51 protein-coding genes and 2 tRNA genes (1 of these 53 only partly in view) are annotated in these 57,671 nt (G+C 38.2%); 35 read left to right on the top strand and 18 right to left on the bottom strand.

Annotated elements, in window-relative coordinates; translation table 11 throughout:
• The 7 genes from HX062_RS06770 to recN all read left to right on the top strand — a co-directional run.
• Positions 1–462, top strand: partial view of a ferritin gene (locus HX062_RS06770; RefSeq protein WP_286466877.1) — the 3' portion only. The gene continues 57 nt to the left of window position 1, outside the view; 462 of the gene's 519 nt are visible here — the last part of the coding sequence; the start codon falls outside the window, past its left edge; the stop codon is at positions 460–462.
• 78 nt (positions 463–540) lie between these two features.
• Positions 541–993: a hypothetical protein gene (locus HX062_RS06765; RefSeq protein ID WP_220497679.1), complete on the top strand. Its 453-nt coding sequence runs from the start codon at positions 541–543 to the stop codon at positions 991–993.
• 147 nt (positions 994–1,140) lie between these two features.
• Positions 1,141–1,947, top strand: coding sequence for an outer membrane protein assembly factor BamD (locus HX062_RS06760; RefSeq protein ID WP_182627430.1), 807 nt, complete (start codon positions 1,141–1,143; stop codon positions 1,945–1,947).
• A 12-nt stretch (positions 1,948–1,959) separates the two neighbouring features.
• The gene (locus tag HX062_RS06755; RefSeq protein ID WP_286466876.1) at positions 1,960–2,277 is read left to right on the top strand and encodes a DNA-directed RNA polymerase subunit omega; all 318 of its coding nucleotides are present in this window, start codon (positions 1,960–1,962) and stop codon (positions 2,275–2,277) included.
• A gap of 13 nt (positions 2,278–2,290) precedes the next feature.
• Positions 2,291–3,496 carry a bifunctional phosphopantothenoylcysteine decarboxylase/phosphopantothenate--cysteine ligase CoaBC gene (coaBC, locus tag HX062_RS06750; RefSeq protein WP_182627434.1) on the top strand — a complete coding sequence of 402 codons (1,206 nt, stop codon included), beginning with the start codon at positions 2,291–2,293 and terminating at the stop codon, positions 3,494–3,496.
• Entirely contained in the window at positions 3,489–4,379 is an 891-nt protein-coding gene (gene porD / locus HX062_RS06745; protein ID WP_182627436.1) for a type IX secretion system protein PorD, read from the top strand. Before coaBC ends, porD begins: the two co-directional genes overlap by 8 nt.
• Before the next feature lie 36 nt (positions 4,380–4,415).
• The gene (gene recN, locus HX062_RS06740; protein ID WP_286466874.1) at positions 4,416–6,071 is read left to right on the top strand and encodes a DNA repair protein RecN; all 1,656 of its coding nucleotides are present in this window, start codon (positions 4,416–4,418) and stop codon (positions 6,069–6,071) included.
• Between the two features lie 40 nt (positions 6,072–6,111).
• Here recN and HX062_RS06735 read toward each other — a convergent pair whose 3' ends face one another.
• On the bottom strand, positions 6,112–6,963 hold the full coding sequence (locus HX062_RS06735) for a DUF4249 family protein (RefSeq protein WP_286466873.1): 852 nt from the start codon (positions 6,961–6,963) through the stop codon (positions 6,112–6,114).
• Positions 6,964–6,967: 4 nt separating this feature from the next.
• Positions 6,968–9,286 carry a TonB-dependent receptor gene (locus HX062_RS06730; protein ID WP_353620073.1) on the bottom strand — a complete coding sequence of 773 codons (2,319 nt, stop codon included), beginning with the start codon at positions 9,284–9,286 and terminating at the stop codon, positions 6,968–6,970.
• 222 nt (positions 9,287–9,508) lie between these two features.
• Between HX062_RS06730 and HX062_RS06725 the strand changes: the two genes are divergently transcribed.
• Positions 9,509–10,501, top strand: coding sequence for a sensor histidine kinase (locus HX062_RS06725; RefSeq protein ID WP_255492420.1), 993 nt, complete (start codon positions 9,509–9,511; stop codon positions 10,499–10,501).
• Entirely contained in the window at positions 10,477–11,169 is a 693-nt protein-coding gene (locus HX062_RS06720; RefSeq protein WP_182627445.1) for a LytR/AlgR family response regulator transcription factor, read from the top strand. Before HX062_RS06725 ends, HX062_RS06720 begins: the two co-directional genes overlap by 25 nt.
• Positions 11,170–11,616: 447 nt before the next feature.
• Here HX062_RS06720 and lpdA read toward each other — a convergent pair whose 3' ends face one another.
• The 3 genes from lpdA to truA all read right to left on the bottom strand — a co-directional run bounded on the left by lpdA (position 11,617) and on the right by truA (position 16,106).
• Positions 11,617–13,008, bottom strand: a complete 1,392-nt coding sequence (gene lpdA, locus HX062_RS06715; protein ID WP_182627447.1) for a dihydrolipoyl dehydrogenase — start codon at positions 13,006–13,008, stop codon at positions 11,617–11,619.
• A 609-nt stretch (positions 13,009–13,617) separates the two neighbouring features.
• Complete coding sequence (locus HX062_RS06710; protein WP_286466871.1) at positions 13,618–15,372, bottom strand: ABC transporter ATP-binding protein; 1,755 nt, start codon at positions 15,370–15,372, stop codon at positions 13,618–13,620.
• Positions 15,369–16,106, bottom strand: coding sequence for a tRNA pseudouridine(38-40) synthase TruA (truA, locus tag HX062_RS06705; RefSeq protein WP_182627453.1), 738 nt, complete (start codon positions 16,104–16,106; stop codon positions 15,369–15,371). The genes HX062_RS06710 and truA overlap by 4 nt, the downstream gene beginning before the upstream one ends.
• A 241-nt stretch (positions 16,107–16,347) precedes the next feature.
• Between truA and HX062_RS06700 the strand changes: the two genes are divergently transcribed.
• Together HX062_RS06700 and HX062_RS06695 are read left to right on the top strand one after the other, a co-directional pair.
• Positions 16,348–17,628: a M64 family metallopeptidase gene (locus tag HX062_RS06700; protein WP_286466870.1), complete on the top strand. Its 1,281-nt coding sequence runs from the start codon at positions 16,348–16,350 to the stop codon at positions 17,626–17,628.
• A gap of 23 nt (positions 17,629–17,651) precedes the next feature.
• On the top strand, positions 17,652–18,164 hold the full coding sequence (locus HX062_RS06695) for a metallophosphoesterase family protein (RefSeq protein ID WP_182627456.1): 513 nt from the start codon (positions 17,652–17,654) through the stop codon (positions 18,162–18,164).
• A 43-nt stretch (positions 18,165–18,207) separates the two neighbouring features.
• Here HX062_RS06695 and HX062_RS06690 read toward each other — a convergent pair whose 3' ends face one another.
• Positions 18,208–18,624, bottom strand: a complete 417-nt coding sequence (locus tag HX062_RS06690) for a DUF4293 domain-containing protein (protein ID WP_182627459.1) — start codon at positions 18,622–18,624, stop codon at positions 18,208–18,210.
• Positions 18,625–18,816: 192 nt separating this feature from the next.
• Between HX062_RS06690 and rho the strand changes: the two genes are divergently transcribed.
• On the top strand, positions 18,817–20,667 hold the full coding sequence (rho, locus tag HX062_RS06685) for a transcription termination factor Rho (protein WP_286466869.1): 1,851 nt from the start codon (positions 18,817–18,819) through the stop codon (positions 20,665–20,667).
• Positions 20,668–20,797: 130 nt separating this feature from the next.
• Positions 20,798–21,166 carry a hypothetical protein gene (locus HX062_RS06680; protein ID WP_286466868.1) on the top strand — a complete coding sequence of 123 codons (369 nt, stop codon included), beginning with the start codon at positions 20,798–20,800 and terminating at the stop codon, positions 21,164–21,166.
• A 135-nt stretch (positions 21,167–21,301) separates the two neighbouring features.
• Here the strand turns inward: HX062_RS06680 and HX062_RS06675 are convergent, their stop codons facing one another.
• Complete coding sequence (locus tag HX062_RS06675) at positions 21,302–21,682, bottom strand: hypothetical protein (protein WP_286466867.1); 381 nt, start codon at positions 21,680–21,682, stop codon at positions 21,302–21,304.
• A gap of 468 nt (positions 21,683–22,150) precedes the next feature.
• Here HX062_RS06675 and HX062_RS06670 point away from each other — a divergent pair.
• A tRNA-Arg gene (locus HX062_RS06670) sits at positions 22,151–22,224 on the top strand.
• Between the two features lie 9 nt (positions 22,225–22,233).
• Positions 22,234–22,307, top strand: a tRNA-Arg gene (locus tag HX062_RS06665).
• 38 nt (positions 22,308–22,345) lie between these two features.
• Here HX062_RS06665 and HX062_RS06660 read toward each other — a convergent pair.
• Positions 22,346–22,489 (bottom strand): hypothetical protein, encoded by a 144-nt coding sequence (locus HX062_RS06660; RefSeq protein WP_286466866.1) that lies wholly within the window; start codon positions 22,487–22,489, stop codon positions 22,346–22,348.
• A gap of 368 nt (positions 22,490–22,857) precedes the next feature.
• On the opposite strand from HX062_RS06660, the gene HX062_RS06655 reads away from it, so the two are divergent.
• The 6 genes from HX062_RS06655 to HX062_RS06630 all read left to right on the top strand — a co-directional run bounded on the left by HX062_RS06655 (position 22,858) and on the right by HX062_RS06630 (position 30,470).
• Positions 22,858–23,394, top strand: coding sequence for a hypothetical protein (locus tag HX062_RS06655; protein WP_286466865.1), 537 nt, complete (start codon positions 22,858–22,860; stop codon positions 23,392–23,394).
• A gap of 46 nt (positions 23,395–23,440) precedes the next feature.
• Positions 23,441–24,133 carry an ABC transporter ATP-binding protein gene (locus tag HX062_RS06650; RefSeq protein ID WP_220497673.1) on the top strand — a complete coding sequence of 231 codons (693 nt, stop codon included), beginning with the start codon at positions 23,441–23,443 and terminating at the stop codon, positions 24,131–24,133.
• Positions 24,134–24,197: 64 nt separating this feature from the next.
• Complete coding sequence (locus tag HX062_RS06645; protein WP_182627147.1) at positions 24,198–24,773, top strand: cob(I)yrinic acid a,c-diamide adenosyltransferase; 576 nt, start codon at positions 24,198–24,200, stop codon at positions 24,771–24,773.
• A 134-nt stretch (positions 24,774–24,907) separates the two neighbouring features.
• A complete protein-coding gene (locus HX062_RS06640) occupies positions 24,908–25,129 on the top strand; it encodes a DUF2795 domain-containing protein (RefSeq protein WP_002986941.1) in 222 nt (73 codons plus the stop codon).
• A gap of 77 nt (positions 25,130–25,206) precedes the next feature.
• Positions 25,207–28,299 carry a preprotein translocase subunit SecA gene (secA, locus tag HX062_RS06635; RefSeq protein ID WP_182627145.1) on the top strand — a complete coding sequence of 1,031 codons (3,093 nt, stop codon included), beginning with the start codon at positions 25,207–25,209 and terminating at the stop codon, positions 28,297–28,299.
• A 140-nt stretch (positions 28,300–28,439) separates the two neighbouring features.
• A complete protein-coding gene (locus HX062_RS06630; RefSeq protein ID WP_286466864.1) occupies positions 28,440–30,470 on the top strand; it encodes a M3 family metallopeptidase in 2,031 nt (676 codons plus the stop codon).
• A 300-nt stretch (positions 30,471–30,770) separates the two neighbouring features.
• On the opposite strand, the gene HX062_RS06625 is transcribed toward HX062_RS06630, so the two are convergent.
• The 5 genes from HX062_RS06625 to HX062_RS06605 form a co-directional block, all read right to left on the bottom strand.
• Positions 30,771–31,376, bottom strand: coding sequence for a hypothetical protein (locus tag HX062_RS06625; RefSeq protein WP_286466863.1), 606 nt, complete (start codon positions 31,374–31,376; stop codon positions 30,771–30,773).
• A gap of 89 nt (positions 31,377–31,465) precedes the next feature.
• Positions 31,466–32,338, bottom strand: coding sequence for a pirin family protein (locus HX062_RS06620; RefSeq protein ID WP_286466862.1), 873 nt, complete (start codon positions 32,336–32,338; stop codon positions 31,466–31,468).
• Between the two features lie 307 nt (positions 32,339–32,645).
• On the bottom strand, positions 32,646–33,419 hold the full coding sequence (locus HX062_RS06615; protein WP_182627136.1) for an ABC transporter ATP-binding protein: 774 nt from the start codon (positions 33,417–33,419) through the stop codon (positions 32,646–32,648).
• Positions 33,420–33,423: 4 nt separating this feature from the next.
• The gene (locus tag HX062_RS06610) at positions 33,424–34,170 is read right to left on the bottom strand and encodes an MlaE family ABC transporter permease (RefSeq protein WP_182627134.1); all 747 of its coding nucleotides are present in this window, start codon (positions 34,168–34,170) and stop codon (positions 33,424–33,426) included.
• A gap of 67 nt (positions 34,171–34,237) precedes the next feature.
• Positions 34,238–35,092 carry a glycosyltransferase family 2 protein gene (locus tag HX062_RS06605; RefSeq protein WP_286466861.1) on the bottom strand — a complete coding sequence of 285 codons (855 nt, stop codon included), beginning with the start codon at positions 35,090–35,092 and terminating at the stop codon, positions 34,238–34,240.
• A gap of 136 nt (positions 35,093–35,228) precedes the next feature.
• Between HX062_RS06605 and HX062_RS06600 the strand changes: the two genes are divergently transcribed.
• Positions 35,229–36,698, top strand: coding sequence for a lipopolysaccharide biosynthesis protein (locus tag HX062_RS06600; RefSeq protein WP_182627130.1), 1,470 nt, complete (start codon positions 35,229–35,231; stop codon positions 36,696–36,698).
• Here the strand turns inward: HX062_RS06600 and HX062_RS06595 are convergent.
• From HX062_RS06595 to HX062_RS06585, 3 genes are all read right to left on the bottom strand, one after another.
• Positions 36,695–37,606, bottom strand: a complete 912-nt coding sequence (locus HX062_RS06595) for a DMT family transporter (RefSeq protein ID WP_286466860.1) — start codon at positions 37,604–37,606, stop codon at positions 36,695–36,697. The genes HX062_RS06600 and HX062_RS06595 overlap by 4 nt on opposite strands.
• Positions 37,607–37,726: 120 nt before the next feature.
• Entirely contained in the window at positions 37,727–38,923 is a 1,197-nt protein-coding gene (locus HX062_RS06590) for an MFS transporter (RefSeq protein WP_286466859.1), read from the bottom strand.
• 95 nt (positions 38,924–39,018) lie between these two features.
• The gene (locus HX062_RS06585) at positions 39,019–39,942 is read right to left on the bottom strand and encodes a helix-turn-helix domain-containing protein (RefSeq protein WP_182627124.1); all 924 of its coding nucleotides are present in this window, start codon (positions 39,940–39,942) and stop codon (positions 39,019–39,021) included.
• Between the two features lie 1,405 nt (positions 39,943–41,347).
• Here HX062_RS06585 and HX062_RS06580 point away from each other — a divergent pair.
• Genes HX062_RS06580 through HX062_RS06555 form a run of 6 tightly spaced genes read left to right on the top strand, consistent with a single transcriptional unit; the run spans position 41,348 to position 48,202 of the window.
• On the top strand, positions 41,348–42,229 hold the full coding sequence (locus HX062_RS06580) for a hypothetical protein (RefSeq protein WP_255492409.1): 882 nt from the start codon (positions 41,348–41,350) through the stop codon (positions 42,227–42,229).
• Positions 42,226–43,506: a YcaO-like family protein gene (locus HX062_RS06575; RefSeq protein WP_182627122.1), complete on the top strand. Its 1,281-nt coding sequence runs from the start codon at positions 42,226–42,228 to the stop codon at positions 43,504–43,506. Before HX062_RS06580 ends, HX062_RS06575 begins: the two co-directional genes overlap by 4 nt.
• A gap of 13 nt (positions 43,507–43,519) precedes the next feature.
• Positions 43,520–44,374: a hypothetical protein gene (locus HX062_RS06570; RefSeq protein ID WP_182627120.1), complete on the top strand. Its 855-nt coding sequence runs from the start codon at positions 43,520–43,522 to the stop codon at positions 44,372–44,374.
• Entirely contained in the window at positions 44,364–45,236 is an 873-nt protein-coding gene (locus HX062_RS06565; RefSeq protein ID WP_286466856.1) for a SagB/ThcOx family dehydrogenase, read from the top strand. Before HX062_RS06570 ends, HX062_RS06565 begins: the two co-directional genes overlap by 11 nt.
• Entirely contained in the window at positions 45,226–46,287 is a 1,062-nt protein-coding gene (locus HX062_RS06560) for a zinc metalloprotease (protein WP_286466855.1), read from the top strand. Before HX062_RS06565 ends, HX062_RS06560 begins: the two co-directional genes overlap by 11 nt.
• Positions 46,271–48,202 (top strand): TonB-dependent receptor plug domain-containing protein, encoded by a 1,932-nt coding sequence (locus HX062_RS06555; protein ID WP_286466854.1) that lies wholly within the window; start codon positions 46,271–46,273, stop codon positions 48,200–48,202. Before HX062_RS06560 ends, HX062_RS06555 begins: the two co-directional genes overlap by 17 nt.
• Positions 48,203–48,265: 63 nt before the next feature.
• Here HX062_RS06555 and gcvP read toward each other — a convergent pair whose 3' ends face one another.
• Complete coding sequence (gcvP, locus tag HX062_RS06550) at positions 48,266–51,118, bottom strand: aminomethyl-transferring glycine dehydrogenase (RefSeq protein ID WP_286466853.1); 2,853 nt, start codon at positions 51,116–51,118, stop codon at positions 48,266–48,268.
• A gap of 124 nt (positions 51,119–51,242) precedes the next feature.
• Here gcvP and HX062_RS06545 point away from each other — a divergent pair, with 124 nt between their 5' ends.
• The 7 genes from HX062_RS06545 (at position 51,243) to HX062_RS06515 (ending at position 56,630) form a co-directional block, all read left to right on the top strand.
• Positions 51,243–52,061: a UbiA prenyltransferase family protein gene (locus HX062_RS06545; RefSeq protein ID WP_286466852.1), complete on the top strand. Its 819-nt coding sequence runs from the start codon at positions 51,243–51,245 to the stop codon at positions 52,059–52,061.
• 99 nt (positions 52,062–52,160) lie between these two features.
• Entirely contained in the window at positions 52,161–53,546 is a 1,386-nt protein-coding gene (locus HX062_RS06540) for a leucyl aminopeptidase family protein (protein WP_182627110.1), read from the top strand.
• 189 nt (positions 53,547–53,735) lie between these two features.
• Positions 53,736–54,239, top strand: coding sequence for a GNAT family N-acetyltransferase (locus HX062_RS06535; RefSeq protein WP_286466850.1), 504 nt, complete (start codon positions 53,736–53,738; stop codon positions 54,237–54,239).
• 2 nt (positions 54,240–54,241) lie between these two features.
• Positions 54,242–55,114 (top strand): hypothetical protein, encoded by an 873-nt coding sequence (locus tag HX062_RS06530; protein WP_286466849.1) that lies wholly within the window; start codon positions 54,242–54,244, stop codon positions 55,112–55,114.
• A gap of 309 nt (positions 55,115–55,423) precedes the next feature.
• A complete protein-coding gene (locus HX062_RS06525) occupies positions 55,424–55,828 on the top strand; it encodes a hypothetical protein (protein WP_286466847.1) in 405 nt (134 codons plus the stop codon).
• Positions 55,818–56,018 carry a helix-turn-helix transcriptional regulator gene (locus tag HX062_RS06520; RefSeq protein ID WP_182627102.1) on the top strand — a complete coding sequence of 67 codons (201 nt, stop codon included), beginning with the start codon at positions 55,818–55,820 and terminating at the stop codon, positions 56,016–56,018. The genes HX062_RS06525 and HX062_RS06520 overlap by 11 nt, the downstream gene beginning before the upstream one ends.
• Before the next feature lie 63 nt (positions 56,019–56,081).
• Positions 56,082–56,630 carry a HugZ family pyridoxamine 5'-phosphate oxidase gene (locus tag HX062_RS06515; RefSeq protein WP_182627099.1) on the top strand — a complete coding sequence of 183 codons (549 nt, stop codon included), beginning with the start codon at positions 56,082–56,084 and terminating at the stop codon, positions 56,628–56,630.
• 59 nt (positions 56,631–56,689) lie between these two features.
• Here the strand turns inward: HX062_RS06515 and HX062_RS06510 are convergent, their stop codons facing one another.
• Positions 56,690–57,592 carry a DMT family transporter gene (locus HX062_RS06510; RefSeq protein WP_286466846.1) on the bottom strand — a complete coding sequence of 301 codons (903 nt, stop codon included), beginning with the start codon at positions 57,590–57,592 and terminating at the stop codon, positions 56,690–56,692.
• Positions 57,593–57,671: the final 79 nt, after the last annotated feature.

Below are 57,671 nucleotides of genomic sequence, written 5' to 3'. Positions count from 1 at the left end.
TCATCTCAAATTTATTTAGCGATGGCAACTTGGGCGGAAGTTCAAGGTTTTGAAGGAATCGCTTCTTTTATGTATGATCAATCCAACGAAGAGCGCACCCATATGCTTAAATTAATTAAGTATATCAATCAAAGAGGAGGAGAAGCGACTATACCAGCAGTTGCGAAGCCTGAATTGGATTACGCTTCATTTAAAACGCTTTTTACTCAACTTTTTGCACACGAAGTATTCGTGTCTAAGAGCATTAATGAATTGGTGCACATTGCCTTGGAAGAGCGCGATTATGCTACACACAATTTCTTACAGTGGTATGTTTCAGAACAAATTGAAGAAGAAGCAACTGCACGTACGATTTTAGATAAAATCAACCTGATTGGAGATGATAAAGGAGGACTTTATCTATTCGACAATGATATGAAGAGCTTTAGAGGAGATGCGGGAGCAGCTGCAACCACCGCTTAATACTACTATAAACACGGATAAAAAGATGCCTCTTAGGCGTCTTTTTATCTTTATTTTAGCGATATGTATAGCGAGAAAATGAATATTTACAAACAAAAGTCGGCCAAGTTTATTGTGTTTTTTGTTTGTGCTATGTTGATTTTTTTTAGTATCGTCACAGGAGACTATTGGTTCTTAGGTAGTTTACTTGTTTTTGTATTGGCGATCTATCTGTATACTGTTTCTTTTGACTATACGATTGGTCATACCCCAACATCACTTGTCTTTGGCGTGCGAAAAAAAAAGGAGATTCCCTTGGATACAATTCAAGAGATTAGCATAGAAAACATAGATTATACAGGGAAGTTTGGCGGTTACGGTTATCGTAAATTTGGCAAGCGTTCGGCTTATACGTTCAATGATTCAGGTAATTTCTTGTGTGTAAAAACTGTAGATGGCCTGTATTTTCTCTCAATAGATAACAAAGCCTATTGGGTGGAGTGGCTAGATAAAAAGGTAGATTTAAGTCAGAAAGAATCAATTGATTACTAAAATATCTTGTTAAAGTAAAACAAAAAAGACCTTTTTTTCTTTTTAGTAAAGAAAGGTTTTTGTATAATGCAATTATATAACTAAATTTGCAGTTGCTTTTGAAGTGCTATAACTCAAGCAGTGATTGTTTAACACCGAATAAACCAAATGAAAAAATACATCGGATTATCTCTTTTAGCGTTAACTTTTGTAGGGTGTTCCCCTTTGCAAAAAGCTATGAAATCGGAAGATTTGGAATTTAAGACAAAAGTTGCAGATCAATATTATGAACAACAAAAGTATAGAAAAGCTATCCGATTATATGAGCAAGTAGAGACTTCGTTTAGGGGTCGACCAGATTATGAGGCGATGTATTTCAACTTTGCTGAAGCGACTTTTATAACAAAGGACTATATGTTAGCTGCTGAACGCTTCAAGTTATTTGCTGCGACCTATCCTAGAAGTGAGAAAAGAGAAGAAGCATTGCTTAAAGAGATTAAATGTGGGGTAGAACTATCTCCTGTTTATTCTTTGGATCAAACCATTACAAATACAACAATCGACAAGCTGCAAAAGTTTATCGACCAATATCCGGGATCTAATTTCATTTTTGAAGCCAATTCGATCATGAGTCAGATGAACAAAAAGTTGGAGAAAAAGGCGTTTGAAAATGCAAAACAATTGAATACCATAGGGCCATATACGAGAAACTATGGTGCTGCGATTGTAGCGTTGGATAACTTTATCTATGACTATCCAGGGACAGAATTTAAAGAAGAAGCCTTGTTTTATAAATTAGATTCAGCCTACAAACTAGCGATGAATAGCGTGTACAGTAAAATGGAAGAGCGTTTGACCAATGCCAAGGGAATGTACGATGCCTTGGTTCGCTTTAATCCCGAAACTACATACAAAGAGAAAGCAGATGACATGCTTGAAGATATAAACACAGAATTACAAAAAATTTCAAAATAACCTAAGCGTAAAATGGATTTAAAGAAAACAACTGCTCCAGTAAACACAATTACTTATAACAAGAGTAAAATTGAAGAGCCAACTGGTAATATCTATGAAGCTATTACTATTATCGCAAAAAGAGCAAGTCAAATCAACGTTGAAATTAAAAACGAATTGATCGATAAGTTAGAGGAGTTCGCTACGAATAATGATAGCTTAGATGAAGTTTTTGAAAACAAAGAACAAATTGAAGTATCCAAGTTCTACGAAAAACTACCTAAAGCACAAGCATTAGCAGTTGAAGAATGGTTGGAAGGAAAAATTTCATACAAACAAGTTAACAAATAACATATACTATCATATGTCAGTGTTAAGCGGAAAAAAAATATTACTAGGTATAACTGGTGGAATTGCCGCTTATAAAACGGCAAATTTAGTACGTTTACTAATTAAAGCAGGTGCCGAGGTCCAAGTGATCATGACACCTGCTTCTCATCAATTTGTAACTCCATATACGCTTTCTACCTTATCAAAAAAACCTGTTTATACGCAGTTTTTTAATGCAGAAGAAGGAGGAACATGGAATAATCACGTAGAATTAGCGCTTTGGGCGGATTTGATGCTCGTAGCACCAGCCACAGCCAATGTATTAGCTAAGATGGCCAATGGCTTATGTGATAATTTACTATTAGCTGTGTACATGTCTGCGAAATGTCCGGTTTATCTAGCACCTGCTATGGACTTAGATATGTATATTCACCCCTCAACAGCAAAAAATCTTGCCACACTTACTTCCTACAATCACGTGATCATTCCCGCAGAAGAAGGAGAACTAGCCAGTGGTTTAATTGGAAGAGGAAGAATGGCTGAACCTGAGACTATTGTGTCAGTTTTAGAAGCTTCTTTGACCCAAAATTTACCTCTTCAAGGGAAAAAAGTTTTAATTACAGCCGGACCTACATACGAACCGATCGATCCTGTGCGTTTTATTGGAAATCACTCCTCTGGAAAAATGGGATACGATATTGCCAAAGAAGTTGCTAAACAGGGAGGTGAGGTAATTTTAGTCAGTGGTCCGACTAATCAAAAAATAGAGGACGCCCGTGTAGTTGTTGTCGATGTGCTTTCTGCGCTCGATATGTATGAGGCCTGTCACCGTTATTTTGATCAAGTAGATGTCGTAGTCGCTGCAGCAGCTGTAGCAGATTATCGTCCCAAGGAAATTGCAACCCAAAAAATAAAAAAGAATGCCGAGGAATTTACCATCACCATGGATAAAAATCCGGACATTCTCGCTTCTTTAGGTGCAATCAAAAAACACCAATACCTGATTGGTTTTGCCTTGGAAACGGAAAATGAAGTGGAGCATGCCAAGCTGAAAATTACCAAGAAGAATTTAGATCTAATTGTACTAAATTCACTTAATGATACAGGAGCAGGTTTTGGAAAACCAACCAATAAGGTTACCTTTATCGATAAGGCTTTTGCGGTAGAACCTATGGAGCTCAAATCAAAAGAGGAGGTCGCTCAAGATATTGTCAATAAAATCATTCAACACTATGAATAAACTTTTTGGACTTTTCGCTTGTTTTTTTCTTTGGATCGCTACGAGCCAAGCCCAAGAACTAAACGCCAATGTCAGTGTGAATTTTGCACAAGTTGGAAATACACATCAAAACTATTTCCGAACGCTAGAAAAGTCTTTAAAAGAATTGCTGAATCAAACCAACTGGAGTTCACAACGCGTGAATCCCAATGAAAAAATCGACTGTACTTTTTTGTTAACGGTAAGCTCTTTTGACAATAATGCCAATGTATCAGGAACGTTGCAAGTGCAATTTGGACGACCAGTTTTTAATACAACTTATAGTAGTCCAGTGTTGAATTTCAACGACAAAGACATCGCTTTTAGTTATACGGAATTTGAACCGCTTCGCTATAGTGCAGGCAGTTATGAATCCAATCTTATTTCCTTGATTTCGTTTTATGTCAATATTATCTTGGGCATGGATAGCGATACGTTTTCCAAAGAAGGCGGTACGGCCTACTATCAAGAAGCATCACTGATTGCCTCTATGGCACAACAATCCAACGCAAAGGGATGGAAACAAGGGGATGGAACCAATACGCGTTATGTTTTGGTGAATGATTTGTCTTCAGGTGCTAGCAAGCCTTTTAGAGAAGCGCTGTACAACTATCACCGCCTTGGATTAGATCTAATGAGTGAAGGGGTAGAACAAGGCAGAAATGGCGTATTTCAGGGGTTAAACGATTTAAGACAATACAATGCAGTGCGATCAAATGCCTTCTTAATTCGCGTATTCTTCGATACAAAAACGGAGGAGTTGGTAAACTTATACAGTGGGGTTACCGATCCAAACAAGAAGCGAGTAGTTGAAATTTTACACGCAATATCTCCTTTAAATGCTTCGAAGTGGAATAATTTATAAGTATCTTTCCATTGTAAAATAAAATAGTCTCGAATTATGCTTACTTCTTTGAGTATAAAAAACTTCGCATTAATTGACCATTTAGAAATTGATTTTTTTAATGGTTTTTCTATTATTACTGGTGAGACAGGCGCTGGAAAATCAATTGTTTTAGGTGCATTAGGCCTATTGCAAGGAAAACGTGCCGATTTGGGATCACTGAAAAATAAGGAAGAGAAATGCGTGATTGAAGGACAATTTAGCGTTGATCCTTATAAATTGGAAGAACTATATTCTTTTTTAGATATGGATTACGAGCCTGTAACCATTATTCGAAGAGAGATTTTACCTTCTGGAAAATCAAGAGCTTTTGTCAATGACTCTCCTGTAAATTTAACGGATTTGCAAGAGTTGAGTGCGGTTCTACTCGATATTCACTCTCAACATCAAACGAGTGAATTAAGTGAGGAAACGTATCAAATCAAAGTAATTGACGCTATAGCAAAGAATGAAGAAATCTTAGAGGAGTACCAAAAGTACCTCAAACAATATAAAACAGCGCTTGCTTCACTCCAGCAATTAAAAGAAGACGAAGTAGAATTGTTGAAGGAACAAGACTACCATGCTTTTTTGTTGGAAGAATTGGTGGCTGCTCAACTGTCGACCATTGATCAGGCGGAGTTAGAAAGTGAATTCGAAAAATTAAACAATGTCGAACATGTACGCGAGAGTTTTGCGCTTGCGACGCAGTTGTTAAGCGCAGATCAAGTAGGGGTAATTCAAGGCTTAAAAGAGTTGAGACAAACCTTGCAAAAGACAGCGACAGTTTCTAAAGACTACGAAGAGCTATACAACCGCGTTGTGAGTGCAGAAATTGAATTGGCTGATTTAGCTAATGAAATAGAACGCGAAGTGGATCACGTGGTGTTGGATCCAGAGCGTCTAACAGTCGTACATGAGCGCTTACAAATGTTGTATGCCCTACAGAAAAAACATCAGGTCAATACGGTTGAAGAGTTACTGTCCATTGAGGCAGATTTAAACGACAAAGTTTTTCAAGTTGGCGACATACAGGAGAAAATCCTTGCCGTTGAAAAAGAAATTGCCACGTTATTGGTCAAATTAGATGAATTGGCTGCTGTATTGTCACAAGCAAGACAACAAGCCATTCCAGCCTTGAGTGATCAATTGGTTGAAATATTAACTTTGGTGGGAATGCCACATGCGACCTTCCAGTTCGATTTTAAAACAGTAGATCACTACCTAAACAACGGAAAAGATCAAATGCAATTGCAGTTTTCTGCAAATAAAGGGATGGATTACGGCTTGCTTAAAAAAGTGGCTTCAGGGGGAGAATTATCGCGTATTATGTTAGCCATTAAGGCGATTTTAGCGCGTTATTCCAACTTGCCTACTATTATTTTTGACGAAATTGATACAGGGGTATCTGGAGAGGTAGCGGATAAAATGGGGGTAATCATGAAAGACATGAGTACACTTATGCAGGTGTTCGCCATTACTCACTTACCGCAAATCGCCGCAAAAGGTCACCAACATTATAAAGTGTTTAAAGCCTCTGAAGGAGACTCTACCACATCTAAACTGATTCAACTAAATCCCGAACAACGCATAGAGGAAATTGCTCAAATGCTGTCAGGAAAAGATATTACAGCTTCTGCTTTACAACACGCAAAGGAGTTGTTGAATAGTTAACGGTAAACATAAAAAAAAGCGACTACAGTCGCTTTTTTTATTACGGCTTCGGTTGCTCGAAGATTGTGTGAATTGTTTTTTGTTTCTCAATAATTCGGAAGTATCCCAACGCTTCTTTTTCTGGTGTGGTTATATTTTTGACATTTCCAATAATTCGACCACTTGGCACTTGAAAAGGTCCACCACCATTGCTAATGGCATCGAAAAAACTCATGGCAAAATCGTAGTAATTTCGCGATATCTGTGCGAGTTCAATTTCTACTTTTTCTCCTGGTTTCGCATCTTCATCTACAATGTAAAGGGATTCCATGCGATTGCCAATGGAGTATTCGTTTGATACTACGCGGGGTTGAGGAGCTTTCTTTTCATAGTGGTAATACAAATAGTAGTAATTCAAGTTCTCATTTACACGAGGCGTATCCTGATAGTATACGCGTAATACATAGTAATCTTTGTCGAAGTATTTTTCTCTTTTTTGCGTAATCTCTAAGATCTCCGGACTTGCGATATATTGCTCTCTTGCTTCGTAAATATCGTTGTCATATTCAATGTGCAACTTAAAAACTGCTCCATCGGTTGGTTTTTCTATTTCTGTGGAATAATAGATTCCCGATTTTTCCAATTCTAGGAATGGATATTTAGTACCAGTAGGGTCTTCTACCCAAACAACTGCATTGTTAACAGGGGGGATTTCGGGATTAAAGTAATCCGTTGTTAGGCTCAACTTCACATAAGCAGGCATTATCGTATCGGAAACGGGATTGCGCTCAAAATCTAAATTGGCTTCCACAACTAATCTAGGTTCTGCAGTGGGTAAATCAATATCAATGATTTCTGTGCAAGAAGTCAAAGACAGCAGGAGTAAGAATATAATAGAATAGATTGCTTTCATTTGTTTAGAATTTAAAATTGTAAGTAACACTTGGTACTAATCCGAAGATAGACATTTTTTCAGCCTCATTTTTTCCGCGAATATCTTCATTTTCTCTAAAGGAGATCGAAGCAGCGTTGTATCTGCTATACAGGTTGTAGATTCCAAATACCCATTCCCCTTTCCAGCGTTTTGTCGAGTCTGGGTTGGGCGTATAGGTAGCAGAGATATCCAAATGGTGATAGGCAGGCATTGTATTTGCGTGGCGGTCTCCAAATTTTGGAACGCGTAGTCCTAAATATTCATATTGTCCTTCCGGATAGGTAATTGGGCGACCAGATTGCAAGGTGAAACTAGCGCCAAAAGACCATTTTGGGTTTAATTCATACATAGCAGTAATAGATAAATCGTGTAATTTATCATAAGAAGCTCTATACCAATTTCCGTTGTTGATTCCTGGTTCGTCTGCTGTTCTGCCAGGTGTTCGTTGCTCTGCTCTTGATAAGGTATAAGCAACCCATCCTGTCAATTTCCCTATGTTTTTTCTAACTAATACTTCTAAACCATAAGCGCGTGCTTCTCCGTTGAGAATAACGCGTTCGATCGCTTCATTTCCTACTAGTTGTGCACCGTCTATATAGTCAATGCTATTTTTTACTTTTTTATAGAACACTTCTGTCTCTAAGCTGTATTTACCATCCGCAAAGTTCTGAAAATACCCCAATGCTACTTGATCCGCAAGTTCGGGATCGGTGTATTTACCACTTGGCGTCCAAATATCCAAAGGCGTTGGTGCTGCCGTATTAGACATCAAGTGAATGTATTGGGTCATGCGGTTGTAGCTTGCCTTAATGGATTGATTGTCATTGAGTATATAGGCAACGCCAATTCGAGGTTCTATATTGTTGAACTGTTCGATTGATTTATTTTTCTTGTAATAGGTCGTTTCTAAAATATCTGCCATTTTGTAGACGCCCAATTCGCTGTCGTATCGAACAGGTTGATTGTTGGCATATACGTGTTCAACTCCCTTTCCTTTGGCGTTGAAATGAGAAAAACGAAGTCCGTAGTTCACGCTAAAATGCTGACCGAAATTTTGTTCAGCTTCTACGTAAACACTGCTTTCTGAAGCATACTTATTGTCTATTTTCTTGTAGTTGATCGAAGAATCACTTGTTGTTGGTTTGATGGTTCCAGGATAGAAAATGTATGCTGTATGCCCAACACCATAGCGCAATTGCAAGGCCGGGTTAATGTCGTGCAAGAAATCATATCTTCCTTGCATACTCTTAATCCCATTGGTCCAGTTAAATCCAACTAAATCCAAATCGAGGTCATAATCATACTGACTCGTTGTTAACGATAAATTACCTGTTAATTTATCGCTGTATAAGGTTCTCCAATCTAAGGTAACAGCTAGGTTTCCAAAGCTGTTTTTCATCAGATCAGTAAAACTAAAAATATCTCTACCGTAATAAGCAGAAAAATTGATTTTATTCTTTTCATTGATATCAAAACTCAACTTGGTGTTGATGTCGTAGAAGTAAGCGGAGTTTTTGTTATCGGTAAGTTTGAGAAATAAATGGGCGTAAGAGCCACGTCCAGCAATGAGGAAAGACGACTTGCCTTTTTGGATTGGTCCTTCGGCTAGAAGGCGGCTTGATATAACACCAATTCCTCCTTCAAATGAATAATCATTTTTATTGCCGTCTTTTTGATAAACGTCGAGCACAGAAGAAGCTCTTCCTCCGAAGCGAGCGGGAATTCCTCCTTTGTACAGTTTTAAATCTCGGATGGCATCTGCATTAAAAATGGAAAAGAACCCAAAGAGGTGAGAAGAGCTGTACACACTAGCCTGATCTAATAGGACCAAGTTTTGTCCTGCACTTCCCCCGCGAACATTAAAACCCGCAGCACCTTCTCCCGCATTGGTAACTCCAGGCAATTGAAGAATGGACTTTAAAATATCCGTTTCTCCCATCACTACGGGAATTTTCTTTATTTCTTCGGTTGTCATTTTATTGACACTCATTTCAGGTTTTCGAATATCTGCTTTGTTTCTATTCTGTACAATAACCACCTCAGATAGTTCAGATGAATCCGTTTTGAGTACAAAATTGAGGGTTTGGTCTTTGGTTACCTGAATAGTCGTCACGCGATCAATGTAGCCAATATAGGATACTTTTAAGGTATAAGATCCTTCTTTTAACTCGATCGAATAGTATCCCTTTTCATTGGTAATTACACCATTATTGATTTCATCAATATAAATAGTCGCTCCGATTAAAGGTTCCTGCTCGTCTTTGATTGTCCCTTGTAAGAGGTAAGAAGATTGTCCATGCATCCCCAGGGTAATAAAAAACAGAATAAAGGAAAGGAAAATCTTTCCACGTTGACAATATAGCATCGTATTTTATGATTTATTTGTATGCGAAAGTAACTAAGATTCTTCTCTTTATTACCGTTACTTATACAAAAAACAAAACTTTTATCTTAATGGTCTTTATATAAGTTTTTTGCAATCAATGTGTTGGAATTCTTATCTTTATTCCATAAAGTAGTTGAGATGTGGAGATGGTATTCTAATATATGGTATCGAAATATTTTTGGGTTGTTTACTTTGTGCTTAATCTTTGGCTTTATTCAATATACGAGCTTGGGAAACAAAAGTATTCGAGAAATTTTGGCGGAAATGGTACCCGCCATTGCACTAATTTATGCCCTGATATACGTCAATAACGTCTTTGTTATTAAACGGTTTTTACTGACTAAGAAATACGAGTCTTTCTTGCTTTGGTTTTCTGTTTATTTAGTGATTGGTGTTTTTTGTTTAAGTCAATATGCTATTTATGTAGGTGAATTCAAATCTTTGATTCTCGAAATTGTCAATACGTTATTTTTTACCATTTTGGGTACGGGAACGTATTTTATTCACCAATGGGCCTTTCAAAATATAACCTTACGCGAGAGAAAATTAGCGAATACTGTTGCGGAGTTGGAATTTTTGAAGATGCAGCTCAATCCTCATTTTTTGCTCAATGCGATGAATAACTTATATGGGGAAGCACTGACAAACCCCACCGATACACCCAATAGAATCTTACAACTCTCACATTTATTTCGCTATCAAATTGAGGCAAGTAAAAAGGAAGAAGTCCACCTTGATTTGGAAATTGACTTTGTAAATGAATACTTGGATTACTATAAGTTCACCAGCGATTCTTTAGTGGTAGAGAGTGAATATAGTGGAAATTTAGAGGCCTATTATGTTCCGCCACTCTTGTTTTTTAGCTTGGTCGAAAATGCAGTAAAATTTAGTTTACAAACAGAAGAACCATATATTTTAATTCGCTGGAAAGAAGAGGGAGGAAAAATATTTTTTGAAATCAGCAATAGTTGTCTGCTAAAAGAAAGGCAAAAACAAGGTACGGGTTTGGGATTAAGCAATTTGAGAAGGCGATTGGAAGTTTCGGGAATACAAGCGCACTTCAGCGTAGAGGAACAAAAAAATAGTTATAAAGCAAAACTTACATTATGGGGACTACATACACCTGTTTAATTGTAGATGATGAAAAACCGGCACATCAAGTATTGATGAGTCATATTAGTCAATGTGAAGATTTAGAATGCGTAGGCAATGCCTTTTCGGGGCGGGAAGCATTGGCTTTTTTGCAGAAACACGAAGTTGATATTTTGTTGTTGGATATTAATATGCCCCTAATTTCAGGTTTGGAACTCCTAGATATGGTTGCCGTAAAACCCGTGACGATTATCACAACAGCATACTCTGATTTTGCGTTAGAATCGTATGAAAAAGATGCGGTAGACTATTTGTTGAAACCTATTTCTTTTGGCAAGTTTTTAAAAGCCATCGAAAAAGCTAAAATTTTCTGCAAGAATCGAAGAGAGTCTACCGGTGAAGTGCAGGAAAATATATTGAAAATTCGCGAGGATGGTTTAGATATTTCCATTGATGTGGATGAAATTATCTTTATAGAAAGTGCAGGAAACTACATCAAGATTTTCGTTGAGCATCGCAGTAAGAGCTATTTTGTTTATGGATCGCTAATTAGTATCAAAACAGAATTGCCTGATCACTTTATTCAAGTGCATCGATCGTTTATTGTAAACCGAAAACAAATCGTCAAAAAAGAATTGGGCAAGGTAACCCTGCACACCAATATTGAGATACCAGTAGGAAGAAAGTATCAGATTCTCATTGAATAATGAAAAGGAAGTTTGTGTGTTTTTGCCAAACACTTGATCTGCTTTTAAGGGGCGTAGGGCTATCTACAAAAAGCTACCTAAACTAGAAAGGAGATATTTTTGATTTTTTTAATTTTCGTTGTCCGAGTATACAGAGGGCAAGGCAGGCGAGAGCGAGGGTAAGGGTACCAATTTCCAAGGTTTGTTTATAGAGTAATTGGTCGATATTTTGGACTAATAGGATCAAGCCGACGACCAAGAATAAAAAGGAGATGCTCCGTAATAAAGCAGTTGTAAAACGATTCATAATGAAACTATTTATAGGTTAATAGGTTTAAATATAGTTAATTATGCGTTTCTTTCAAAGTGATGACTAGAAAAAGTAGATGCAAAATAGGATAAAAATAAAAAGTCTGTCGATTTTCGACAGACTTTTTTATGTTTTGAACGGTATAATTCTGTTGTGAATTACAAGTGGATTACTTCTCCGTAAGCATCAGCAACAGCTTCCATTACAGCTTCACTCATTGTTGGGTGAGGGTGAACGGCTTTCAAGATTTCGTATCCAGTTGTTTCTAGTTTACGAGCAACAACGGCTTCAGCAATCATATCTGTAACACCAGCACCGATCATGTGGCATCCTAACCATTCTCCGTATTTTGCATCAAAGATTACTTTTACGAATCCGTCAGGTGTACCACCAGCTTGTGCTTTTCCAGAAGCTGAGAATGGGAATTTTCCAACTTTGATTTCGTATCCTGCTTCGATTGCCTTTTTCTCTGTTAATCCAACAGAAGCAATTTCAGGTGTAGCATACGTACATCCAGGGATATTTCCGTAGTCTAATGGTTCTACATGGTGACCAGCAATTTTTTCAACACATAAGATTCCTTCTGCAGAAGCAACGTGTGCTAAAGCTTGTCCAGGAACAACGTCTCCAATTGCATAGTATCCAGGGATATTCGTTTGGTAGAAATCGTTTACTAAAATTTTATCGCGGTCTGTAGCAATTCCTACTTCTTCTAAACCGATGTTTTCGATATTTGTTTTGATCCCTACTGCTGATAAAACGATATCCGCTTCGATGATCTCTTCTCCTTTAGCTGTTTTTACCGTCGCTTTTACTCCTTCACCTGTAGTGTCAACTTTCTCAACAGAAGCATTTGTCATAACTTTGATTCCAGCTTTCTTCAATGAGCGCTCGAATTGTTTAGAAATATCTTCATCTTCTACCGGAACGATGTTTGGCATAAATTCTACAACAGTAACATCAGTTCCCATTGCGTTATAGAAATAAGCAAACTCAACGCCAATTGCACCTGAACCTACAACAATCATTTTCTTTGGTTGTTTTGCCAACGTTAAGGCTTGACGGTATCCGATTACTTTTGTGCCATCTTGTGGTAAGTTTGGCAATTCTCTAGAACGAGCTCCTGTTGCGATGATGATGTGGTCTGCGGTATATTCCGTTACTTTGCCATCTTTATCTGTTACGTCAACTTTTTTTCCAGGTTTTACTTTTCCAAATCCATCGATAACTTCAATTTTGTTCTTTTTCATTAAGAATTGAACACCTTTGCTCATTCCAGCAGCAACTCCACGTGAACGTGCAACTACAGCATCGAAATCTTTATCAACTTCTCCATTAATTGTCAAACCGTAGTCAGAAGCATGCTTCAAGTACTCAAAAACTTGTGCAGATTTTAGAAGTGCTTTCGTAGGAATACATCCCCAGTTTAAGCAAATACCTCCTAAGTTTTCTCTTTCAACTACTGCTACTTTAAAACCTAATTGAGAGGCTCTGATTGCAGTAACGTACCCTCCAGGGCCACTTCCTAAAACAATAATATCGAATTTCATATGTATGTATTTCTATATTTTACGCTACGAAAATAATCAATTATTTCCGTACTTGAAACTTTCGAGTTTGAAAAGTTGATGGACTGTAAATTATAGAATTATAAATTGAACTTCTTAGTCTATGTGTTTTAGCGTATAGTTTGTAAGTAATAGTTTAAATTGTTGTATATCTTCTAATACAATAGAGACTAACAGAAATAAAAAGCGTGAGATTATGGAGAAATCTCACGCAATGGTAAAATAATAAAACAATTGATGCAAGGTTAGATTACCCTTAGCAGCTTAGATGTTTCTGCCCTGAACTGCTGGGGGTAGTCCAAATTAAAAAGCTTAGTTGAAGACGAACTAAACAGACTTTTCAATCTGTTCAAGGGGGGGGCGGTCTATAGGGGACGTTGCCGTGCTTTAACGGGGTACTATCACGCTGAGTGAAAATGACCCCTCCCAATGACATTAACGTTCTCTTCCTTCATGGTCTACCAATAAATAGACCAAACTTAATTTTTCGTCTTGTTTTTTTTGAATAATGAAACTTTTACACGAGCATAAAACAAAAAAAGAGATCTGTATGTAAACAGACCTCTTTTGTATATTTGTAAAGGGCAGGGATTAAGCTGATTCAACTGCCTTAAATTGAGATTCATATAAGTTTCTATAGTAACCATTTTCATAGGTTAACAACTCTTGGTGGGTTCCTTTTTCCACAATTTTCCCTTTATCCATCACAATAATGACATCGGCGTTTACGATTGTGGCTAAACGGTGGGCAATGATAATAGATGTTTGATTGTGAGTGAGGTAATCCGTTGCTTTTTGAAGTAATTCTTCTGAATGTGAGTCAATGGAAGAGGTTGCTTCATCGAGAATCAAAATACTTGGTTTACTTACATAGGCGCGCAAAAAGGCGATTAATTGACGTTGACCAGAAGACAACATAACCCCGCGTTCTTTTACGTCGTAATCATATCCACCAGGTAAATTGACAATAAAATCGTGAATGCCGATTTTCTTAGCTGATTCAATAACAAATTCTCTTGAAATAGCGGGATTGTGTAGGGTGATATTATGGAGAATACTATCGCTAAACAAGAAGACATCTTGAAGTACGATAGCAATTTGTTGACGCAGTGAAGCTAGTTCAAAATCGTGTATATCAATACCGTCAATTTTAATTTGACCTGCATTGATATCGTAGAAGCGGTTGAGTAAGTTGATAATGGTTGATTTTCCAGCTCCAGAAGAACCTACAATTGCAACGGTTTGACCTGCTTTAATTTGAAGGTCGATGCCTTTTAAGACTTCCACTCCTGGAATATAGCTAAAGTGTACGTTACTCAAGGAAATATCGCCTTTGAACGACGGTGCTATAATGGTTCCGTTATTTTCAATTGTCTCGTCCATTTCCAGCACTTCAAACACGCGTTCTGCCGCAATAATTCCCATCTGCATGACGTTAAATTTATCCGCAATTTGACGCAAGGGGTTGAATAGCATACTGATTAGCATCGTATAGGCAAATAAATCTCCAAAGGTAGTGAGGTTGTCCCCTTGAACAATAGACATCCCGCCGTACCAAATCACAAGCCCTAAGGTCAATGAGGATACAATATCCGCTATGGGAAAGAAAATGGAGTTATACAAAATGTTTTTCAACCAAGCTTGGTTGTGCTTTTCATTAATTTCTTTGAATTTTTCATATTCAATCTCTTCACGAGTAAAGAGTTGTACAATTTTCATTCCTGAGATTCGCTCTTGTACAAAGGTGTTGAGGTTGGCAATTTGCGTGCGCACTTCCTGAAAGGCAGATTTCATTTTGATTTGAAAAACACGAGTGGCGTAAAGCAAAATAGGCATGGCCAATAAAACAATACAGCTGAGCTTCCAGTTCATGTAGAACATAATCGCCAAGACCACAAACATTTTTAGCAAGTCGCTGACAATCATAAACAAACCTTGGCTAAAAATACTAGCGATGGATTCAATATCTGAAACCGAACGCGTTACTAATTTACCAACAGGTTCATTGTCGAAATAGCGCATGCGAAAAGAGATTATTTTTTTGAATAATTTTTCGCGTATGTCTTTGACGATATCTTGTCCCAACCAACTAGCCCAATAGGTAAACAAAAACTGAAAGGTCACTTCCAAAATCAAGACAATAGCCATTAGTCCAACATAGAGTAGAAGACCATTTTGATCTTTGGGTTGTACGTATTGGTTTACGGTTTCTTTGACCATATATGGACGAGCCGCAGCAAAGATTGATAAAGCAATAGCAAAGAAGATTACCCAACGGAATCTATTCTGATAGGGTTTGGCATATGCTAATGTTTTGCGTAAGGATATGGAGTTTAGTTTTTTCATAAATAAGGGTAACCTACTTTTGTTAAAAATAAGCCTTTTCCGGGAACTGAGAATCCTGCCTTTCCACGGTCTTTGCTTTCGATGATTGTTCTGAAATCATCAAGGGTGATTTTGTGTAATCCCACGTTGATCAATGTGCCGACAATAGCGCGTACCATATTGCGCAAGAATCGGTTAGCTTGTATGGTGAAAACCAATTGATTGTCGTTGATATAGGTCCATTCCGCTTTGTGGATGGTGCAATTAAACGTGAAGACATCTGTATGAGTCTTTGAAAAACACTCGAAGTCTTCGTATTCAAATAAAATTTGAGCCGCTTGATTCATCAGTTCTACATCCAAATGTCGGTGGTGATAGTAACTCAACGGGTGAACAAACGCATCTTTAAATAGATGCATATGGTATTCGTAGGTTCGATCTGTCGCATCAAAACGAGCATGTGCATCAGCTGGGACATCGTGAAATTGGTATACCACAATATCAGCGGGTAAAAACGAATTCATTTTTTGAATCAAAACCGATTTATCCAAGGGATCTTCGCAGTCAAAATGCGCAAACATCTGCTTGGCGTGTACACCTGCATCTGTTCTACCTGCTCCAGTGAGTTCAATCGGTTGGCGCAGTAAGGTCGAAATAGCCTCGGTTAACGTTTGCTGTACAGTAGGTGCATTAGGTTGTAATTGCCAGCCGTGATAGTTCGCACCATTATACGCAAATTCGATAAAATATCTCAAAATAGGTCTCGTTTTAAGCCTACAAATATACTTCAAAAATAGGAAATGGAAAACCGAAACACAGGGAAGGTTGATCGAATATCAAAACAAATATATGGGCACAGAACTAAAGAGAGATTTGTTGTTTGTGTGGATTGTCATTTAAACAGTAAACAAAACGCCACAGCATAAACAAAATCAAAAAGCAAACGATAAAGTAGCGAAATAGTTTTATTTTTACTTTTTGAAAACGATACCGATCATGAGAACAATAAAAAAGGTGGTAGTAGGCTTCTTGTTGGGGGGACTATTTACTGCAGCTCAAGCCCAAGATTTTAACCAATATTTCGAGAATAAAACCCTGAGATTGGATTATATTTTTGGAGGAAATGTCGATCAGCAGTATATCTTGTTAGATGAATTAGTCCGCTACCCAACTTGGGCAGGGAGAACTCATCACCTAAGTGAAAATCCACTTAGAGGAAATGGACAAGTGCGCCTATATGACCAAGCAACGAATCAGCTGATCTATAGCACGAGTTTTAGTACGCTATTTCAAGAGTGGCTATCAACAGAAGAGGCAGTAACGACGACGAAGAGTTTTGAAAATGTTTTTTTAGTTCCGTTTCCAAAGCAACAAACCAAAGTAGAAGTTGTGCTATTTGATGAAAATGGAAGAGAGAAAAGTACGTTAACCCATGTGATTCAACCCCAAGATATGTTGATTCACGACAAGGGAATAGCGGAGGTAACGCCACATGAATACCTGCATCAGGCCAAAGACAGCGACAAGGCAATTAACGTAGTATTCCTTGCAGAAGGCTATACTGTAGAACAAATGGATCAATTTATCGATGCCGCAAAAGTTTCTGTTGAGGAAATACTAAAGCATCAACCATTTGGTCAATTTAGTGATTACTTTAATTTTATTGCTGTAAAAAGCCCATCTACTGATTCTGGAGTTAGTGTACCTCGTAGTGGCGATTGGAAGACAACGGCTGTTGAATCAAATTTTGATACGTTTTATTCTGCGCGTTATTTAACGACAAATCGCCTGAAAAAAGTACATGATCTCCTTGCAGGAATTCCGTATGAACACATTATCATCCTTGCGAATACCGATGTGTATGGAGGTGGTGGAATATACAATTCCTACACTTTGACTACAACGGGACATGCGGATTTTAAACCTGTGGTTGTGCATGAGTTTGGACATAGTTTTGCGGGATTGGCAGACGAGTACTTTTACGAACAAGATGTATTGAGTGAGTTTATTTCCAATCAAACAGAACCTTGGGAGCAAAACATAACCACGTTAAAAGATTTTGATTCCAAATGGAAAAAACTGTTGAAAAAAGGGACCCCTATACCTACTCTTGTGGACCAGGCAAAGAAATACCCTATAGGTGTTTACGAAGGATTAGCAGGGAATGGAATTTACAAAGGAGCGTTAGAATGTCGTATGCGCACCAATCAATACGATAAATTCTGTGCCGTTTGTCAACAGGCAATCGAAAAGTTGATTCAGTTTTACCTTGATTAATAGTTGTATAAAGAATAGTACCATTGAAAAAAATATTATTGCTATCCGATACCCATAGCTGTATGGATGCGTCGATTTTAAAATACGTCAAGCAGGCCGATGAAGTTTGGCATGCAGGAGATATTGGAAATCTTGCAGTTACCGATGAAATAAAAAAGTACAAACCCCTGCGTGCTGTTTATGGCAATATAGACGATGCAGAAGCACGTATAGAATTTCCAGAAGAGCAACTTTTTGTTTGTGAGGGGATGAAAGTGTATATGATTCACATTGGTGGTTATCCTGGGAACTACCGCACCCAAGTAAAAAATCAATTGAGAAGAGAAAAACCGGGATTGTACATCTGCGGTCATTCCCATATATTGAAGGTACAATACGACAACGAACATGGGGTATTGCATTTAAACCCTGGTGCTGCGGGTATTAGTGGTTTTCACCAAGTGCGTACCATGTTGCGATTTGTGTTGGATCAAGGGAGTATAAAAGATTTAGAGCTGATTGAATGGCCGAAAAACAAAAAAACCGAACAAATATAATTGTTCGGTTTTTTTTACGCACTAATAAACTAAGATGTTAGGTTTATCGCAAACGATCCACAGATTTTACAAGATCTTCATCCTTCTTGATGGCTTTGTTTGCTAATACAAGCAACACGATAGAAACAATAGGGAGGAACATCCCAATACCTTTCTCAGAAACGATTTCTGTCGCTTCTCCAGATACAGTTAGTGTTCGATAAACAAATAATCCTAATAGTATAACGTTTAATATCATAGTCAGTCTGTTGCAAACAAACTGTCGTTGTCTATTTTTGTAATTCATGATGCTCACAACGGTTAACGCAGCAGATGCCCCAAAAAGGAATGTAAATGAAGGGAAAAACATAAAGTAAACTTCCTCTTGCTTTGCATTGTACCATAAAGGAAAAACAAAGGGTAATACACCTAGTGCAATAAGCACTAGAATCATATATACGGTTTGAATTCGCTGTAACATGATGATTGATTTTCTGTAACTCAGACAAAAGTAAGGTTTCTTTTTTATAAAAACCTATTAAATATTAAAAATAATTCGTATTATTGCAACAGTTATGTCGTAAGTACTTCATAATACGACACTTCTACTAACAAAAATTCCATTCTTATTTTTAAGACACAACTCATTTATTTATAATCTATAAACATTTATATGTTTGACATTTCCCAATTAGAAAAAATGAAGGTTTCTGACCTTCAGGAGATCGCGAAGAAGGCTAAGCTGACTAAGGTGTCGACTTTAAAAAAAGGAGAGTTAATTGAACGAATATTAGCGGTTCAAGCTCCAGCAGAAGTCAAGGCAAAAGCGGCCAAGCCTGTTGCGCAAAAAGAAAAACCGGTTCAAGCCGAGGCAGTGCAACCAGCTCCGGCGGCAGCTACTCCAGTCGAAAAAACAAGACGTCCAAGACTTGCTAAGCAAACAACAGAGGTGGGAATAACACCAATGGAAGGGAAACAAGAGAAGAAGACTGAATCCGCAGCACGCAAACCGATTGAAACTTCAAATGAAGACACAACGGAAGAACGCGAGGCTGTACAAACAGAATCAACTGCAGATTCCAAAGTAGAGGCAAAGAACAATCCGCGTGACAATCGCAAGGATTTTGCACAAAAGAAGAAAAACGACAATACCAAGCGCGATTTTCAAAAACGCGACTTCAAGAATAACAAAAAACAACAAGGAGAAGAACAACGTCAAGGTGTTGCTCCTGATACTGCAAAAAGCGAAACTGAATCTTCAGTTGTAAACGACCAGCCTGCTGTTGAACAAGAAAACAAAAGACAGCATCAAAATCAACAAGGCAATAGAAATCAACAGCGCAATCAAAATCAATCCAACAACAATAACGCTCAACAAAAAAATAATTTCAGAGAACCTGATTATGAGTTTGATGGTATTATTGAAAGTGAAGGCGTATTGGAAATGATGCCTGATGGATACGGGTTCTTGCGTTCTGCTGATTACAATTATTTGTCATCTCCTGATGATATCTATTTGTCTCAATCGCAAATTCGCCTTTTTGGTTTAAAAACAGGAGATACCGTAAAAGGAGTGGTTCGCCCTCCAAAAGAAGGAGAAAAATTCTTCCCTTTAGTACGCGTATTAAAAATTAATGGGCACGACCCTCAAAGTGTGAGAGATCGCGTTTCTTTTGAGCATTTAACCCCAATCTTCCCTACAGAGAAATTTAAATTAGACGGCGCTAGAAGTACAACTTCAACGCGTATTATGGATATGTTTGCTCCAATTGGTAAAGGACAACGTGGAATGATCGTTGCTCAGCCAAAAACGGGTAAAACCATGTTGTTGAAAGATGTAGCTAATGCAATTGCAGCGAATCACCCTGAGGTTTATTTGATCGTTTTATTGATTGATGAGCGTCCAGAAGAGGTGACAGATATGCAACGCAGTGTTCGTGCTGAAGTGATTGCTTCAACCTTTGATGAGCCAGCAGAACGCCACGTAAAAGTAGCTAATATTGTCTTAGAAAAGGCCAAGCGTTTAGTCGAATGTGGGCATGATGTAGTAATCTTACTAGACTCTATCACGCGTTTAGCTCGTGCGTATAATACGGTACAGCCTGCATCAGGAAAAGTATTGAGTGGAGGGGTAGATGCTAATGCACTACAAAAACCAAAACGCTTCTTTGGAGCGGCGCGTAATATCGAGAACGGTGGTTCCTTGAGTATTATCGCTACGGCTTTGGTGGATACGGGATCTAAAATGGATGAGGTGATTTTTGAAGAATTCAAAGGAACAGGGAATATGGAGCTTCAATTGGATAGAAAATTGGCAAACAAGCGCATTTACCCGGCTATTGATATTACCTCTTCAAGTACACGTCGCGATGATGAATTACTCGATAGAGATGCTTTACAACGCACTTGGACAGTTCGCAAAGTAATGGATGATATGAATTCTATCGAAGCCATGACATCGATTATTGACTCGATTAAAAACACAAAAAACAACGAAGAGTTTTTTGGTGAAATTCAAGGATAATTAGTGATTTTGAATATAATTGAAAAGAGGGCATTCCAAAGCGAATGTCCTCTTTTTTTATTTTTGTTGGGTGTGTTTGTTATATTGTTTATTATTTTTGCGCCTAGAGAATACGGTGAATACCCATACGATGATAAAAGTTGCTTTACTATTACTGGTCTTATTGCTCGACTACCTAGGGTATCGCTATGGTCATTCGTACCTGTCGTCACAAGGTAAAGCGAAACAAATTAGAAGCAGTGCACTTCAAAAAACATGGGCAGAAAAAAAAGCAAAACTCCAAGAAAAAACACAGCAACTCGAAAAGGAAATGAAAGAGGAAGAGGAAGATTTTGACGATTTGATCGATAAAGAAACCTTCAATTTCTTACTCATTGGCGCTGTCGCTACTGTTCTGTTTTTAGTTGTAGGGTTGTTCACGGGAAATCCCCTCTATTTTTATTTGCTTATTTTCTTGATTACCACCTTGGTTTATATCTACTACAGTAAATTGCAATAAAAGCGAAACAGTAAAAAAAGTTTACCCAAATAAGAGGCGCAGAACGCGCGGTCTTGAATGGATAAACTTTTAGGTACACGATGCAGGAGTTAAAAAACGACCTGCTCTATGTAGATGTAATGATTAGTTAGCTTATTATTGACGTGTTTCAAACACAACTTCTTCTAATACTCTGTCAGGAATGCTAGGATCAACATAGATAGGATCGAAATCGCTACTAGGATAGGGGATCATATTGATCACACTCACAGGTTCTTGTGGTGTGCCTGGATAGTTTTGTTTTAATACGTTAATTCGATTGTTGATCCAGGCCATTGTATTTCTTCCTGTTTCTTTGTGTAGCATTTGCATCATCTGTGGACCGTCACCATTGTTTCTCAGTTTTTTCCAAACAACAATTTCGTAGTCATATTGTTTGAAATATTTATAGATCTGGTCTGTACGATCGCTTTCATTTGCAAAAGTCGTTGCTCCACATCCCAATACCAGGGCAAGAGTAAAAAGTAATTTTTTCATAATTAAATATTTTTGGTTCGATTGGTTATGTTAAAATACGCTGTTTTTTTAGGTTAAAAAATAAATCTGCTAACTTTAGCATAAAGTACAGTTTTTCTGTACTTGGCGTTTAGTTCCTGTAGAAGGAGTGCTTTATACCACAAAGGGAGATGTAATACAAAAGCAAAGGAGAAAAGCAGCTCGTCTATCTTTTAGTACTCGCACGCTATGACTATGTCGACATTCGCCAAATATGGGGTAATTCAGTTGTTAGAACCTACTTCGCTCTTGGAGTATTTTGAAGAGTGAAAGTCCTTCTATCACTAAGGGATTGCGCATTCATCAAAAAAAAGATAGAAAAAACTTTCAGGCTAAGCTACTCTCAATTAATTGATTAATAAAGCAAACAAAAAAAACCTCCATTTTTTTGTTGATCTAGTTTGGTTTTACAGAATATCGTCTTATATTTGCACTCGCAATAAGCAACAAGGCCACGTGGCGCAACTGAATAGCGCATCTGATTACGGCTCAGAAGGTTGCAGGTTTGAATCCTGCCGTGGTCACAAAATAATGGCGATGTGGCGCAACTGAATAGCGCATCTGATTACGGCTCAGAAGGTTACAGGTTTGAATCCTGTCATCGTCACAACAAAGAAAACCCTACACATTTGTGTAGGGTTTTTTTTATGCAATGCTCCGATGGTGTGGATTTGCAATCCGCGCCATCGGACCAAGTCGAATGTGACTTGCAATACCCTCTTCCGTTTTCTTCCACTTTTTAGATAAAAAAGAGCTCTTTTCCATTATTTTTCGAAATAATAAAATCATAACCAGTTGAATTTAAGTGTTTTGACACAGGTGGGAAAAGTACTTGTAAAGGGTTTGTAAGGGGATAGTTAGTGTTTACAAGGGTTTTAGGCCATTTTGCCTTACAAACCCTTTACAAACCCCTTACAAACCCTTACCTATCTACCTATAGGAACCCGATCGCGTGGCAATCCGTGCGTTAGATTGAATAGATGAAGGCAGGAATGACAAATCCGTAGCATCGGAAAACCCTGCACATTTGTGTAGGTTTTTTTATGTAATTTGAGCATTTTATGTGAAATGTTTTATGTAATGACCTCAATTACCCAAAGGAACAATTACCTTTGTCGTGCAAGATTTTTATGCGACAACGAATAATTGTTTGCCTTATGATTCTCGATTACCTTCAATTTTGGTTTACTGCAAATAACGAACACGGCACACATTCGCCTTTTGTGTTTAATTTACTTACTCGTGGACTCTATCCTTCGGATCGTCGTTGGAAAGGGCAATCGCGAAAGCAGCAGTTCATTGACCGGTTGCTTGTGTACTTTGAGCCGCACTATATTGGGGTACTAGATAAACAAGCTTTGAGCACAAAGATCAACCGAGATATGGTTGTTTTTCAACGCGAATCTACGACGCCCTATGATTGTCTTATTTTCAATGGTACAACAGCGTCATCTTGGCCTAGTATAGCTACGGTTAGCTCTTTGCTACACAATGATTCGTTTTGGATCATCGATCGAAGAGGGAAGGAGGCATCCGTCGAAAAATATTGGCAAGAAGTAGTGGCATCCGAAGAAATGATTGTAACTTTAGATTTCTATTATTTCGGAGTGGCTTTCAAGCGAAAAGAACAGCTGAAACAGCATTTTACCTTGCGTTTACAACCGGACCGCATATTCCGTTTGTTGCGCGTGTAACAAAATGACGTTTTTAGACACTTATATGAAAGAAAATACGAGGATTATGTCTAAAGAATTAATTATTGATATCCAGGATATTAAGCGCGACTTCAAAATGGGATCTGAGACGGTAAAAGTCTTGAAAGGGGTAAATTTACAAATTGAAAAGGGGGATTACGTCGCTTTGATGGGGCCTTCAGGATCGGGTAAATCTACGTTGATGAACATTTTAGGTTGTTTGGATACGCCTACTTCGGGTTATTATAGTTTAAATGGCAAGGACGTCAGTCGATTAGATGATGATCAATTGGCAGAAATTCGCAACAAAGACATTGGTTTTGTTTTTCAAACCTTCAACTTGATGCCGCGTACTACGGCTTTGGACAACGTGGCTTTACCGATGATTTATGCTGGAAAATCGAAAGATGAGCGCAAGGAACGCGCTACTTCTGTTTTGCATATGGTGGGCTTAGGGGATCGCATGGATCACCACCCCAATCAACTCTCTGGTGGACAAAGACAGCGTGTAGCTGTGGCACGTGCATTAGTCAACAATCCCTCTATTATCTTAGCCGATGAACCTACGGGAAATTTAGATACGAAAACCTCTATTGAAATTATGGCGTTATTCGACGAAATTCACAGTAAAGGCAATACAGTGATTCTCGTGACCCATGAGGAAGATATCGCAGCGCACGCCCACCGCATTATTCGCTTGCGCGATGGGGTTATCGAAAGTGATCAGCGAATAAAATAGAAGAAAGTCGCGTTAGTTTACCCAAAGTATTGTATTTTGCTCGTTAGATCAAACAACTGTTAAAATGAAAATATACACCAAGACTGGCGACGGAGGGACTACGGCTTTATTCGGGGGAACACGAGTTCCTAAAGATCATATTCGAATCGAATCCTACGGTACAATAGACGAATTGAACGCTTATATTGGCTTGATTCGCGATCAGGATATTCCTGACCTAGAACAACAAGCTTTACTCGCTATTCAGCACGATCTATTTACTTTAGGAGCTATGTTGGCGACAGATCCCCAAAAAGCACGTTTAAAAAACGGCAAAGAACGCCTAAATATCCCGAAAATAACCGCTGAAACTGTCGATGCTTTAGAGCGTGAAATCGATCGTATGGAGCAAGATTTGCCTCCTATGACACATTTTATTTTACCAGGTGGTCATACAATTGTGTCATTCTGTCATATTGCGCGTTGTGTTTGTCGTAGAGCAGAACGCTTGTCAGTACAGTTAAGCCAAGAAGAAGCGGTAGAAGCAGAAATTTTGATGTATATCAACCGACTTTCTGACTATCTTTTTGTGTTGGCACGAAAGTTGACTTTTGACTTAAGTGTAGAGGAAGTAAAATGGATGCCTGAAAAACAGGGGTAAACCCACTGAATTCCGCGATTTTTTGTTGTGAAAAAAGCAAGACGTTCTTTAAACTTAGTGAAATACTATGAAAAAAGCTTGCTTATTTCATAATAAAATTTATTTTTGCAATAAAATTTAAAAAAGGTTAAGAGATGTATTGGACATTAGAATTGGCATCTTATTTAAGTGATGCTCCATGGCCTGCGACTAAAGATGAGTTGATAGATTACGCTATTAGAACAGGTGCGCCCCTTGAAGTAGTTGAAAACTTACAATCCATCGAAGATGAAGGAGAAATCTATGAATCTATGGAAGAAATATGGCCAGACTATCCTACAGACGAAGATTATCTTTGGAACGAGGATGAGTATTAATATAGAAAAAAGCCTTCTACAAGGCTTTTTTTTGTTTATTTTAGCAAGTGAAAAAAGAGTAAAAAACATATAAACCTATGAGTCTTATAAATACCATATTAAAGGTTTTTGTCGGCGATAAATCGGAAAGAGATATCAAGGAAATAAAGCCTCTAATTGAAAAAATTAAAACGTATGAATCGTCTTTATCTGCTTTGTCAAATGACGAATTAAGAGCAAAGACAATCTATTTCAAAGAGAAGATTCAACAATCTAGAGCCGATCAAGATGCGAAAATAGCTTCGTACAAAGAAGAAATCGAGAAGACTCAAGATATCGATAAAAGAGAAGCTATTTACGCAAGTATTGATAGCTTAGAAAAAGAAGCGTATGACAATACTGAAAAAGTATTGATGGATATTTTGCCTGAGGCATTTGCTGTGGTAAAAGAAACTGCAAAGCGTTTCAAAGAAAACGATACGGTAGAGGTTACAGCTTCTGAAAAAGATATGGAGTTTGCTGATCACAAACCGTATGTGACCATTGTTGACGGAAAAGCCCAATGGGCCAATAAGTGGTCTGCAGCTGGTAAAGAAGTAACTTGGGATATGATTCACTACGATGTTCAGTTAATCGGAGGTATCGTATTACACCAAGGGAAAATTGCCGAGATGCAAACAGGGGAAGGGAAAACATTAGTTGCTACCTTGCCTTTATACTTGAATGCATTGACAGGAAATGGTGTACACTTAGTAACTGTGAATGATTACCTTGCCAAAAGGGATAGCCAGTGGAAAGCACCTTTATTCGAATTCCACGGAATGACCGTAGACTGTATTGACAATCACCAACCAAACTCTCCAGGTAGAAGAGCTGCTTACGCTGCGGATATTACTTACGGAACAAATAACGAATTTGGTTTCGATTATTTGAGAGACAATATGGCTCATACGCCAGAAGAATTGGTGCAACGTGTCCACAACTATGCTATCGTCGATGAGGTCGATTCAGTATTAGTCGATGATGCTAGAACGCCATTGATTATCTCGGGTCCTGTTCCACAAGGGGATCGCCATGAGTTTAACGAGCTAAAACCAAAAGTGTCAAACCTCGTTGAGATTCAACGAAAATTGGCGAATAACTTCTTGGCAGACGCCAAAAAATTAATCCGCGAAGGAAATACAAAAGAAGGTGGTTTCTTATTGCTAAGAGCTTACAGAAGTTTACCAAAAAATAAAGCCCTTATTAAATTCTTAAGTGAAGAAGGGGTGAAGCAATTGCTTCAAAAAACGGAAAATCACTATATGCAAGACAACAATAGAGAAATGCATAAAGTGGATGAGGCGTTGTACTTCGTAATTGAAGAGAAAAACAATCAAGTGCAATTAACGGATAACGGGATCAAGTTTTTATCGCAAGATACAGACGAGAACTTCTTCGTTTTACCGGATATTGGAACAGAAGTAGCTCGTATTGAGAGCCAAAACTTATCAAGAGAAGATGAGGCTATTGCCAAAGAGCGATTGTTTCAAGATTTTGGTGTGAAAAGCGAGCGTATTCACACGTTAAATCAGTTGTTGAAAGCCTATACTGTATTTGAAAAAGATACGGAATACGTGGTTATTGACAACAAAATTTTAATCGTTGACGAGCAAACAGGTCGTATTATGGATGGACGTCGTTATTCAGACGGATTACACCAAGCGATTGAGGCAAAAGAAAACGTAAAAATCGAAGCAGCTACACAAACCTTTGCTACGATTACCCTACAGAACTACTTCCGCATGTACAAAAAATTGGGAGGGATGACTGGTACGGCGATTACAGAAGCAGGAGAGTTCTTGCAAATCTACAAATTGGACGTAGTTGAAATTCCAACCAACAGAGGAATTGCGCGCAAGGATAAAGAAGATAAAATTTACCGTTCAGTGCGTGAGAAATACAAAGCCGTTATTGACGATGTTGTAGAACTATCACAAGCAGGACGTCCGGTATTAATCGGTACTACATCGGTGGAGATTTCGGAATTGTTGAGTAGATCGTTAAAAATGCGCGGTATTCAACACAACGTATTAAACGCGAAACTACACAAACAAGAGGCTCAAATTGTTGAAGAAGCAGGAAAACCAGGTATTGTGACTATTGCAACAAATATGGCAGGTCGTGGTACGGATATTAAGCTTTCTCAAGAGGTGAAAGACAAAGGAGGATTAGCCATCATTGGTACAGAACGCCACGATTCAAGACGTGTTGACCGTCAGTTAAGAGGTCGTGCAGGACGTCAAGGAGATCCAGGAAGTTCTCAGTTCTACGTGTCTTTAGAAGACAATCTTATGCGATTATTCGGTTCAGAGCGTGTAGCGAAGATCATGGATAGATTAGGGTTGGAAGACGGAGAAGTGATCCAACACTCGATGATGACTAAGTCTATCGAAAGAGCACAGAAAAAAGTAGAGGAGAACAACTTTGGTATTCGTAAACGCCTATTAGAATATGATGACGTAATGAATGCACAACGTGAAGTAATTTACAAACGTAGAAAACACGCGTTGTTCGGAGATCGTCTGAAGGTAGATATCGCAAATATGATGTACGATTTATGTGAGCGTATCAGCGAAAGCAACAAATTGGCGAATGACTTCAAGAACTTGGATATGGATATGATCCGAAATTTTGGAATCAACGACGTAGTAACAGAGGATCAATTCAACAAAGACGACGTAGTAACACTTGCAAATCGTTTATACGAGAAAGCATTTGCTGCTTATCGCGAAAAATGTCAGCGCAGTGCAGCGGAAGCATTCAAAGTAATCAAAAATGTTTACGAGAATCAAGACAATAATTTCGAGCGCATTGTTGTGCCATTTACAGATGGTATGAAAACCATGAACGTAGTGACAAACTTAGAAACTGCCTACCAAACAGAAGGTATGAGTTTGATCGACGACTTTGAAAAGAATGTTGTATTGTCAATTTTAGATGAGGCGTGGAAGAAACACCTTAGAAAAATGGACGAATTAAAACAGTCTGTTCAATTAGCTGTTCACGAACAAAAAGATCCTTTGTTGATCTATAAGTTCGAGGCATTCGAATTGTTTAAGAAAACAATAGCTGAAATGGATGCAGAAGTAACTTCATTCTTGACAAAAGCGGATTTACCCGTTCAACCCGTACAAGAAGTAAACGCATAATTTTAGTTTATTCAATACAGCAAAGGGCTCTTGACACAAGAGCCCTTTTTTTATGGTAATAGGATGTTAAGACTTGCTATCCTGTGTCCAAACGCTGAATAAATTTGTATTTTTATAGAACAAATAAAAACTAGATCACTATGGCTATTTTTAGTAAACCATTTACTACAAAACACGGTACAGCACCATTCTCACAGATAAAAATTACGGATTATAAACCAGCATTTGATCAAGCAATTGCCCAATCAAAAGCGGATGTTGATGCGATTACTTCGAACCCAGCACCGGCTACTTTTGCCAATACAATAGAAGCTTTAGCTTTTTCGGGTATGGAACTCGATCGCTTGGCGAGTATTTTTTTCAATTTAAATTCGGCAGAAACCAACGATGAAATGCAACAGATTGCTCAAGAAGTAGCGCCTTTGCTTTCGGAATTGGGAAATGATATTTTGTTGAATGAAGCCCTATTTTTACGTGTTAAGAAGGTATATGATCAAATGGATCAAGTAAACTTGACAACGGAACAACAGACGCTGTTGACAAAAAACTACAAAAACTTTGTGCGCAACGGCGCTTTACTTTCTGATGAACAAAAGAATAGAGTTAGAGCAATTGATGCTGAATTGGCAACGACTGCACTAAAATTCGGTGAAAATGTATTGGCTGAAACCCATAATTATCAACTGCACCTGACCAATGAGGAAGATTTAAAAGGCTTGCCAGAGGGTGCTATTGAAGAGGCAGAGGCTTTGGCAAAACAAGAAGGTAAAGAAGGGTGGATCTTTACGTTGGATTACCCAAGTTACCTTCCCTTTATGACCTATGCACATAATAGAGCATTGCGCAAGGAATTGGCTATTGCTGCGGGAGCAAAAGCGTTTAAAGCTAACGAATACAACAATGAGGGGCATGTTTTAAAAATTGCTCAATTGAGACACGAACGTGCCAACATCTTAGGCTATGCTACACATGCAGATTTTGTGTTGGAAGAACGCATGGCAGAATCACCTGCCAAAGTAAATACCTTTTTAAACGATTTACTACAAAAAGCAAAACCAGCAGCTGCTAGTGAATTCGAAACATTAACTGCTTTTGCTAAAAAGCTTGACGGCATTGATCAATTGCAAAAATGGGACGGTAGTTACTATGCAGAAAAACTAAAACAAGAGCGCTTTAATTTAGATGATGAGGTGTTAAAACCATACTTCCAATTAGAACATGTGTTAGATGGGGCTTTTCAAGTAGCGGCTAAATTGTTCGGATTGCAGTTTACTGAAGTGTTTGATATTGACAAATACCACCAAGAAGTGCGTACGTTTGAGGTATGGGATGAAAAAGGAGAATTTGTCGCTGTCTTTTATACGGATTTCTTTCCGCGCAAAGGAAAGCGAAATGGCGCATGGATGACGTCCTTCAAAAATCAGTACATTTTGAATGGGGTTAATGAGCGTCCACATGTATCTATTGTTTGTAACTTCACCAAACCAACAGCTACAAAGCCCTCTTTGCTGACGTTTAACGAAGTTACTACTTTGTTTCACGAGTTTGGACATGCTTTGCACGGAATGTTGGCTAATACGACCTATCCTGCCTTATCAGGGACGAATGTGTATTGGGACTTTGTCGAGCTGCCAAGTCAGATTTTAGAAAATTGGTGTTACGAGAAAGAAACCTTGGAATTATTTGCCAAGCACTATCAAACAGGTGAAGTAATTCCGATGGAATATATCAATAAAATTAAAGAAAGTGCTTCCTTTTTAGAAGGGATGGCCACAGTACGTCAGTTGAGTTTTGGTCTTTTAGATATGGGGTGGCATGGACAAGATCCAACGAAGATTACCAATTTAAAGGCTTTTGAGTTGGAGCAATTTAAGGAAACGCAACAATACCCAGATGTAGCTGAAAACGCGATGAGTACTTCTTTTTCACATATTTTTCAAGGAGGATATTCTTCAGGATACTACAGCTATAAATGGGCGGAAGTTTTAGATGCGGATGCATTTGCTTATTTTCAAACAAAAGGTATTTTCAACAAGGAGGTAGCTAAAGCGTTTAAAGATGCTATTTTATCTCAAGGAGGTACAGATCATCCTATGACGTTGTACAAAAAATTTAGAGGACAAGAACCGACGCCTGAAGCATTATTGCGAAGAGCAGGGTTACTAGCATAGCATAAAATGAAAAAGAGTTCCAATTTAATTTGGAACTCTTTTTTTTCACACTTAACAACATCACTTTTCTTTTTTCAACTTATCTTCTCATCCACTAGGGAATTTACTTTTACTTTTGGAGGCCAATTAAAATACTCAAAATTTAACTAGCAGATTATCTTTTTAGGTTAAAAGGTTAATTCAAATATAGTTAAAAACTAATATATTAACAAATAAAAAAAAGAAAAAATCATCTATTTTGAATTGAATCTTTTTTTTGTTGAGGAATTAATATAAAAATGAGGGGAAAATATAGGATTATCAAAAAAAACAAGCCTCTGAATAAATATATGCATCAATAGTAGCGGGTAATTGTTTCGCTTTTTCGAGTTCTTCTTGTAGAAAAAGCATCGATTCTTCTTGATTTTCCGCAGGATTGTTTTTTAAATCCATTATTTCTTCCTGTAAATGCGTTATATTTTTATTTTTAATATCCTTTAACGTTTGTTCGGCTGCTTGTACCATTGTGTTAAAAGTTAATCCATGCACTTTTTTACAATAGGCAGCATGCCATTTGTCGAAATCGATATCATCATCTTCTGTATACAAGTCTATGGTTTCGGCTACTTGATTTGAAAGGATCTGAATGGCTTTTTGCAAGCGCAATTGATCTGCTTCATTTAGCATGTTCAATAAGGTTTCTTCAGAACTAGCATAAAGCGCTGGGGAAGTACCTATTAATTTAAAATCCTCTTGTTCTGCTGTTGTAGGCTGCTCTTCTTCAGCTGTGCTAGATACAGCTACCTGATGTTGGGATGATGCGGCTGTTTCCTTCTCTGTGCTATTTTGTGAACAGCTCAAAAGACTTAGTGTGAACAACCCTAAAATTAAACGAATTCCACCTTGTTTAGCGATTATTTGACGCATATATTTTATTTACAAAAGTAAAATAATTCACATATTGAGAAAATAGTTCAATAAAAAAAGGTATTGCTGAACAACACCTTTTTTTGTAATTAATTCCAAGTTCCAAACTTCCCAGTATTAAAATCGTCAAATGCTTGTAGTAATTCTTCTTGTGTGTTCATTACGAAAGGGCCATAGTGAGCAATCGGTTCTTTGATTGGAAGCCCTGATAAGACTAATACAACAGCATCTTCGGTTACTTCTATGGTAAACTCTTCCCCATCGTGTGCCATCACGGCAACGTGATCTTGAAGCACAGCTCGGCCATTGACGTTAATTGTACCTTCTAAGACGAACAACAAGGTGTTGTATTCCATAGGGAAGTCATAAGAAACCAATGCGCCTGTTTTGGCTTTTAGGTTAGACATATGAATAGGGGTGAAAGTGGAGGCAGGACCTTTAGCTCCTTTGTATTCTCCAGCAATTACTTCAACAAATCCCAAGTCGTGCTCCAATGGATATTGTGACATCTGTGCTTGTTCGATGGCTTGGTATTTCGGTGCTCCTTTTTTAGCTTCTGCGGGAAGGTTCACCCATAGTTGTACCATTTGAAATTCACCGCCTGTTTTACTCCACGTTGTTTCGTGAAACTCTTTGTGCAAAACTCCAGAAGCTGCAGTCATCCATTGTACATCGCCTTCGCCAATAATTCCTCCTCCTCCGCTACTGTCTCCGTGCTCTACTCTCCCTTTATAAGCAATAGTTACCGTTTCAAATCCTTTGTGTGGATGTACGCCTACCCCGCGTGGTATTTCACTGGGTCCAAAGTGGTATTTGGAGTTGTAGTCGAACATGATAAAAGGGTCCATGCGTTGCATACTCATGCCTGGAATACCAGGGATAAAATTGTGTACTCTGAAACCATCTCCTACAAAATGTGCAGGTCTTGGTGCTGCGATTTGTTCAATATTTTTTGTTTTCATATCCTTTTTATTTATACTCAAAGATACTTTGCCTACAGCGAAATACACTTAATCTAAAATAAGAAAGGTGAGTGGTGAATGGTGAGTGGTGAGTGGTGAGTGGTGAGTGAACACCGAGCAACGAACAACGAGCAACGAGCAACGAACAACGAGCAAAGAGCAAAGAGCAAAGAGCAAAGAGCAAAGAGCAACGAACAAAGAGCAACGAACAAACCTAGCAAAAAAAAGAAGAACTGCTTATCACAGCAGTTCTTCTTTATATTGAAAATTTAACGTTCACTTATTTCCTATCACGTATAATTATCGCCTATTTACTAGACCCTAGGTGTCGGATTGCTTCGCGAACCATTTTAAACAGTTCAGAGGAGTAAACAAAATCGACAACATCTTCATTGTCTGTTTGTATAATTTCTTTGTTTGTTCCTGACCAAGCTAATACGCCATTTTTTAGGAAGACGATGTGTTCTCCGATTTCCAATACGGAGTTCATGTCGTGGGTGTTAATTACAGTAGTGATATCGTATTCATGGGTAATTTCTTGAATAAGGTTGTCAATGACAATTGCCGTTTTAGGGTCAAGTCCAGAGTTGGGTTCATCGCAAAACAAATACTTAGGATTATTTACAATGGCACGCGCAATGGCTACCCTTTTCTGCATTCCTCCAGATATTTCAGAAGGTTTCTTTTTGTTGGCATTAATTAGCTTTACGCGATCAATTACTTCATTGACGCGATGCATGATTTCCTTGTCGCTTTTATTGGTGAACATGCGCATGGGAAAAGCGATATTTTCTTCTACTGTCATCGAGTCAAAAAGCGCACTCCCTTGAAATACCATTCCAATTTCGGTACGCAGATCGCGACGTTGATTTTTATTCATTTCGGCATAATCCCTTCCGTCAAATAGGATTTGTCCATTGTCATGGGCGTGAATACCTAAAAGAGTTTTTAGGAATACGGTTTTTCCAGAACCACTTTGGCCTATAATTAGGTTTGTTTTTCCTGTTTCAAATGTGGTTGTAATTCCCTTCAACACCTTTGAACCATTAAAAGACTTTTCTATGTTTGTTACTTCAATCATCTTGCTAATTACTTAAAAGGAGAGAGGTTAATATATAGTTGGTTAGGATAATAGCCACACTAGTCCAAACGAAGGCAGTAGTACTGGCTTTTCCTACTTCAAGTGCACCGCCTTTCATGTAGTACCCAAAGAAAGAGGGAATTGTTGCAAGTAAGAAACCAAAAAGCGTTGTTTTGATAAAGGCATACGTAATGTGAAAAGGAATAAACGTATCTTGTAGTCCTATGATAAATTGTTCAGAAGTTACAAAATTACCCATTACTCCTCCAAACCAACCGCCTAGAATACCTAAAAACATACTAATTCCAATAACGAATGGATAGAGTAAAACAGCTACCATTTTAGGGAATACAAGATAGTTTAGCGAGCTAACTCCCATTACTTCCAAGGCGTCAATTTGTTCAGTTACACGCATTGTACCAATACTAGAGGTGATAAAAGAGCCCATTTTTCCTGCCATAATGATGGAGATAAATGTAGGGGCAAATTCTAATATAACAGATTGCCTAGTGGCGAATCCAATCAGGTATTTTGGAATTAAAGGATTAGTTAAGTTTAAAGCGGTTTGAATCGCAACAACACCACCAACGAAAAAAGATAAAAAGCACACAATACCCAAAGAACCTATGATTAAATCGTCTATTTCTTTGAAGATTAGCTCCTTCATTACTTTCCATTTGGTCATTTTGCTGAAAATTTCTTTCAGCATAATAAAGTATTGACCAATATTTGTTAATCCAGTTTTTATCATAAAAAATAAATATCGGCTAAATTACCAATTACAAATGATTTTTTAGGTTTATAAATCTAAAAAAGTACTAAAACAGCTTGGACTTTATTTTGGTCCATCGGTATTGGCGAATAAATTTGCCTTGTTTTTGGTTGACTAAAAATGGCATTTTCTTTGCTTTTGCTATAAAATAGCCTCGGATATAATCGAGGCAGAGCAGGGGTTTCTTTTTTCTCATCGCTAGTTTTAGACTGGCGATGAGGGTTAGGGTTAATCCGTAGTGTAAGCGGTAGAAAGCTTCTCCTTGTTTATAACGTGCTGTTTTGTCGTATTGGGCGCCGGTGGGTTTTAAGTGTTTGATTTGTAGGTCTTGGCGTACGCAAATTTCCCACTGGTAATAGCGACAGAGCAATTCATCTACGGTATCCCATCCCATAGCAGGTTGGAGTCCGCCGATTTGCTCAAAGCACGCTTTTCGATACGCTTTAAATGCTCCGCGGATGTGATCTTTATCGGTAAGATTTTCGACAATCCACTGCTTGTCTTTTTCGATTAAAGCCACACCACCAGCCATTCCTAATTGTTTATTTTGCTGAAATTCGACAGCGATTGCTTCAAAATAATGTTGCGGCAGTATTAAATCAGCGTCTAGTTTTACTATAAAATCATAGGTAAGAGTCTCGGGAAGTTGCGTCAACCCATAGTTGAAGGCTTGAATTACTTTACTCCCAGGCAAGTGTATGGCTTGAGAGGTTTTGGTACACAGGTGTAACCACGGATATTGTTGAGTCAGTTGGGCTACAAGGGCTGCCGTTTGATCCGTAGAACCGTCGTTTATCACCAATGCCCATGTTGGAAGAAGCGTTTGTGCAGCTAAACTCTGCAAGGTTTTTTCGATATAATTTGCTTCATTATAAGCGGGAATAAGTACGATATACTTCATGGAATTATACATTTACAGGCACAATATCGAAGGAAAAACGATCATCCTCGAACCAAACACACAAAAATATAAAAAAATGTAGTTGTGCATCGAATAGCCAGTATATTTGTAGATTAGAATCAAAGAAACACATATCATGGGTAATGGTATTTCAACCAAGCAAGCTTTTTTATTTACGCTAATTAATTATTTAGGGGTATTGATAGGCGTTGTTTCAACGGTTTTAATCTATCCCCAAGACAAAGAAATGCTGGGAATTATTCGATTTGTCGATGCCTGTGCCCAGATTATGTATCCCATTATTGTATTGGGAAGTACCCATGCATTAATTAATTTTTACCCTCAGTTGACAGAAAAATTACAGCATAAACTCTTCAGTTACAGCCTTGTTTCTTTAGCGAAATTGACGGGTTGGGTGGGACTTTCCCTGGTTGTGCTTTACTTTTTCTACAAAGATTCCTCCTTTACATACGTGGCATTTGCCTTTCCATTGGCGATTGCTATGGCGTATATTGAGCTGTTTCGCAGGCAAGCTACAAATCTGCAGAAAATTTCCTTTCCTACTTTTTTTGAGAAAATAATTCCCAAAATAGCACTTCCTACAATTTTTATCCTTGCGATTTACACCTCGATGACCATTGATCAAGGGTTGGTGTGGTATATTGTTAGTTATGTGGTTATTACTGCGGTAATCGGAGGCTATATTTACAAACTGTATCCCTATGCGATTCACAAGAACTACGATGATTTGTTTGATCAAGTCAAGAAGAAGCAGTACTATGCCTATAGTTTGTTTGCCTTTGCAGGGAGTTTTGGATCTTTTTTTGCCTTTCGCGTAGACTCGTTGATGATTCCATCCTTTATTTCTTATGAAGCCAACGGAACGTATAATATTGGTGTTACACTTGCCTCAACATTAGCAATTCCAGCAACAGGTGTGTTTGCCTTATATGCACCAGTGATTTCGGATCTTATCAAACAAGGCCAGCTTAAAAAACTCAATGAAAAGTATAAAGAAGTGGCTCGGGTGATGTTTTTTATCGGAATGTTGTTGTTTTCTTGTGTAGCTGTAGGAATCGAATCATTGTTTCGATTGTTGCCCACTTATGATAAACTAGCTCCCTCAATTCCCATCATCTATTTATTGGGGATAAATGGGGTTCTGAATATGTCTACGGGATTTAATTCGGAAATTATCTCCTATTCCAAATACTATCGCTTTAATCTGATTGCGATTCTCCTGTTAATGGTGTTGAATGTTGGAATGAATCTTTGGTTCTTAACCCAGACGAGTTACGGAATCTTTGGTGTTGGTTTGGCATCGCTCATCTCGCTCACCTTGTTTAACTTAGGGAAGATGTTCTTTATTTACATCAAGATGAGACTTTGGCCGTTTGACTGGCAGTTTGCCAAACTATTCGCAAGCATGATCTTGATGCTAGGCGTAGGGTTTTACCTTCCTGAAATGGGGACCAATTACTTGTTAACGCTAGTTTTTCGCGTTGGATTTATCTTGATTTTTGGGGGAGTACTCATCTTTAGAACTAGCTGGTTGGTCTTGGTTCAACAGCGCTTGCTCGCTGTGATCAAGCACTATTGGTCTTAACTTTCCGGTATTTCTTTTTTCTTGATTTTAGTCAGAAGTAAGATTGTAAAGATAATACAGCTGCTGCCCAACCAATCCAGCCATTCAAACTCAACGCCAAAGTAAAACACGGCGATTAAGGTTGCGGATAAAGGCTCGGCACAAGCGAGTAAACTTGCGCGTTGGGGACCGATGTTATTGATGGCATCTAAGAAGATATAGAAGGAAATTAAGGTGCCAAATAAGATGATGAAACCAACGGCCCAAAAGGTTTCCATATCCCAAATACCTGGAGATTGCATTGGAGGATAAACAAGGGCTATGCCTGTTCCAGCAAGTAACATACTCCAACCAATAATGACAATGGGACTGTATTCTTTCAATAAATGCACCGGTAAAACAGTATAAGCCGCCAAGGCAATAGCAGAAATAATTCCCCAAACTAATGCAGTAGGGGTAATGGTCAAGCTGTTTATATCCCCATGGGTAACGAGTAAGAAGGTACCTAACATCGCCAGACCAATGGCAAGTATTTCAATGGGTTTTGGCCATTTTTTTAGACGGATTGCCAAGTATATTGCAATAAAAACAGGACCGATATATTGAAGCACTGTTGCTGTTGCTGCATTGGAGTGAAAAATGGTAATAAAGTAGGAGTATTGAACCATTAACATCCCGAAGAAACTGAAGACGACAAGCTGAACGGCGTATTTTTTATTTTTCCAAAGATGCCAAACGTCTTTATCGCCTTTTATAATTCCCAGTGCGAGCATAATCGATCCAGAAATTAATAGGCGAACGGTAACTAACCATTCGGCATTGAAATTTTTCTCATTGAATAAGAACTGAGCAAATGCTCCTGAAACACCCCAAAGGGCAGCAGCAAAAATAGCCGCTGAAAAACCTAGAAACTTGTTGTTTAGTCCCATAATAGGCAATACAGATTGTTAAAACTACTAAAACCGCTTAGCCTGTGATAGAGTCACCTAGGGCTAAGCGGGTGCAAAGGTACGTATTTCACTGGAGAATGAGTTGTTTTTTCCTATGGACTATTGTGTTTTTTTGTTGAGGTGAACGACGTATAAAATCAAGCATAACAAGCATAAAATCATCACGCTATAGCGGGATGTGAGTTGGAATGGAGTGTCAATTGCCCCAGATGATGAAATAACAAAGCTCGTAAACGAAGTAATTACGTAGGTTAATCCGCCCATTAGTCCGCCTGCAGTTCCAGAGTTGTTGGGGAAAGCGAGCATTGTGGTCGTGAAAAAATTGTTGAATAAAGTACCCGAACAGATGTGGATGAAGAATAAACCCATCATCAACAGATACAAATTCTCAACGTAATAGCTCACTGTTAGCAAGACGACTACCAAGGCAAGCTGAACGAAAATTGGACGCGTTGTGCGCTGTTGGAAAGACAGGTGCATTCGCTTTTTGCCAATGATTCCTCCTAACATCCACGAAAACCCCAACAAGAGCGTGCAATAGCCAATGACAATAGCATTTTGATTGAAGGTGTTTTCTATAATAAAAGGACCAGCAATATTGAAGATCATTACGATGGAATAACTCATTCCCAAGATGCAAATGCCCAGGATAAAGTTTTGATTGCTCAACATGATTTTATATAGCTGTAAAGTTTGACTCAAGTTGAATTTTTTCTTTTCAGCAATACTTTCTCCACTGATGAGTAGATCGAGGATAAACAGAACGACAGCATAGATAGAGAGGAAGTAAAAGTTGGCATGCCAAGAAAAAAGTGCATCGAGATAACCGCCTAAAAAGGGCGCTAGAATAGGACCACAGGACCAGACGACAGTAAAGTAACTCAGGTAGTGAATGCGTTGTTGTTCTTCATAAATATCCATAAAAATGGCACGGGTCGCTACCACTAAGATAGAGATTGCGATTCCCTGAACGACGCGCAAGAGGCAAATCAAAAAAATGTCGTTTGTAAGGGCAATAAGCGTACTGGATAGTGCTATGAATAACAAGGCAATAAGACGTGGTCTATATCGACCAATACTGTCTAGAATACTTCCGACAAAGAGCTGAGAAATTCCGTAGCTCAACAAATAACAGGTTAAGGTTAGCTGAACTTCTTTTTCTGTAATTGCCAAATCACTGGCCATGGACGGAAAAGAAGGCAAATAGATATCCGTTACAAATCCAGATAGAGGAATTGAACTAAAAGCTAAGATTGTTGCTAGCTTTTTTCTTTGGTTTGTAGCTTCTCTAAGCATAAGTGAATTGTTGTTTTAAGGCTACAAAAGTAAAAGAAGGGCGGTTGCACTACCTTAAAAAAGGCAAAGGTATAATTGTATTAATCAAAGAATTTTTAAAATTGATTTCGAAATTGCAAGGGCGTCATATGCACGTGTTTTTTGAAAAAGTGCGTAAAGTGTGAAGGTTGGTCAAATCCGAGGGTATAACCAACTTGCGCAATGTCCCAATCGGTATTGATTAGCAGATTTTTGGCTTCCAATAGCAGGCGATCGATCAAGTGTTGGGAGGTTGTTTTTCCCGTTGCTGATTTAATGGAGGCATTTAAGTGATTGACGTGCACATTGAGCTTGTTTGCGTAGTCAATAGGTCGACGTAGGGCAAGAGGATAGGCAGGGGAATCTAAGGGGAATTGTTTATTTAGCAATTGGTCAAATAAGCGAAATAGGCGCATAGAAGCATTTTGATCTTCTAGGGCAATATCCTCTACTTTTAGCTGTAGGGCTTGATGCAGCAATAAGGCTAGCAGGTTTCGGATAACCTCGTATTTCAACGGGTAGTTGGATTGTGCCATCGCGTACATTTGCTGAAAATAAGTGTGAGCAAGAGCTAATTCGTCTGGGGAAAGGAAAATTAAAGGCTTGCCCCATTCTTTGAATAAGGATGTTTTTTTAAACGACTCTAAGCTTCTGTTTTCGGTAAAGAATTCATAGTTAAACAGGCAGAAAAAACCTTCTTGTTTTTTTTCAATACACGTCCATGAGTAGGGGGTGGTTGGGCATGGAAGAAACAAGGCTGGTTGATTTATATGAATCGCATGTGAACCGTAGTGCAAGGTTCCACAACCGATAATCAAACCAACTTTGTAAAAGTCTCGTCGATTGTAAGGAGTAGTGAAACTGCAGTATTTGCGCATATTGATATTAAAATGAGACGCTCCAGTTTTGTACTCTCGAATGTTAAAAGCATAGTGTTCCGAAAGCGAATTGGAGGATCGTTCTTTGTAATAATCGGCAATGGTTTCTAAATCTTTACTCATGAAGTTGGCGTGTAAAAAGTAGCTGCAAAATTATAAAAATCAAATAAATAAAACAGCTATTCTAGGTTGAAAAGAAACGAAAAGAAGGCGTGTTTTTTGTAAAAAGAGCTTTTGTGGAAGTGAAAGTGTGGGGAGGCTATAGCTTTTGAACGAAGGATACAAGAAGAAAGCGCTATGAAATGGGTAAGGAAAGGATGAAAGTAAAAAGTGGAGATTATGAACTTTTTTTTTAACGGAGTATATATTTTGTTCGTAAAGCGATTGTTTAGGTAAAATATCGTTTTTTGTGATTAAAAGGTTGTTATTTTAGTGTTTTGGGTGTTAAAAAATCGTATGGATTGCCTTCTAATGTTTGCTACTTCACGCTTTTAGTCATGTTTATTCAACGGATAGCTTAAAAGTGGAATGTTTTTTGCTGTTGAAATAATGAGGAAGTAATGAGAATTTTTTTATGAAAGGAACGCACTACATAGAACAAAGTTGTGTTACTGCCATTTTCAAGTAAAGGAGTAATTAATTTCAATTTTTTTCAAATGGATAAGTTAGTTAAAGGTTTAGTGCTGTTGACTACCATCGCACTCATATTGAACCTATTTGATTTTTTTGTTTATGATCATGCTAATTGGATATGCTACGCTTTGTTGATCTTCAGCGGTGTATATTTTATTGTGCGGAAGTACCGATTGCGCAATGAGGAAAATTAACGGTTTGCGGTGAACTGTTTAGCAGTTAGAACCGGATAAACATATATAATTCAAATAATTGTATTCTTTTTCATTAAAAGATCATGTTTTTTTGCATCCTTTTGTTTTGGTGTAAAAAATTATACTTATTTTTATTCTGTTGCCTTGGTAAAAACACACATCTCCCATTTTGTTTTACCTATTTAAAAGAGCAATAGTTTGATGTCCTAAGACAAATTTATACCCTATAGTTACTAAATAGCAAAGCTGATGTAGTTGCCTTGACACGTGTTATGCATTAGTTTTATTCTCCCATTTTGCTATTTCTATAGGTATTATACAATCTTATTTTTTAATTCAACTGGTCTTGCTAGTTCTGCATGTCTAGTGCGATATAGCAGCCGTTGATGGACGATCTTATATGGATAGATCAGCCATTCGCGAAGGCTTATCTATATATTTTCTTGATCGAGAATAGACCGCATATATCGAGTAATGTCTCAAAACTTGACTCGTATTATTCAACTTAATTTTAATGCAAATGAAAGAATTACAACTTACCATTGAAACGATTGAAACGAAAGAGGTTTCATCTTTAGCAATTTCAGTTCCAACCTCCGTAACAGATATTTATGCTTGTTGCAGCTGTTGCTGTTGTTGCTAATACTAACGCTAGTGATACCTATCCATGGGCTAGGTATTGCTAGTTTTTAACCTATACAATGATGAACACAACGAAATGGAAAATTATTCAGGTCAATCCCGAGGAGTATGTCTTGCTTTCAGACTCGTCGACGATAAAAAAAATAAAGGGACAACAGGCTTGCGATTTGATTGCTGTATTGCGCGCCGTACAAGAAAAAAACTCCATTGATTCCCTGGTATTGGATCGCTGTCTTTCTTTTTTACAACAAGATAGAAAAGAGGATTTGCTTTCTTGGCTGATAGAAAATGAACTTATTGCACCTCACACTATAAAACAAGAATCTTATTTCATCGATATTATTGGCGAATTTGGGCATGACTTACAAGGGATATCTGCATTTGTCGCGGGCTTACCTGAGTCGATTTGCGTGTCTAATCTCTATAATTTATCGGATACGCCTTGCCCTGATTTCGATGAAGCGAGCGACAACAAAGCTCTCACACTTTTGATTGGGCCTTATTTTTACAATGCATCAACTGTTGCAAAAATCAGTGCCCTTCAGAAGAACGTGTCTACAGACTTTTTATTTGTGGAGTTTTATGCGAATGGAATGTTGATAGGTCCTTTAATGAACAGCGCTAAAGATACGGTTTGCCTGAGTTGCGTAGAAACGAGAAAGCTCTTTAATGCACTCAATCCCGAAGTGCTAATGGAACAAATCTGGGAGCAAGAACGAATACAGGATCACGTGATCTCGGTATTTGACATTGGTTCGTTTGGGGTGTACTCTTCCTTTGTTTACAATGAACTAAAGAAAGTGTTGTTCCGCAATAATAAAACGCTCTACAACAAGGCCACGTTTATCGATTTCAATCGATACAACAACCAGTTCTTTCGCGTGTTGAAATCGCCTTCCTGTTCGATTTGTAGTAACTTAGCACTTTATAATCCCTTATGATTCGCGCATTACACGGGGAGTTGGGGTTTTTGAATAAACCCGAACTACAAATAGCTCGCAATTTGTATTTGCCGGCTTCTTTACACGAAAGTGTGTGCTTTTCGGATCATTTATTCGTGATGAACAACAAGCGGGAATCAATCTCTGGTGGAGGAATAGCCTTCGATAAAGACCAAGCTTCTGTAGCAGCATTGGGCGAATACTTGGAGCGATATGCCTCTAGTTTTCAGTTAAAAGGCGCGTTGATTCACGGGACTTATAGGGCGTTAAAAGAACAGTACACCTGTTATCCACCCAATCGGATAACTTATTTTTCTGAGGAACAATATGGCGCATCACAATTCGCGTTAAAACGCTTAACGGAAAGCTGTGCCACCCACTGGATTCAAGGAGAAAACTACCTGACCCAAGAGGAAATGCTGTTGCCCTTTTTTATGGCTAATGTCGAAAATGTACAAGGCGACGGGCTGTATCACAAAAATACTTCCACGGGAACTGCTTGTCATACCAATCGTAGCACGGCTATTGAAGGTGGCCTATTGGAGTGTATTGAACGCGATGGATTTGCCAAGTTCTGGTATTTTCAACGCCAGAAGAAATACAAAAAGTACAGCCAAGCGTTTCTCCTCAACCATTTTAAAGCCGATGGAAGGATTCGGCAATTGTTCGAGAATAAACGGGTAAAGATTGTTACTTATGACTGTAGTGATGATGCCTTTTGCCCGACATTTGTCGTGTTTATTTTATTTAAAAAAAGAGGTAAAGTTTACCAAAGTATTGGGGCTGCTTCGCGTTTAGATAAAAAAGAAGCGCTGATAAAAGCAGTCGTGGAAGCGTATCAAGGGATTGAATATACGGAAGTTGCCTGTGAGAAGTTCCGAAATATCTTGTCTAGAGAGAAAATAAGCGCGTTTGATTTTTCAGAGATCGATTCGTTTAAAAAGCATTTCGCCTTGTATAATCTGTATCCCGAATTGGCTCATTTCGTTCCTCTGCTTTCAGATGTTCTTAGCGATGAGCACTATGCGACAACTTGGGAGGAGAAACACCCCCATCATCTGCAAGATCTGACAGCAACAGAACTGGTAAAAAAGGGAATCTCTGAGGTTTACATCGCTCATTTGAGCACGGTGGATACTTTACAGTTGGGATTTGAGGTCATTAAAGTCATTACCCCTCAACTCAATCTATTGACAGGGGATTTCAATTATCCTTATCTCGGGCTATTCGATCCAAATGAAGATTTATTTACTGATTTTCCACATCCATTTCCTTAATATAAAGTCTGTTATGAAACGATATATGAAATCCTTATCCGCCCTCTTGTTGTTGGGCGTGTTCTATTGCTCTTTTTGTTGTGTGGCAGCGTCCGTTGGACCTCGAGCAGAAAGTACACACGAACTAAAACAAGTAGAAGAAGTAAAAACCTGTGATAATACGGGCCATAATGAGAAAGTAGGAAGATTATCTCCTGAGCGGTATCTTCCTACTTTGTCAACTCAACGCACATCTTCCTATCAATTGAGCATGGATGCTGCAGTGCAAAAAATGTTTGACGAAAAAGAGGTACAGCCTGTTGTGGCACAATTAGCGAAGGTAGATGCCGAGCTTACGGGGTTTTATCAACACTATTGGAAAGCGTATTTGTACTACTATGAGGCAGCTTTTTATCAAGGGGTGATGCAGGATAAAACGAAAGCTGAAAAAATTATTGACATTGCTTTGGCGGAGCTTCAAGAGGAGGTATATGAGAATTCGGACTACTATGCGCTGTTGGCGATGTGTACCTCCTTTTCGATTCAGTATGTCAATATACTGAGGTTGGGCAAGGTCTCTGCTGATGTGATTGCGTACGGACAAAAGGCCTTGGCGTTGAACAAGGCGAATTTACGCGCCTATTTCGTTTTAGCTTCCCATAATTTTCACACCCCTAAGATGTTTGGCGGTATGGTAAAAGTAGAGGAATATGCACTAAAAGGGCTGTCTTGTCCGGATGAATTGGAATCTACTCCCCAAGCGCCATCATGGGGACGAGATCAATTGTATCAGCTTTTAGTGCACTATTACGAAAGTGAAGGGCGCACAAAAGACTTGGAGCTGTTAAAGAAAAATAACCCTCATTACGTGGAGAACCATGACTCATGAAGAAATTTTAAACCTGTTGTCTGAGCATCAACTCAGTATGTCCACACTTGATTTTCTCGAACAGGTTAAGTTTAAGAAATACGATATAGAAACGCTAGACAAATTTACTTTGATTGCCCATGTGAACAACAATCCTAGCTTGCAAAAAAAAATACATAACTCCTATTACGAGATGGGTTTTTGTCCGAGTTTTCCGCTTTTATTCACGCGTAATCCATCTCCTTCTTTTTTGAGCTTGGACCGACTGAATAAGAAGAGAAAAAGCACGCGTACGTTTACTGAACGGATATTGAGTTTTCAGGAGATCAGTAGTTTTATGCAGCTATTCTACACCTTGACTGGTTGTGAAACAGTTGATTTTAAAGGAACAACAATCACGCGACATAGGCGGAATATTGCTTCGGGAGGGGCGTTGTACCCCACAGAAATACATTTGGTTAACCATCGAAATGAAGAACTTCCCCTAGGTGTTTATCGCTATAATGTGATTGATTTTAAATTGGAACAGATTCAAGCCTTTGACACCCAAGAAAAAAAAGAAGGGTTTTATACTGCAATTATGCATTCTTCAACTGGGGCGATAGACTATGATAACGCGACAGCTTTTTTGGTTTTTTCTTCTATTTTGAACAAGCACTCCTTTAAGTACAAAGACTTTGGGGTCGTTTTGTCTTTATTGGAACTCGGAGAATTTGTCCATGCCGCTTATTTAGCTGCGGCAGCTTTGGATATTGGGTGTTGTTCTTTTGGCGGTTTTTTGAACAATCAAATGCACCAATTGCTAGAATTGAAAAATGGGTTGCACCAACCTTTTTTATGTATGGCAATCGGAACTAAAAAAGGAGAAGAAGATGAAACTTAATGAGATTTTGTGCAGGGAAGAGCAAGGGGAGTGCCTCTATCTTCAAATTAAAAACGGATCCCACTTGATTAAATTGTCCAAAATTGAATTTGAAATCATTGCCTATTACACCCAAGTTCTGAATAAACAAGCTGTCATTCAGTTTTTTAGCGATCAATTGAAAATTTCAGAAGAGCAATTGGATGCGCTGTTAGGGAAGGCAAAGCAAACCAAATTATTGGTGGATTTGGAGGAGGGAACAGGGGCTAGAGTATTTGCTTTTGGATGCAAGCGCAGAAAGGCGATTTTGGAAGTATGTACGGTCGACTTTACGCATACGCGTTTAGAGCGCATCGCAGCACACAAAAAGGTGCAAAGGTTTGTCCTCTTTACCTTGGGAACCATAGTTGTTGCCGTTGGTTTGTTAGTGTTGCTATACCCCTTTTCATTTGTTGAACACTATAAGAAAACGCTTTATTTGGTTCCCTATTCTTTTAGTCAGCTGCTTCTGTTTATTTACTTAGGCGTGTTGATTAGCATTGGTATACACGAGTTTGGACATTACTTTTTTTACAAGCGCTATAACGGAAAAGGTTCTGTTTTTGGATTTGGCTTATTGTTTTTTATTCTTCCTGTCATGTACAATAAACTGTATATCAGTCTGGTAGATCGTAGGTCACATCGCATGTTGATTCACAGTGGTGGATTTATATTTGATGTTTTGTTTTCCTTGGCGATTATAGGAGGTATTATCTTATTGAAAGATCGTGCACCTGTGTTGGTGTTTATGGGATACTCTATGTTAATTTCGATCTGTATTCGCTCTTTGTTTAACTTGAATGTGTTTTTACCCCAAACGGATGGTTATTTTGTTTTGAGTGATTGCTTGAAAACCGATCAGTTGTTTCAAAAATCATCGGTGTTTTTTATGCGTTTATTAAAGGATAAACCCAGTGTAAGATCGGTTGGTTATGGTTTGTTTTTTGTGTTGAGTTGCTTGTCAATCGCTGGGGCGTGGTTGTTTTTTGCGATGCCATTATTCTTGTTGCTGTACTATGCTTTTTCTGCCTAAAAAGCTAGTAGGCTATTGTTGGGTGTGTTGTTTTTTCTTGCAGGCGCATGCCCAAGAGGGAATAGGGGATACATTGCCAAACGCACTCCATGAAATTGTCATCGTCAATAAAAACTCAATTGCAGAGAAGTATGCGAGTATTCGGTTAAACAAGATGGATGTATACTTTAATCCTGCTTCTAGTGGGGATCCATTGAAGGCAATTGTCATTTTGCCCTTTTCTACCAACACGACAGAAAGTGCGAATCCTGTTTTGAGAGGAGGTCAAGCGGATCAGTCGAGGGTATATCTCAATGGGGCGCCTATTGTAAATCCCGTTCGGAATACACAAGAAAATGGGTTTGGTAATTTTTCGTTGTTTAATGCTGAAATGATAGACAATCAAGAAGTGTATGCGAGTAATCCACCTTTGACCTATGGAAATTCGAGTGCAGGGATTGTGTCTATTGAAACGACAAAGGAACTGGAACGAGATTCATATCAGGTGGTCGCTGCCTTATCCTCCGTGGGGCTACAAATGAATAAAAAAATAACGGCAAAGGATTTTTTTCAACTGTATGGCAATTTTCAATTTGGCGATGGGCTTAAAGCAGTTAACAAAGGGAGTCTGGCAGATTTAAACGCCTTTCAGTCGATTGATGCTGGGATGAGTGTTAGCATTATCCTCACACCTGCGCTTAGGTGGAATAGCTATACGTATGGCATTGATGAACGTTATAATGCCTTGAAGTATCAGCTGTCATATCGAGCTAATGCTCAAGCAGATCAAAAAAGGGGTTTTACAGTGAATACACTGACGTATAACACAGCAAAATCCCTATTTAGACTGGTGAGTCTTGCGGATTGGAGTCAGGCTTCATATCGCTTTAAAACAATTGATGCTGAAACGAAAACCACCCAGGTATTTCTTGGTATTTCACATAAGTACCGGATTAATTATGGATGGAATTTTCAATATGGCGTTGATCTCAACCTGAGTAAATACGGTTATGATGAGGTAAGACCTTTGCATTACTATGCCTTAGCAGCCAATCAGCCGACGCAAAAGTTGAGAGAAACACGCTCGCTTACTGCGGCAGAACTCTATGCCTATACCGATTATAAATTTAGTAATCAGCTGGGAATTTCATTGGGTATGCGCAAAAATATTAAGCCCAAAGGTGAAGATTTCAATTTCTTTAGCTATCAGTTTTCAGGTTTTTACAAGTGGAATGCTTTTCACCGATTTATTTTTGGCCTTGGCAATTACACTAGTTACGCCACACCGAACTATTACGATCACCAAATACACTTGATCAATAGTAAGCAACTCGCCCTTGACTACTATTACGAACGTGGAAATACAACCCTTACCGGTGGAGTTTTTCTAAAAGAAGACAAGGGGACCACTCAGCTATCGCCTATAGAGCAAGGAAAAGATCAGCGGATGATTGGAATTGAAGGGTCGTTTACTCAATCTGTGAATCGGTTTTTATCGCTTGTTTTGTCAAATACTGTTTTACATCGTACTTATGCGGTTAATGGTGTTGATACGAAAAATTGGATGTATTTCACCAAAGCGCAACTAACCTATGCCAATCCGACGAATTTTACGGCATCACTGGTTTGTACAACACATACAGGGGAACGGTTTACCCAGTTGAATAACAGTGTATTTGATACACAAGATAATGTATTTATCCCCCTATTGACCACCTATGATAACGGAAAATTAAATCAGTATTTCCGCCTTGATTTGACCGTGAATAAACTTTTTCCATTGGGAAAACACTACCTAGTTGTCTATTGTTCAATCGTTAATATACTCAATCGAAAAAATGAAAAAACACCCTATTATACAGAGGATTACCACCGTGTTTTCTTTCAAAACTTTCAACGACGTGTGGTGTATTTTGGGTTACAAGTTAGGATCTAAGTTAGTTTACAAAAAAAACGCCATCGATGTCGATGGCGTTTTTGCTATAAAGATAACGAGGTATTAATTTTCAAGGTATGCTTCAATTGGAGCACAAGAACAAATTAAGTTTCTATCCCCATAAGCATCGTCAATACGACGTACGGTTGGCCAGAATTTATTTTGAGCTACATATTCTAATGGATAAGCGGCTCTTTGTCTTGAGTATGGTAAATCCCAATTATCTGCAGTTAATAAAGCTAAAGTATGCGGTGCATTCTTTAATTCATTTACTGGATTTTCAATCGTTGCATTTTCAATTTCTTGACGGATAGCGATCATCGCATCACAGAAACGGTCGATTTCTGCTAAACTTTCACTTTCAGTAGGTTCAATCATCAAAGTACCAGCAACAGGGAAAGAAACCGTTGGTGCGTGGAAACCGTAATCGATTAAACGCTTAGCGATATCTGTTACTTCAATTCCCTTTTCTTTGAATTCACGTACGTCAACAATCATTTCGTGTGCTGCACGTCCTTTCTCACCAGTATATAAAATAGAGTAGTGTTCTTCCAATCTAGATTTCATATAGTTCGCGTTAAGGATAGCGGTTTGGGTTACTTTTTTCAAACCATCAGTTCCCAACATAGAGATGTAACCATAAGAGATCAAACATACTAATGCAGAACCGTATGGAGCAGAAGAAATAGAGGTAATTGCATTTTTACCTCCCACTTTTACTAATGGGTTAGAAGGCAAGAATTCAACTAGGTGTTCTGCCACACAGATTGGTCCAACTCCAGGTCCACCACCACCGTGAGGAATAGCAAATGTTTTGTGTAAGTTTAAGTGACATACGTCAGCACCAATAGAAGCAGGGTTAGTAAAACCAACTTGAGCATTCATATTTGCACCATCCATGTATACTTGTCCGCCATTATCGTGGATAATTTGTGTAATTTCCATGATAGCAGATTCGTACACACCATGTGTTGAAGGGTAAGTTACCATCAAACAAGAAAGGTTGTCTTTGTGTAATTCTGCTTTTTCTCTCAAGTCAGCCACGTCGATATTTCCTTCAGGAGTTGTTTTAGTCACAACCACTTTCATTCCCGCCATTGCAGCAGAAGCAGGGTTTGTTCCGTGAGCAGAAGCAGGGATTAACGCGATATTTCTTTGGAAATCTCCTTTTGAATGGTGGTAAGCGCGAATAGCCATTAATCCAGCGTATTCACCTTGAGCACCAGAGTTTGGTTGAAGTGTTGTTCCAGCAAAACCAGTAATAACATTCAATTTTTGCTCTAAGTCAGTTAACATTTCGATATATCCTTGTGCTTGATCTAGTGGAGCAAAAGGGTGGATATTATTCCATTGACCATTGCTCAATGGAAGCATTTCAGCTGCAGCGTTCAACTTCATGGTACAAGATCCAAGAGAAATCATCGACTGATTTAATGCTAAATCTTTGCGTTCTAAGCGCTTGATGTATCGCATTAACTCTGTTTCAGAGTGGTAGCTATTAAATACGTCGTGTTCTAAGAATTTAGAAGTACGCTTTAATTTTGCAGGGTAATTGATTGCTTCTTCGTTTAAAGCTGTTACAGTAAAAGCTTCTTTTCCTGTAGCTTGAGCGAAGATGGCAATAATGGTATTGATATCGTTTACGTTTGCTGTTTCGTTTAATGAAATAGAAATCGTGTTTGCGTCGATATAGTAGAAGTTTACCTTATTTGCTTCTGCAATTGGTCTAACTTTAGCAGCGTCTGCTTTTACAACGATAGTGTCGAAGTAAGCCGTATTGGTTTGTTCGATTCCCAATTTTGCTAAGCTTTCAGCAACTGTATTGGCTTTAGCATGAACTTGATTGGCGATAAAACGCAATCCGTTTGGTCCGTGGTACACCGCGTAGAAGCTCGCCATAACGGCTAATAATACTTGAGCGGTACAGATGTTAGACGTTGCTTTTTCGCGTTTAATGTGTTGCTCACGTGTTTGTAGCGCCATACGTAAAGCTCTGTTTCCATCAGCATCTTTAGAAACACCGATGATACGACCTGGCATACTGCGCTTGTACTCTTCTTTTGTTGCGAAGAAACCAGCGTGAGGACCACCAAAACCTAGTGGAATTCCAAATCGCTGTGTTGTTCCTACAACTACGTCAGCCCCCATTTCTCCAGGAGAAGTTAAGGTTACTAACGACAAGATATCCGCAGCAACCGCTACTTTAATATCTTTTGATTTTGCTGTATTGATAAAGTCAGCATAATCGTATACTTGACCGTATTTTCCAGGGTATTGTAAGATTGCTCCAAAGAAATCTTCTGAGAAATCGAATGCTTGGTGGTCACCCACAACTAATTCAATTTCGAAAGGGATAGCACGCGTTTGTAAAACAGAAAGTGTTTGAGGTAAAATTTCTTCAGAAACGAAGAATTTTAACGCGTTGTTTTTCTTTTGATCTCTTGTGCGAACATCGTATAATAACATCATCGCTTCAGCTGCTGCTGTACCTTCATCTAAAAGAGAAGCATTAGCGATTTCCATTCCTGCTAATTCAATAACAGTTGTTTGGAAGTTTAATAAAGCCTCTAAACGACCTTGTGCAATCTCCGCTTGGTATGGCGTGTAAGCCGTATACCAACCAGCGTTTTCAAATACGTTGCGAATAATAGGAGCAGGGCAAACCGCTTCATTATATCCTAATCCAATAAACGAACGAAAGATTTTGTTTTTGTTTCCTAAGTTCTGAATATAAGATAAATACTCATATTCCGTCATTGCAGGAGCAAGATCTAAATCTTGTTTTAAGCGAATTGAAGTTGGAAAAGTTTCATCGATTAATTGTTCAATGTTGTCAACTTTTACAGTTTTCAACATTTGTGCCACGTCCTCAGCACGAGGGCCAATGTGTCTTAAAGCAAATGCATTTGTTTTCATTTGGGCAAAATAATAAGTTGTGTATAAGCACACAAAAATAACCATAAATCTGAGATAAATTGAGTATATTCCTAGTAATTTTGTTAATCGAATTATTCAGCCCTTTTTGGTTAAAAAAATAAGGATGGGAAAAGCCCTTACAAAAGTATTTGATTTTTATCTCAAAGCGAGTGTACACGTTTCTTTCGCCGTGTTTGCATTGGTCCAAATGACCTTCTATTTCTGTCGATTGCCCTTCGATTGGACGGTATCTTTACTAGCCTTTTCAGGCACGTTGTTTTCCTATAATTTTATAAAATATGCGGATTTTGTTGTGGCACATCGACATAGCTTGTCTAGAAAAATGAAAGCAATCATTGGAATAAGTGTGGTAGGATTATTGGTAGGCATCGTTTGTTTTTTCTTTTTGAATTACTTGGCCCAAGTCGTTACCCTCTCCTTGCTCGTCCTTGCAGTGCTCTATGCTGTTCCCATTTCTAAGCACATTCCCAACCTTCGAAATTTGTCGGGTTTAAAGGTTTATATCGTTTGTTTGTGTTGGGCTACCGTTACTTTAATTATTCCAATTCTCCATGCAAATCTCGAACTCTCCCTCGACATATGGATTAAATTCCTTCAGCGTTTTCTCTTGGTTCTCATCCTCATTGGAATATTTGAAATCGTAGATTTACAATATGATGAGAAGTACCTCAAAACAATCCCCCAACTGTTGGGTACCCAAAAAACAAAGTGGTTGTTGGCAGGATTGACTATTCCCTTTTTTGTGATTGAATTTTTTAAAGTCGGTTTTCAGCCTATACAAGCGTGGAATAGTTTTATTATTGTCTGTATAGTTTTGATTTTTATTCTGTTAGCCTCACCTAAACGCAGCGCTTATTTTAGCTTGTTTTGGGTAGAAAGTGTTCCCCTTTTTTGGTGGTTCTTGGTTTTGCTAGAAGGATAATTCAAGCCACTTAAAAGAAAAACAAACCTGAATCTTTTTGCGTTTGATTTTTAGCTGTGTCTAAAAAAATGTATATTTGTACGAATAAAAACAACAAAGATGATACAACTTGTAAATGACGTTCAAGCAAACGGAAATGTAGTTTTCGTTTTAGGTAATGATAACACTGTTGAAGTTCCCGCTCTATTAAATGACTTTGTACAAGCATTTGAAGCAGGAGAAAAAGAAGAAGATTTTGCAAAAATTGGAAATCAATATTTCTTTTTTGTAAAAGAGAATACCAATTTAGAGAAAATGCGTTTGGCAGGATTCAATATCCGCAAGCAGTTAGATAAAAAATCAGATTCCCTTGTTGTAGTTGGAAATGGAGAAGCGACTTTGGCATTGACAGAGGGAATTGCACTTTCAAATTATCAATTCTTAAAATACTTCAAAGAAGGAGAATCAATGAAGTACGCTTTAGAAACGATTGAAGTAAAAGGAAACTTTGAGGCTAAGCAAATCAGTGATTTGAATCACACAATTAAAGCGGTTTACTGGGCGCGTACTATGGTCAATGAGCCTGTTAGTTTTTTGACAGCTACACAATTAGCTAAAGAAATTGAAGTATTGGGGAATGAAGCTCAGTTCTCAGTAAAAGTATTGGGGAAACAAGAAATTGAAGCCTTGAGAATGGGTGGTTTATTAGCCGTTAATAAAGGGTCTGTAGAGCAGCCAACCTTCACAATTATGGAGTATAAGCCTGCGAATCCAATCAACAAAAAACCAATTGTTTTAGTTGGTAAAGGAGTAGTTTACGATACAGGAGGATTGAGTTTAAAACCAACAGCAGGATCGATGGACTCTATGAAGAGCGATATGGGGGGAGCAGCTTGTATGGCTGGTACTATCTATGCAGCTGCATTGAATCAACTAAACGTGCATATAATAGGTCTAATCCCTGCAACAGATAACCGCCCGGGAGGAGATGCCTATGCACCTGGTGACGTGATTACAATGTATGATGGCACAACGGTTGAAGTATTGAATACAGATGCTGAGGGACGTATGATCTTAGGTGATGCGATCGCTTATGCTACACAATATGAGCCTGAAGTTATTATTGACGCCGCAACCCTAACAGGAGCAGCGCTAGTTGTAGCTGGAGATATCGCTTCTTGTATTATGGGGAATGACGAAAAAACAATGCAAGCCATTGTAGCTTCTGGATATAAAGTACACGAGCGTTTAGCTCAATTGCCATTCTGGGATGACTATAAAGATTTGTTGAAATCGAACGTAGCTGATATGAAAAATATCGGTGGACGTTTTGCTGGAACTATTACAGCAGGTAAATTCTTAGAGCACTTCGCAAAAGCACCCTATGTGCATATCGATATTGCAGGTCCAGCTTGGATGGATGCACCAAGAGATTACAAAGGAAACGGAGGAACAGGAAGTGGAATCCGTACTTTAGTTGATTTCTTAACCAATTATCAAGCCTAATTTTTTATATTTGACGATAGAAAAGCAGTAAATGTTGAGTTTACTGCTTTTTTTATTTAGAGATGGGAAACCGAAACACAGTGTAGGTTCATCGAACACTAAGGCCTATATAAAATCAGTGAGATATAGGGGGAATTTTTAAAACTAAAAACAATCGAACAAAGAATAAACCGCATAAAACATAAGAACATGCAAAATATAGCTATCGAATTCCAAGCCGTTACCCCAGAAAACATGCAGGTTATCCGACCTTTAGCGGAGAAAATTTGGCAGAAGACATACGGACCTTTACTCGATCCTGCTCAAATTGATTATATGTTGCCCATGATGTATAGGGATGAACGCATTGTCAAGGAAATCCAAGACGGGTATCGTTGGGAATTATTTGTGGTTGATGGGCAAGTATTAGGGTATCTCGATTATAAATTAATGGAAGATAATCGCGTATTTTTATCAAAAATATACTTAGATACCGATCAACAACAGAAAGGATTGGGAAAACTAATGTTGGATCACGTAATCGAATATGCTGCTGGAAATAAAGCGGATGCGGTTTATTTAACAGTGAATAAACACAACGCCAAAGCCATTGCTTTTTACGAGCGAAATGGCTTCCACTGTATTGAGTCGAAAACCTTTGATATTGGAGAGGGCTACGTGATGGACGATTACATCTACCAATTAAGCTTGTAAAGATGAAAAGTGCATCGCGTTTTGCAGCCTTTCTTTGCTGTCTTTTTTATACAATAGGTCAAGCACAGGAAGTTATCCCATTTAAAATGAATGGGCATTACAATATCTTAGTTGAGGGAATCATTAATCAAAAAGATACGGTTGATTTAATGTTTCAACTTGCAATGCAAGAAGCTTCTTTAGCGCCTAATCGAATGCATCCAGTGAAATCTGTAGTCTTTGATACCACTGAGTTTCCAGAGGGATTGAGTAAAGGCAATCGCATTCAAGTTGGAAGAACGAGTGTAGAACCCATTTGGATTTGGGACAACGAATACACAGGAAATGGGGCTGAAGGTAAAATTGGTACGCAATTGTTTGGCGATCACATCGTCAAAATCAATTATGATATGTCTCAATTTGAACTATATGACACACTTCCAGCGACCACTGATTTTATTCGCTTGCCTTTAGAACAAAAAAATGGGCAGTTATTTGTTGAGGTAGTAAGTACAGTGGAAGCAAAAGAAATACAGATAAAAGTGTTGTTACAATCGGGCTTTTCAGGGGCTCTTTTGTTTAATAATCACCTTGCGGATGAATACCATTTAGCTGATGTACTCCCTCGATTAGAAGAAAAAACAATGCTGAATGCAGCGGGTCAAAAGCTGACAAGTTTAGTCTGTGAAATACCTGCTATAACGGTAGGAGGTATACGCTTTGAAAAGGCTACCGTTCAGATGTTTACAGGAGAAATCAAAAATCAAACTACTAGCTATATTGGAGCAGATCTTATCCATCGATTCAATTGGATAATCGATAAAAAAGGAGGCTATGCTTATATCCAAAAGAATAAATATTTTGAGGATCCCTATTACTTTGCAAGAAAAAACTAAGAAATTAAAATCCATTCAAGACAAAAGAGGGTGTCCCAAGAGGTCACCCTCTTTTGTCTTGTATAAAACTAGACTTTTTGCCCCGTCCTGAAATAAAGAGACACAATTTGTACAGGAATCGGATGATTCACCATTGCTTCAATGTTGTAGTAGTTTTAGAGCAGCTTATTAGACAGTTTCTTTTCTGTTTGTATGTAGAACTATATTTATTTCGTAAAGCGAAAAAAATAATTAGTTAAAAATGTAAAGCTTACTTTGCAATATTGTAAAGTAAGCTTTACATTTGTGCTAACTAATAACTACTAACTAATGAAACAATTTCCGTTATTCCCTCGTTATTTTAGATGGATTGCCTTAGGTCTTATCTTGTTGTCTATTGTATTGATTTTTGCATTAAAAGATCACATAGGTGAGTATCGCGTTCAGGCCAAGGCGATATCAATTAACATGTTTAATTTAAGTTTGTTTATCTATTTTTTCACGCGACGCAAAATTGACGATGAGATGTTTGTCGATATGCGATTAAAGGGAATGGCTGGTGGGATTCTCTATATGATTATTGGTATATTTGTTACTGCAATCTGGGATATTGTTGATCCAGGGGAAATGCAAGACAAGGGAGCTGCAGGACGTATCTTAGAAGGAATGATTTTTGTTAATTTTATTTTCGAAGCACAGTATCAAAAATTAAAACGAAGTTTAGATGACGAATAAGGTAAAGGAGGAGCGCCTACGTTGCTATTTGACCCAACAAGACTTAGCAGATGCTATTCAAGTATCTAGGCAGACCATTCATTCGATTGAGTCAAACCGATACGTGCCCTCTACAATTTTAGCTTTGAAACTCGCGCGAATATTGAAGGTTAGGGTAGAAGAGTTGTTTATTTTAGAAGAAACGGATTGATTATTATTCTTATTTAGTTTAAATAATTTCGTATCTTAGCCCGACAATATAAATACAATTACAATGAGTACAGATACACTTAACCCAAACTTCGATCAGCATAAAGTAAAGCCAAAAGCGCCTAAAGTTGAAGAACTAATTAACGAGTGCAAATCAGTGATGATTGCTTCAATCAATGAAGACGGTTCACCACTAGTAAGTACAGCTCCGTATTCGAGAGTTGGGAATGAGTTTCAAGTTTTGGTATCTTTCATGGCGAAGCATACAAAGAACTTAAGAGATCGCAAAAAAGTATCTTTTATGTTTGTAGAAGATGAGAGTTCATCAAAACAATTATACGCTAGACACCGTTTAACAATTGAAACAGAAGCGGAATTAATCGCAAAAGAGAATCCGTTATACGACCAAGCGATGGTTGATTTAAGAGAGAGACATGGAAAAGTAATCGAGGTTTTAGGAAATTTAGAGGACTTTATCATGTTCAATTTAAAGCCAATCAAAGGATCTTATGTAAATGGATTCGGAAGCGCTTATTTTGTAGATGAGAATTTACAGGTGATTGAGCACAGACATGGTGCCCATGGTCAGCATAACGTAGATGTAAAAAAATAATGTACACTTAGTGTTGAAATAAGAAAGTCTTTGGTCATTGACCAAAGACTTTTTTTATTTTATGTTTCCTTCTGTTTACTAAAGACAATTACTAAGGTGACGGATAGCAACACAAAGAACAAGCCTAATGCAGCCATCCAATTAAAGAATTCTCCAAAGAACAGCGTGCCGATTAAAACAGCGACAACAGGTTCCATAGACCCTAAAATAGAGGTAATTGTTGAACCTGCGTGTTTCACAGCCAATACCAAGCACAAATCAGAGATAAACGTAGCGAAGACGCCCAATAGAATTAAATTCACCCAATCTGCTCTCAAAGAAATAGGTTCTATTCCCGTGGTGAGTACGGCATAAAAAAAGAAAATCAAACAGCCCATCAGTAAAACGTAAAACGTTAGGGAATCGAAGTTCATATTGGAAATTCTCGATTTGTTCAATCCTACAATATAAAGCCCATAGGTGAAGATAGTTAAGGCAGATAAAATCAACCCGCTGAATAAGGCTGGAGATGCTTCTCCATGCCAACACATCATTCCAACGCCCAAAAGAGAGAGAAGAGAAGCAATGAGCAAGACCATTGATTTTTTTTCCTTGAAGAAAACAATCATAATGATACTGACAAAAAGGGGATATAAAAAGTGAACGGTTGTCGCCAATCCACTAGCAATGTATTCATATGAGTCGACCAAAAACTTGGCGGTTGCGGCATAGAGTAAAGCCAAGAAAAAGACGACTGCTAAATCCTTAATAGAAACTTTTAAACTTGTTTTTTTGTAGAGACAAACTGCTCCCATGGTAGCAGATGAAAACAAAAAGCGATAGAACAAAATGGTCGGTATGCCGATAGCCGCCACTCCTTCAGGTCGCAAGCTCGGTACTAGTAGTGGCAGCGAAAACAGCGGAACCAAACCAAATGTACCCGAGGAAATCAATGCGAATAAAACTCCTTTTAGGTTTTTCATTTTAAATATTAGTTTACGTATTAAAAATTCCGCGCAAAGATACAGCTTCTGTTTGGGGAGTATATGCCTCAAAAAACAA

The organism is Myroides sp. DF42-4-2, from assembly GCF_030326445.1.
Taxonomy (GTDB): Bacteria; Bacteroidota; Bacteroidia; order Flavobacteriales; family Flavobacteriaceae; genus Flavobacterium.
Note: the sequence above shows the minus strand (reverse complement) of the source record. Positions and strands in the feature narration are given on the sequence as shown.

What these genes read in the sequence shown, in the direction of transcription:
- HX062_RS06765 (WP_220497679.1), top strand. Translation starts at nt 541, where the DNA reads ATGAATATTTACAAACAAAAGTCGGCCAAGTTTATTGTGTTTTTTGTT.
- HX062_RS06760 (WP_182627430.1), top strand. Translation starts at nt 1,141, where the DNA reads ATGAAAAAATACATCGGATTATCTCTTTTAGCGTTAACTTTTGTAGGG.
- HX062_RS06755 (WP_286466876.1), top strand. Translation starts at nt 1,960, where the DNA reads ATGGATTTAAAGAAAACAACTGCTCCAGTAAACACAATTACTTATAAC.
- coaBC (WP_182627434.1), top strand. Translation starts at nt 2,291, where the DNA reads ATGTCAGTGTTAAGCGGAAAAAAAATATTACTAGGTATAACTGGTGGA.
- porD (WP_182627436.1), top strand. Translation starts at nt 3,489, where the DNA reads ATGAATAAACTTTTTGGACTTTTCGCTTGTTTTTTTCTTTGGATCGCT.
- recN (WP_286466874.1), top strand. Translation starts at nt 4,416, where the DNA reads ATGCTTACTTCTTTGAGTATAAAAAACTTCGCATTAATTGACCATTTA.
- HX062_RS06735 (WP_286466873.1), bottom strand. Translation starts at nt 6,963, where the DNA reads ATGAAAGCAATCTATTCTATTATATTCTTACTCCTGCTGTCTTTGACT.
- HX062_RS06730 (WP_353620073.1), bottom strand. Translation starts at nt 9,286, where the DNA reads ATGCATGGACAATCTTCTTACCTCTTACAAGGGACAATCAAAGACGAG.
- HX062_RS06725 (WP_255492420.1), top strand. Translation starts at nt 9,509, where the DNA reads ATGTGGAGATGGTATTCTAATATATGGTATCGAAATATTTTTGGGTTG.
- HX062_RS06720 (WP_182627445.1), top strand. Translation starts at nt 10,477, where the DNA reads ATGGGGACTACATACACCTGTTTAATTGTAGATGATGAAAAACCGGCA.
- lpdA (WP_182627447.1), bottom strand. Translation starts at nt 13,008, where the DNA reads ATGAAATTCGATATTATTGTTTTAGGAAGTGGCCCTGGAGGGTACGTT.
- HX062_RS06710 (WP_286466871.1), bottom strand. Translation starts at nt 15,372, where the DNA reads ATGAAAAAACTAAACTCCATATCCTTACGCAAAACATTAGCATATGCC.
- HX062_RS06700 (WP_286466870.1), top strand. Translation starts at nt 16,348, where the DNA reads ATGAGAACAATAAAAAAGGTGGTAGTAGGCTTCTTGTTGGGGGGACTA.
- HX062_RS06690 (WP_182627459.1), bottom strand. Translation starts at nt 18,624, where the DNA reads ATGTTACAGCGAATTCAAACCGTATATATGATTCTAGTGCTTATTGCA.
- rho (WP_286466869.1), top strand. Translation starts at nt 18,817, where the DNA reads ATGTTTGACATTTCCCAATTAGAAAAAATGAAGGTTTCTGACCTTCAG.
- HX062_RS06680 (WP_286466868.1), top strand. Translation starts at nt 20,798, where the DNA reads ATGATAAAAGTTGCTTTACTATTACTGGTCTTATTGCTCGACTACCTA.
- HX062_RS06675 (WP_286466867.1), bottom strand. Translation starts at nt 21,682, where the DNA reads ATGAAAAAATTACTTTTTACTCTTGCCCTGGTATTGGGATGTGGAGCA.
- HX062_RS06660 (WP_286466866.1), bottom strand. Translation starts at nt 22,489, where the DNA reads ATGATTTTATTATTTCGAAAAATAATGGAAAAGAGCTCTTTTTTATCT.
- HX062_RS06655 (WP_286466865.1), top strand. Translation starts at nt 22,858, where the DNA reads ATGATTCTCGATTACCTTCAATTTTGGTTTACTGCAAATAACGAACAC.
- HX062_RS06650 (WP_220497673.1), top strand. Translation starts at nt 23,441, where the DNA reads ATGTCTAAAGAATTAATTATTGATATCCAGGATATTAAGCGCGACTTC.
- HX062_RS06645 (WP_182627147.1), top strand. Translation starts at nt 24,198, where the DNA reads ATGAAAATATACACCAAGACTGGCGACGGAGGGACTACGGCTTTATTC.
- HX062_RS06640 (WP_002986941.1), top strand. Translation starts at nt 24,908, where the DNA reads ATGTATTGGACATTAGAATTGGCATCTTATTTAAGTGATGCTCCATGG.
- secA (WP_182627145.1), top strand. Translation starts at nt 25,207, where the DNA reads ATGAGTCTTATAAATACCATATTAAAGGTTTTTGTCGGCGATAAATCG.
- HX062_RS06630 (WP_286466864.1), top strand. Translation starts at nt 28,440, where the DNA reads ATGGCTATTTTTAGTAAACCATTTACTACAAAACACGGTACAGCACCA.
- HX062_RS06625 (WP_286466863.1), bottom strand. Translation starts at nt 31,376, where the DNA reads ATGCGTCAAATAATCGCTAAACAAGGTGGAATTCGTTTAATTTTAGGG.
- HX062_RS06620 (WP_286466862.1), bottom strand. Translation starts at nt 32,338, where the DNA reads ATGAAAACAAAAAATATTGAACAAATCGCAGCACCAAGACCTGCACAT.
- HX062_RS06615 (WP_182627136.1), bottom strand. Translation starts at nt 33,419, where the DNA reads ATGATTGAAGTAACAAACATAGAAAAGTCTTTTAATGGTTCAAAGGTG.
- HX062_RS06610 (WP_182627134.1), bottom strand. Translation starts at nt 34,170, where the DNA reads ATGATAAAAACTGGATTAACAAATATTGGTCAATACTTTATTATGCTG.
- HX062_RS06605 (WP_286466861.1), bottom strand. Translation starts at nt 35,092, where the DNA reads ATGAAGTATATCGTACTTATTCCCGCTTATAATGAAGCAAATTATATC.
- HX062_RS06600 (WP_182627130.1), top strand. Translation starts at nt 35,229, where the DNA reads ATGGGTAATGGTATTTCAACCAAGCAAGCTTTTTTATTTACGCTAATT.
- HX062_RS06595 (WP_286466860.1), bottom strand. Translation starts at nt 37,606, where the DNA reads ATGGGACTAAACAACAAGTTTCTAGGTTTTTCAGCGGCTATTTTTGCT.
- HX062_RS06590 (WP_286466859.1), bottom strand. Translation starts at nt 38,923, where the DNA reads ATGCTTAGAGAAGCTACAAACCAAAGAAAAAAGCTAGCAACAATCTTA.
- HX062_RS06585 (WP_182627124.1), bottom strand. Translation starts at nt 39,942, where the DNA reads ATGAGTAAAGATTTAGAAACCATTGCCGATTATTACAAAGAACGATCC.
- HX062_RS06580 (WP_255492409.1), top strand. Translation starts at nt 41,348, where the DNA reads ATGATGAACACAACGAAATGGAAAATTATTCAGGTCAATCCCGAGGAG.
- HX062_RS06575 (WP_182627122.1), top strand. Translation starts at nt 42,226, where the DNA reads ATGATTCGCGCATTACACGGGGAGTTGGGGTTTTTGAATAAACCCGAA.
- HX062_RS06570 (WP_182627120.1), top strand. Translation starts at nt 43,520, where the DNA reads ATGAAACGATATATGAAATCCTTATCCGCCCTCTTGTTGTTGGGCGTG.
- HX062_RS06565 (WP_286466856.1), top strand. Translation starts at nt 44,364, where the DNA reads ATGACTCATGAAGAAATTTTAAACCTGTTGTCTGAGCATCAACTCAGT.
- HX062_RS06560 (WP_286466855.1), top strand. Translation starts at nt 45,226, where the DNA reads ATGAAACTTAATGAGATTTTGTGCAGGGAAGAGCAAGGGGAGTGCCTC.
- HX062_RS06555 (WP_286466854.1), top strand. Translation starts at nt 46,271, where the DNA reads ATGCTTTTTCTGCCTAAAAAGCTAGTAGGCTATTGTTGGGTGTGTTGT.
- gcvP (WP_286466853.1), bottom strand. Translation starts at nt 51,118, where the DNA reads ATGAAAACAAATGCATTTGCTTTAAGACACATTGGCCCTCGTGCTGAG.
- HX062_RS06545 (WP_286466852.1), top strand. Translation starts at nt 51,243, where the DNA reads ATGGGAAAAGCCCTTACAAAAGTATTTGATTTTTATCTCAAAGCGAGT.
- HX062_RS06540 (WP_182627110.1), top strand. Translation starts at nt 52,161, where the DNA reads ATGATACAACTTGTAAATGACGTTCAAGCAAACGGAAATGTAGTTTTC.
- HX062_RS06535 (WP_286466850.1), top strand. Translation starts at nt 53,736, where the DNA reads ATGCAAAATATAGCTATCGAATTCCAAGCCGTTACCCCAGAAAACATG.
- HX062_RS06530 (WP_286466849.1), top strand. Translation starts at nt 54,242, where the DNA reads ATGAAAAGTGCATCGCGTTTTGCAGCCTTTCTTTGCTGTCTTTTTTAT.
- HX062_RS06525 (WP_286466847.1), top strand. Translation starts at nt 55,424, where the DNA reads ATGAAACAATTTCCGTTATTCCCTCGTTATTTTAGATGGATTGCCTTA.
- HX062_RS06520 (WP_182627102.1), top strand. Translation starts at nt 55,818, where the DNA reads ATGACGAATAAGGTAAAGGAGGAGCGCCTACGTTGCTATTTGACCCAA.
- HX062_RS06515 (WP_182627099.1), top strand. Translation starts at nt 56,082, where the DNA reads ATGAGTACAGATACACTTAACCCAAACTTCGATCAGCATAAAGTAAAG.
- HX062_RS06510 (WP_286466846.1), bottom strand. Translation starts at nt 57,592, where the DNA reads ATGAAAAACCTAAAAGGAGTTTTATTCGCATTGATTTCCTCGGGTACA.